The following is a 54872-nucleotide window of genomic DNA, read 5'->3' as shown; positions in this document are numbered from 1 at the left end:
TGCCGCTCGCCAAGCGCCAGCATGCCAAGCAGCGATGTGTCGAGCTCCTCCAGCAAGCGGCGCAACAGCGGGACGATCTCCTCTCCCGCCGGAGTCAGGCGCACATTGCGGGTCGTGCGTTCGAGCAACGCAGTCCCGATGGAAGCTTCCAATTTCTGCATTCTGCGGCTGAGCGCTGGCTGCGAAAGGTTGAGCTGATCGGCGGCACGCTGGAAGCTTTTCGCATCCGCTACGGCAATGACGGCTCGTAAGTCCGTGATCTCACAATTTAGCGGAACCATGGTCTTTCTGTTGCGTGAAAAGCCATCGGTTGCAAAGCCGTCTTCAACCTGTCTCCAGCTCCACCGACGGCGAACCTCACGCACTCGCTTCCAGTCTAGCTATCCGCAACGACCCAGAACCAGACGTCTGAGGTCGCTCTGCCTCGTCCCATTTGCCACCCTTCGTTCATCCAGTGAATGGCCGATATTCAGCCACTAGGCTCGATGATACACTGTCCGTCCGCAGCGACGCCGGGTGGCGGCCGGGTCGGCGCGACAGCTGTTGGCCGCCCCACGCCAATGGCATGGACGCTGAGCAGATGGTGCGGATCAAGTCGCGCGACTTCCATTGATCCGCCATGTCGCGCCACCAACGGATCATCATCGACCTGTCGCTCCATTTACTGCGCGCGGCCGCTGCCTGGGCGGGAAGGGAAAACTGGACACTATCTAGGCGCGGCTCGCGCTATGCTGCCTGATCGCGCATTGTTCGGAGCGGTGGCCGCTCAACATGTTCTGGAACTCGGCCGGCACCGACCACGACATCGGCCGCGCGCAGGGTTGCACCGCTGCCCTGAACGGCATTGTCCGGCAGATCGGTCGCGATCCCTCTTAGCTATTCGTCGTCAACGCCGGGCGAACAGGTCCATGTTCGCGTCCCCCCAAGCTTTCAACGCGGCGATGATCGGAGACAGCGAGCGTCCTCGCTCCGACAGCCTGTACTCCACACGAGGCGGCACCTGCGCGAAGACCTCACGCTCGATCAAGCCATCCGCCTCAAGCTCGCGAAGCTGGTTGGTCAACATGCGCGGCGTCACCTCCCCAGCGCGGCGACGCAATTCGTTGAAGCGGGTCGGCCCATCCTGCAGATGAAAGAGAATCACCGCCTTCCACTTGCCGTCAATTAGGCTCACCGCCGCCTCCACCGCGCAGCCCGGCGTGCAATCCAGGCGGGAGTGACGGGCCTTGGCCATCGGCGCGGTATCCTTTTCGATACTATGAGCGTTTTTTGTGCGTACGACAGAAAGCGACACTGTTCCTATGTCATCCAGGCCATCAGACGGAGCAAGACCCATGCGCGCCATTGCCTATCGCCAGCCCGGCCCGATCGACCGACCCGACGCCCTTGTCGACGTCGAACTGCCGAAGCCCATGCCGACCGGGCGCGACATCCTTGTCAAGGTACAGGCCGTGTCCGTGAACCCGGTCGATGCCAAGGTACGCTTGGGTGCCTCGCCGTTCGATGGGCGCACCGAACGTATCCTGGGCTGGGATGCCGCGGGTGTCGTCGAGGCGGTCGGGGAGGAGGTGAGCCGCTTCCAAGTCGGCGACGAGGTCTTCTATGCGGGCGACCTCATGCGTGACGGCAGCAATGCCGAGTACCAGTTGGTCGACGAGCAGATCGTCGGCCATCGCCCGCGCAGCATCAGCGTCGCCGAAGCGGCTGCGCTGCCGCTGACCACGATCACCGCCTGGGAGACGCTGTTCGACCGATTGAAGGTCGCCGACCAGCCGGCCGGCGGTGCCCGCGCCATCCTGATCATTGGCGGCGCGGGCGGCGTCGGCTCGGCCGCGATTCAGATCGCCCGTGCCCGGACCGACCTGACCGTAATCGCCACCGCCTCGCGGGCTGAGACGCAAGGCTGGGTCCGCAACCTCGGCGCGCATCATGTCCTCGACCATTCGCAGCCAATGACGCCGCAGATCGCCGCGCTGGGCTTCGGAGCCCCCGCCTTCGTCTTCTCGACCACCCATACGGATCGCCATCTGGCCGATATCGCCGAGCTGATCGCGCCGCAGGGCCGCTTCGCGCTGATCGACGATCCCGCCAGCCTCGACATCGTCGGCTTCAAGCGCAAGGCCGTATCGGTCCATTGGGAACTGATGTTCACCCGCTCGCTGTTCGGCACGCCCGATATGGCCGAGCAGGGCCGGTTGCTCGACACGGTCGCCGAACTGGTCGATGCTGGCCGCATTCGCACCACGGCCACAGAGACGCTGTCGCCGATCAGCGCTGCCACGCTGACCGAAGCGCATCGTTGCATCGAAAGCGCCACCACCCGCGGCAAGATCGTTCTGGAAGGATGGGAGCCCCGGCATGACTGACCGGATCGTCCACGTCGTCGCCCGCCTTGTGCCGCGGCCCGGCAAGGCCGAGGAACTGGCCACCGCGTTACTCGAGATGCTGGAAGAAGTGCGCGCGGAGTCGGGCTGCCTGCTCTATGACGCGCATGAGAGCCGCGACACGCCCGGCGTGGTCGTAATGGTGGAGAGCTGGGCGGACCAGGCCGCCCGCGATGCCCATGGCCGCGCCCCTGCCCTCACCCGCCTCGCCGCCCGCTTCGACGCGTTGCTCGCCGAGCCGCCAGCCGTCGAACGACTCCGCCGAATCGGATGATCTGTTCGCCACTTGCGGCGAACGGGCACCCACTCGTTGTTGCTCTCGAACGGATAAGCGAGATCATCCATGGACTATATTAAGCTCGGCCACACTGGCCTTGACGTGTCGCGACTTTGCCTCGGCTGCATGACCTATGGTATTCCGGATCGCGGCAACCATGGCTGGACGCTGGGCGAAGGGGCGAGCCGTCCGTTGCTGCGTCAGGCGGTGGAGGCCGGGATCAACTTCTTTTCCGGAAAGTACCGTAATCTCGCCGCTCTCTCGGTACCGAGGCGCCTGGGCAAAGGCGCAGACGCCCGCGCTTCTGGGGGCAGACTCTGATAGACGCTAGATCTAGCAGGACTGTGTGGCGGAGAGGGTGGGATTCGAACCCACGGTACCGTTGCCGGCACGCCGCATTTCGAGTGCGGTGCATTCGACCACTCTGCCACCTCTCCGCGAGGATGCTCGGCGGGCGTCCCTAGACACCCCCTGGGCGGGTCGAGGGCGCGCCTCTAACGGGTTCGTCGGGACGTGGCAAGCGCTCCGCGCGCTTGTGCGACGCGCAAAGGACATTAAATTGTGCGTCATGCCCCGCCACGACAGCGTCCTGCCTGCCACCCCGGCCGAGATTACTGCCCCGCCGATCGCGCATGCGCGCTTCTCGATCGGCGACGTGGTCCGCCATCGCCTGTTCGATTTCCGCGGCGTCATCTTCGACGTCGACCCGGTCTTCGCTAACACCGAGGAATGGTATGAGGCGATTCCAGAGGACGCGCGACCGCGCAAGGACCAGCCCTTCTACCATCTGCTCGCCGAGAATATCGAATCGAGCTACACCGCCTACGTCAGCCAGCAGAACCTGGTGCCCGACGACAGCGACGAGCCGATCGACCACCCCGCCATCGCCGGGCTGTTCTCGGACTATGTCGACGGCCGCTACGCGCTGCGCCGCGAGCACCGGCACTGAGTCTTTCGACGGCGCCGATTTCGCCACCGTCGGCGGTTGACAGCGCCGCCATTCTTCCTTAGCTGCCGCGCTTCATCCCGCCGAAGGCATGCCTTCGCGCGGTCATATGTTTATTGGGAAGTGACAAGAGCCATGTTCGCTATCGTGCGCACGGGCGGCAAGCAGTATCGCGTCGCCGCCGGAGACAAGATCGTCGTCGAAAAGCTGGACGGCGAAGCCGGCGCGTCGATCACGCTGGGTGACGTCCTGCTCGCGGGCGAAGGCTCGGAGCTGAAGAGCGTCGAGGGCCTGACCGTCGCCGCCGAGATCATCGCACAGGCGAAGGGCGAGAAGGTCATCGTCTTCAAGAAGCGCCGTCGTCACAATTATCGCCGCCGCAACGGTCATCGCCAGAACCACACGATCCTCAAGATCGTGTCGGTCGGCTGATCCGTACGCGCGAACCAGGAGTAGAGCAGCATGGCACATAAGAAAGCAGGCGGTTCGTCGCGCAACGGTCGTGATTCGGCCGGCCGTCGCCTTGGCGTGAAGAAGTTCGGTGGTCAGGAAGCGATCGCCGGCAACATCCTCGTCCGCCAGCGCGGCACGAAGTTCTACCCGGGCCGCAACGTCGGCATGGGCAAGGACCACACCCTTTTTGCGCTCGTCGACGGCCGCGTGGCGTTCCACGAGGGCAAGCTCGGCCGCAAATTCTGCTCGGTCGAGATTATGGCCGAGGCGGCTGAATAACATCGGGCGACCAACCGGGTTGCCCACCAGGGTGACCCGGTCGCACCGCCCAGGCGGTGCCAACCAGACAAGGGAGGCGGGTCACCCCGGCTCCCTTTTTTCGTGCTCCCTCAACCCTGTCGCCGCCGCGTCACAGACGCGTGGCAGCGGCACGTATGAGGAGAGCGACGAGCATGTTCGCCAGAACCAAGAGACTGACCCTGCGGCCCGGCTGGCCGGAGGACGCCCCTGCACTGAGCCAGGCAATCGGACACGAAGCGGTGGTGCGGATGCTGAGCCACGTCCCCTTCCCCTATGACGAGGCAGCGGCGGCGGCCTTTCTGTCCAGCCCGCGCGGCGCCCACGAACCGCGCTTCCAGATCGTCTGCCACGACGGCGAAACGCCGACGCTGATCGGCGGCATCGGCATCACACGATATGATCACGGGCCCGAGCTCGGCTATTGGCTGACCCCGTCCGCCTGGGGGCGCGGCTATGCGACCGAGGCGGGCCGCGCCGTGGTCGACATGGCAAGGCATGCGCTACCGTTCGCGCGTCTCGGCGCCTGGCATTATGCCGACAATCCCGCATCAGGTCGGGTGCTGCGCAAGCTCGGCTTCCAACCGACCGGCCGGACCGCGCTGAAGCGCTCGCCCGCGCGCGCCGACGCGGCGACCAGCGTCGAATATACGCTCGACCTGACGGCGGACGACTCCAAACCGATGCCGATCGCGGCCTGACCGTTCCCTCCCTTCGGGGAGGGGGACATCGCCCCTTACGTTCCGCGCCCTTGCCCGCTACGCCGCTGCCCGTGCCGACGCCCAAGCGCCTGTCCCCGGAAGCCTCTCGCGATCGCGCCCTCGACGCCGCGCGCCGGCTCCTCGTCGCCGAGGGGCCGCAAGCGGTGACGCTGAAGGCGGTGGCGGCGGAGATCGGCCGCACCCACGCCAATCTGCTTCATCATTTCGGTTCGGCGGCGGGGCTGCAGCAGGCGCTGATCGCGCGCATGGCGAGCGCCATCTCCGCCGCGATCCGGGCGCGTATCGCCGAAACACCAGCCGACGAGCGCGACCCGGCCGGGATCGTCGAACTGGTCTTCGACGCGTTCGACAGGGATGGAGCAGGTGCGCTCGCCAGCTGGATGATCCTGACCGGCAACCAGGATGCGCTCGACCCGATTCTCGCCGCGATCCACGGCCTGGTCGACGAACTCGCCATCGATCTCGCCCCCCGCCCCCGGCCCATCGCCGAAGAGACGCTGCAGCTGATGCTGATGGCGCTCGGCGATGCGCTGCTCGGCGCGCCGATCGCCCGCGCGCTCGGCCTGCCGCGCCGCACGGCTCGGGACATCGCCGCCGACGCCCTGCGCCAGCCGCTCGGCTGACACTGGCCTTGCCGCCGCGGCACGCTAAAGAGACGTCATGCATTTCCTTGACCAAGCCAAGATTTTCGTCCGTTCCGGCGGGGGCGGCCCCGGCGCCGTCAGCTTCCGGCGCGAAAAGTTCATCGAATATGGCGGCCCCGACGGCGGCAACGGCGGCAAGGGCGGCGACATCGTCTTCGAAGCGGTGGCCGGCCTCAACACGCTGATCGACTTCCGCTACACCCAGCATTTTCGCGCGCCGCGCGGCCAGGGCGGCTCCGGCAGCAACCGGACCGGCGCCGGCGGCGACGATCTGGTCATCAAGGTCCCGGTCGGCACGCAGGTCCTGTCGGAAGACAAGGAAGAGGTGCTGCTTGATTTCACCCGCGTCGGCCAGCGCGAAGTGTTCCTGCGCGGCGGTGATGGCGGTCGCGGCAACGCCAGCTACAAGACCTCGACCAACCGTACGCCGCGCCAGCACGGCACTGGCTGGCCTTACCAGGAAGCGTGGGTGTGGCTGCGGCTGAAGCTGCTGGCCGATGCCGGGCTCGTCGGTCTGCCCAATGCGGGCAAGTCGACCTTCATCAACGCGGTGACCAATGCGCAGGCGAAGGTTGGCGCCTATGCCTTCACCACGACGCGGCCGCAGCTGGGCGTGGTCCGCCACCACAATCGCGAATTCGTCGTCGCCGATATTCCCGGCCTGATCGAGGGCGCGGCGGACGGTGCCGGCATCGGCGACCGTTTCCTCGGCCATATCGAGCGCTGTCGCGTGCTGCTCCACCTCGTCGACGCCAATGACGAGGATGTCGCCGAAAGCTATCGCATCGTCCGTGACGAGCTGGAGGCGTATGGCGCCGGCCTGGCCGACAAGCCGCAGGTGATCGCCCTCAACAAGATCGACACGCTCGACGACGAGCTGGTCGAGGCGCTGTCCGCCGAACTCGCCGCGGCAAGCGGCGCCGATGTGATTCCGCTGTCGGGTGCGGCGGGCACCGGCGTCGACTGGGTGCTCGACCGGCTGCTCGAGGCGATCGGTCCGGCCGCCCAGACGCCGGTCAGCGACGACGGCGAAGAAGATACCGTGGAATGGTCGCCCCTATAGGCGATCCACCGATTTAGGTACGCTTTCGGTCGATCAAAGCGCTGTCTTGTTGATCTGGATCACAATGAACCGTATCCAGTTCGGTTAGATGCTCCGGCGATTGCATCCGGAGCGGAGTGTGCGCGTGTGAACGACCTTGATGCGAGACGGATGATGCGCCTTCATCTCGACCAGGCGCTCGCTTTGGCCTTGGCGCTCGACGAAACGCTGCTCGTTGCCTTGATCACCGAGGCTTCGGAATATTGCGAGGCACACGGCTTCGGTGCGCTGACCGCCGGCATTCCTTCGTCCTCGCTGCAGTAACGGCGCGGCACCGACGGTGCCGCCACCCCTTGGAGTCAATCGACAAAGCGGGCAAAGGCGGGCGGCCATGCTGTTCGCGCCCGCCGCCTGCCCCCGCCTGATCGTGAAAGTCGGCTCCGCGTTGCTGGTCGGCGCCGAGGGGGATGTTCGACGGTCATGGCTGGCCACCCTGGTCGCCGACATCGCCGCGCGGATGCGCGAGGGGCAACAGGTCGCGATCGTATCCTCGGGCGCGATCGCCCTCGGGGCTCGCCGGCTCGGCCTTGCGAAAGGCGGTCGTGCCAGCCTGGAAGACGCGCAGGCCGCCGCTGCGACGGGTCAGATCGCGCTCAGCCAGACCTGGGCGGAATTGCTCGGCCTGCATGGCCTGACGGCGGCACAGATGCTGGTCACGCTTGCCGATCTGGAGGATCGCCGCCGTTATCTCAACGCCGCCGCCACGCTCGGCCGGCTGCTCGGCCTGGGCGTCGTGCCGGTCATCAACGAGAATGACAGCGTCGCTACCGAGGAAATCCGCTTCGGCGACAACGACCGCCTTGCGGCGCGTGTCGCGCAGGCGGCGGGTGCCAGCGGTGTCGTGTTGCTGTCCGACGTCGACGGACTGTACGACGCCAATCCGCACATCCATCCGGCCGCACGGCATATCGCGCGGGTCGAGCGGATCGACGCGGTCGCCGGCATGGCCGACCGCGGCTCCGCCTCCGGCATGGGATCGGGCGGCATGGTATCCAAGGTCGAGGCGGCACGGATCGCCACCGCGGCGGGTGCCGCGCTTGCTATTGCCTCCGGCCGGGTCGATCATCCGCTCGCCGGCGAGCCGCGGCACACATTGTTCGTCGCCGAGCGGACCGCGTCGGCCCGCAAGGCTTGGCTGGCCGGCGGCTTGACCGCCGCCGGCAGCATCCATGTCGACGCCGGCGCCGCGGCGGCGCTGGTGCAGGGCGGCAGCCTGCTCGCCGCCGGCGCGACGCGCGTAGAGGGTGATTTCGCGCGCGGCGACCTGGTCACGATCGAGGGGCCGAACGGCCGCCTCGCACGCGGCCTGGCGGAATATGACGCGGCCGAAACCGCGCGCCTGCTCGGCCGCCGGACGGAGGAGCAAACGGACATCCTCGGCTATGCCCCCCGCGCCGCGCTGGTCCACCGCAACCATCTGGCGCTGCTGTGATGCGCCTCTGCTCTTCGTCCTCCCCGAACAGGTGGGGATCCAGACTGTCCGGCTTTGCGCCTCTATCGCAGATCACGGCGGGTCTGGATCTTCGCCCGCGCGGGGATGACGGCACCAGGATTGCGGGCCGATGACCACCCTCGCCATCACCGGCGCCACCGGCTTCGTGGGACGCGTGCTGGTCGACCGAGCACTCGCCGCCGGCCACCACGTCCGCGCCCTCACCCGGCGTGCTCAGCCGGCACGCGACGGTGTCACCTGGGTGGAGGGGGCGTTGGATCGTCCCGGCAGCCTCGCCGATCTCGTCGCGGGCAGCGACGCGGTGATCCATGTCGCCGGTGTTGTCAGCGCACCGGATCGCGCGGGCTTCGTCGCCGGCAACGTCGATGGCACCCGCACCATGATCGCCGCGACGCAGGCGGCGGGTATCGCCCGCTTCGTCCACGTCTCCTCCCTTTCGGCGCGGGAGCCGCAGCTGTCGCTCTACGGCTGGTCGAAGCGCGAGAGCGAGGCGCTGGTCGCGGCCTCGCCGCTCGACTGGACGATCGTCCGCCCGACCGGCGTCTACGGCGCCGGCGACATGGAGATGCGCGACATGTTCCGCCTCGCCCGCTTCGGGCTGGCGCTGCTGCCGCCGCCGGGCAAGGTGTCGCTGATCGCGGTCGAGGATCTCGCCCGACTGCTCCTGGCGCTCGCGGAGCGGAGCGGGCCCAGCGCCATATTGGAGGCGGACGACGGCCATGTCCTCACCCATGCCGAAATGGCGCGGCTGATCGGCCGAGCGGTCGGGCGGCGTGTCTGGCCGATCCATCTGCCCGCTGCCGGCCTGCGCCTCGGCGCGGCGCTCGATCGTCGGCTGCGCGGCACGGCGGCCAAGCTGACCGCCGACCGCGTCGGCTACCTCTGCCACGGCGACTGGACTGCCGATCCCGCCCGCCGCCCGCCTCCAGCGCTGTGGACCGCCACCACGACCACCGGAGACGGCCTCGCCGCCACCGCCCGGTGGTATCGCGCCAACGGCCTGCTATAGCCGCAACCCTGCCGTAATTGCCTGCCAACGGAACATCATCATGACCGACCGCACCCAGATCCTCGACACCATCAAGGCCCAGATCGAACCCTTCAACAAGAAGGGCGTCGCGCTGACCGACGCCACCACCTTCCAGGGCGACCTGGAATGGGACAGCTTGACGGTGATGGACTTCGTCGCCGCGATCGAGGACGAGTTCGACATCATCATCACGATGAACATGCAGGCCGAGATCGAGAACATCGGTCAGCTCGCCGATGCCGTCGTCAAACTGAAGGCGCAGGCATGACCGAGACGGGCCTGCAGCCGGAGGTGCCGAGCCCGCTGGTCAGCGACGCGCCGCGCGACCTGATGAGCAAGTTCGACGGCCTGATCGCCGAGCGTCAGGCGCTGATCGACACCGGCGTCAACGATCCCTTCGCGATCGTCATGGAACAGGTGAAGAGCCCGACCGAGGCGGTGATCGCCGGCCGCGACACGATCCTGCTCGGCACCTACAATTACATGGGCATGACGTTCGATCCCGACGTCGTCGCCGCCGGCCATGCCGCGCTCGACCAGTTCGGATCGGGCACCAACGGCAGCCGCATGCTCAACGGCACCTTCCGCGACCACATGGCGGTGGAACAGGCGCTGCGCGATTTCTACGGCGTGTCGGGCGCGATCGTCTTCTCGACCGGCTATATGGCCAATCTCGGCATGATCTCGACGGTCGCCGGCAAGGGCGACTACGTAATTCTCGACGCCGACAGCCACGCCTCGATCTACGACGGCTGCAAACAGGGCTATGCGGAGATCGTCCGCTTCCGCCACAACGACGTCGCCGACCTCGACAAGCGGCTCGGCCGCCTGCCCAGGGATGCCGGCAAGCTCGTCGTGCTCGAGGGCGTCTATTCGATGCTCGGCGACATTGCGCCGCTCAAGGAGATGGTCGCCGTCGCCAAGAAGCATGGCGCGATGGTGCTCAGCGACGAAGCGCATTCGATGGGCTTCTTCGGCCCCAACGGCCGCGGCGTCTATGAGGATCAGGGCCTGGAAGGCGATGTCGACTTCGTCGTCGGCACCTTCTCCAAATCGGTCGGCACCGTCGGCGGCTTCTGCGTCTCGAACCATCCGAAGTTCGAGGCGATCCGCCTCGCCTGCCGCCCCTATATCTTCACCGCCTCGCTGCCGCCGTCGGTGGTCGCCACGGCAGAGGCGTCGATCCGCAAGCTGATGACCGCGCATGGCAAGCGGGCGCAGCTCTGGTCCAACGCGCGTCGCCTGCACGGCGGCCTGAAACAACTGGGCTTCCGGCTCGGCACCGAGAATCCGGACAGCGCGATCGTCGCGGTGATCCTGGATGACCAGATGCAGGCGGTGGCGATGTGGCAGGCGCTGCTCGAGGCGGGTGTCTACGTCAACATGGCGCGGCCGCCGGCAACGCCGGCCGGCACCTTCCTGCTGCGCTGCTCGCTGTGCGCCGAGCATAGCGACGCGCAGATCGACACCGTGCTCGGCCATTTCCGCGCCGCGGGTCAGGCCGTGGGCGCGATCGGCTGAGCCGCCGTCCCCGGCTTCCCAGCGACGGGAGGTTGGGGTAGCATCCTTGCCGTGACGCGGGACGAGGCCGAACCGCTGGCCCGGGGGGGCCAAGCCGCATGGCGCACCATCACGCTGGTCGTGATGGGGTTGCTGGGTGCGCTCGTGCTGGCCGGACTGATCGTGACGCTCGGCAACGCTAACCGGCAGCGCGACCGGGCGCTGCGGCTGCAGGCGCACAGCTATGACGTGATGATCCTGGCGCGGACGCTGGCGGGATCGATCGCCCAATCCGAAGCGGCGCTCGGCCGATACGTGATCAGCGGCGACACTGCCCTCGGCCAGATCTATTACGACAAATGGCGGCTGGCGGGCACCCAGCTCGACCGGCTCGACGATCTCGTCATGCCCAGCCGGACGCAAAGCCGCCGCGTCGACCATCTCCGCGACGCCTATGAGGATCGCGGCGAGGAACTGTCGCTGATCGCGCTCAGCACCACCTACAAGAAGAATGCGCAGGCGCTCGCCCGCTTCTACAAGGCGCGACAGTCTGCCAGCCTCAGCGACATCGACCGGACGCTCAACCGGATCATCGACGGCGAGCGCGCCCTGCTCGACGCGCGCACCGCCGACGCGATGCGCACGGTGCAGCGGTCGAACCGGCTGGCGGCGGTGCTGGCGCTCTTCGGCGTGCTCATCGTCGTCGGCGCCTTGCTGCTCGGCTGGTTCATCATCCGCGCGATCGGCGAACGGGCCGTCGCCCGCGCAGAGGCGACGGCGGCGCAGCAGCGGGCCGAGGAACTCGCCGCCGCGGTGTCGCGCGCCACGGAGGATCTGCGCGTCCAGGAAGCGAAGCTGCGCCAAATCCAGAAGATGGAGGCGGTCGGCCAATTGACCGGCGGCATTGCTCACGATTTCAACAACATGCTCGCGGTGGTGCTGGGCGGACTGGAACTGGCGCGGCGCAGCGTCGACCACGATCCGGTCGCCGCCCGCCGCCACCTCGACAATGCCACCGATGGTGCCGACCGCGCCGCTGCGCTGACCCGCCGCCTGCTCGCCTTCAGCCGCGAGGAGTCCTTGAAGCCGGAGTCGCTCGATGCGGCGGGGCTGGTCGCGGGTATGTCGGAATTGCTCGACCGGACGCTCGGCGACGCGATCACCGTGACCACGCAGGACGCGGCCTGCGGCTGGCGGGTGCGTGCCGACCGGGTGCAGCTGGAGAATGCGGTGCTCAACCTCGCGGTCAATGCCCGCGACGCGATGAACGGGCGCGGCACGCTGACCGTGGCCACCGGCACCGCGACGCTGAACGCGGGCGAGGTCGGCGAATGCCGCGCTGGCGACCACGTCACGATCGCGGTCACCGATACCGGCACCGGCATCCCGCCGGAGATCATCGACCGCGTCTTCGAACCGTTCTTCACCACCAAGGCGGTCGGCAAGGGAACCGGCCTCGGCCTCAGCCAGATCTTCGCGCTCGTCCGCCAACTGGGCGGCGCGATGGCGATCGACAGCGTCGTCGGCCGTGGCACGACGGTGACGCTCTTCCTGCCGCGCGATACCAGCGTCGCCCCCGCCGCCGCACCCTCGCCCGCCGCCGCCGCGCCGGTCGATCGCGGCGAGACGCTGCACGTGCTGGTCGTCGAAGACGATCCGCGCGTGCTCGCCGCCACCGTCGCCGCGCTCGCCGAACTGGGCCATCTGCCGGTGCCGTGCGACGAGCCCGGCAAGGCGGCGGCGCTGCTGGCCGAACATGACGACATCGACCTGATCATTTCCGACGTGCTGATGCCCGGCCAGACCGGTCCCGAACTGATCGCCGCGCTCGCCCCGCAGGTGCCGCACGTCGCCGTGCTGTTCGTCACCGGCTTCGCGGGCGAGGCCAATGCCAGCGAGTTCGGCGACCATCAGGTACTGCGCAAGCCGTTCACCCTGTCGGGGCTGGACCGTGCGATCAGCGCCGCGATGGCGCGCGAACGGCCGGACGCGCCGCATCGGATCGCGGCGGAATAGCCGCCCCGTCTGCGGTGTCGGAACGGTATTTTTAGCTGGCGCGTCTAGCCTGCAATCCTATACGCCTGCCCTTCCCGTTCCGGCCCGAGCCCCTTCCCGCATGAAATCCATCGACCGCTACATGGCCAGGCTGATCGCGTTGCCGCTGATCTCGACGCTGACCATCGCGGCCATGCTGCTGGTGCTCGACCGCATCCGTCGCTTGTTCGACTTCGTCGCGACGCAGGGCGGCCCGATCAGCGTCGTCTGGCGGATGCTCGCCAATCTGCTGCCGGAATATCTCGGTCTCGGCATTCCGATCGGCCTGCTGCTCGGCATCCTGCTCGCCTTCCGCCGCCTCGCCGCCAATTCGGAGCTCGACGTGCTACGCGCCGTCGGCGTCAGCTACACACGGCTGCTGCGCGTGCCCTATATGTACGCGATCGTCCTCGCCGCGCTCAACATCGCGATCGTCGGCTTCGTACAGCCGCAGGCGCGCTATTATTACGAGCAATTGCGCTTCGAATTGCGCACCGGCGCGCTCGGCGCCTCGATCAAGGTCGGGGAGTTCACCCATTTCGGTAGCCAGATGACGCTGCGCATCGAGCAGAGCCACGACCGCGGTCGTCAACTCGAGGGCATCTTCGTCCATGTCGAGAACAAAGGCACCAGCTATTCGGTGACCGCGCAGAGCGGCCAGTTCCTGGCGACGGACGATCCCAATACGATCATCTTCCGCCTGACCAACGGCACGCTGGTGCACAAGGCGCCCAATTTCCAGGTGCCGCGCGTGCTGACCTTCACCTCACACGACTTGCCGATCCCGCTGCCGAAATATGAGAGCTTCCGGCGTCGCGGCGGTCGCAATCTCGAATTCACGCTGCCCGAACTCGCCAAGCTCGGCCATCGCGCGGCGAGCGAGGAACAGCGCGACAGCACGCGGTCGGAATTCCACTTCCGCCTGGTCGAGGTGGCAACCATGTTCCTGTTGCCGCTGCTCGCCATCGCTCTCGGCGTGCCGCCGAAGCGATCATCGTCGGGTGTCGGCGTCTTCCTGGCAATCGTGATGATCGTCGCCTATCACAAGGTCAACGAATACGCCGCCTCGATCGGCGAACTCGGCCGGATCGACCCGCTGATCGCGCTGTGGACGCCGTTCCTGATCTTCGCCGGGCTGATCCTCTGGATGTACTATACGATCGCCTATGTCCCCGGCGGTCAGCCGATCGGCGCGATCGAGCGCGCCTTCGGCAAGGTCGGCAAGGTCATCGTCCGCTACATTCCCGGCCGCAACCGCAAGAAGGGCACGGCATGAACGCCTTCTTCCCGTCGCGCGTCGTGTCCTGGTACATGGCGCGGCTGTTCTTCACGCGGACGTTCGGCCTGCTCGCCGCGCTGGTGCTGATCCTGCAGACGCTCGACCTGCTCGGCGAATCGGGCAACATCCTCGCCCATCCCGGCAACACGCAAGCGCAGGTGTGGACCTATGTCACGCTGCGTGCGCCGCAGATCATCGCCTTTCTGCTACCCTTTTCGGTGCTGCTCGGCGCGATCGCGACCTTCTTCACGATGAACCAGAACAGCGAGATCATCGCGCTGAAGGCGGCGGGCCTGTCGGCGCATCAGGTGCTCGCGCCGCTGCTCGTCGCCAGCCTTGGCGTGGCGATCTTCAGCTTCGCGTTCAACGAACGGATCGTCACCCGCGCCACCGCGACGCTTGACCAGTGGAAGGCGGTGGAATATGGCGCGCTGCCGATCGACCGCGGCGACCGGTCCAACGTCTGGGTGCGCGACGGCGACGATCTGATCGCGGTAGGCCAGGTCCGCGGCCGCGGCAATGCGGTGCAGCTCGGCAACGTCACCGTCTACGACCGCACCGGCGGCAACCTCGTCTCGATCATCACCGCGCCGCGCGGCCGCCGGGTCGGCAACGGCTGGCAGATCGCCCCCGCGACCCGCTTCGACGTCGCCACCGCGCGCCAGCGGGCGATCGGCACCGCCATCGTCGCGCCCGGTGTCCGTCCCGATCAATTCACCCTCGGCGAGGTCAATCCCGACGGCCTGTCCTTCCCCGCGCTGGAGGCAGCGATCGGCGACCTGCGCGACGCCGGCCGGCCGACCAAGTCGCTGGAAAGCACGCTGTGGCACAAATTGTCCGGGCCGCTGTCCGCGGTGCTGATGCCGCTGCTCGGCGCGGTCGCGGCGTTCGGCATCGCCCGCTCGGGCCAGCTGTTCATTCGCGCGGTGATCGGCATGGCGCTCGGCTTCGCCTATTTCGTCGCGGACAATTTCGCGCTGGCGATGGGCAATCTCGGCGCCTACCCGCCGTTCCTCGCCGCCTGGGCGCCATTTTTGCTGTTCCTGCTGATCGGCGAAGCGGTGCTGATCCGCACCGAGGAATAGCCCTACCGGATTACGGCACCGACAAGGTGTCCGGCGTCGGCTGCGGATAGCGCGTCATCAGCGCCCGGGTCAGCCGGCGACCGAGCTCGCCCGGCGCATCGGCCCGCGTGCCCTCGACCTGCGCGGTCAGTGCCTTGCCCGTCCACACGACACGACCATCCTTACGCGATACGATGCTGAGCGTCAGCGTCGACACCATCAGCTCGTGGATCTGCTGCTTGTTGGTCGGCAGCGTGACGCGCAGGCCCGCACCCCAATTGGCGACCCCGGCGCTTGATGCGATCGCACTGCCCGGTGCGGTGACCGGACCCTGCGCATGGCGCGTCAGCGAGACGCGCGCGGTATAGCGCCCCACGCCCTGGCCGGGCAGCACGAGGAAGCTCGCCCCCGCCAGCGCGTCGCCCACCCCCTCGGCCAGCAAGGCTGCCTCCGGCGGGCTGACCGGCGTATCGGGGGCGACGGCGACGGTGATCGTCCCGGCGCCCGATGCGGCATTATCTGCTGCAGCCTGTGCCGCCAGCGCGATTAAGATCACGATGCTCGCCATTGATCCCGCGCCTTTCGTTCCGGCCGGGCGAAACGCCGCAGCCGTCGCCGTCATTCTAGGCGGGACGGACGATCCCGACCATCGAATTAGCGCGCGACCAGCGTGCTCCGTACGATCTTGTGCACAAGGCCGGGCAGGCCCGCGTAGCTCGCCTTATGGTAGGGCGAGCCCGCTTCCAGCGCCGCGGTGATGCGGCGATGCGCCTCGCCGAGCGAGTGATAGGGCAGCGCCGGGATCAGATGATGCAGCGCATGGTAGCGCAGGCCGACCGGCGCCCAGAGAGCCGGCAACAACGCCGGCGGCGGCACGTTGACCGAATCGAGATATTGGCCGGTGACGGTCATCGGCTCGCCGTCATTCTCCCACAGATGCGCCACCAGGGTGCGGACCTGATTGACGACCGCAACCGTCGATCCGATCGCCAGCGCGATCAGCACGCCGCGCAGCGAGAAGACGCCGGTGGCGGTCAGCACGACGATCGCGATCGCCCACAGGCTGGCGGCCGTCTCGGTACGGTTCCACAGCGCCAGCGCCTCGCCCTCCGGCGCGCGGCGGCGGAACTGCGGGTTGATCGCCAGCGCCGAATAGCGCTCGCGCACGATGGTCCGCAGTCGCGGCGAAAGCAGCGACAGGGGCGACAGGATGGCGAAGCGGATCAGCAGGCCGATCGGCGCCAACGCCGAGATGACGACGAACGCCGGCAGCGTCCACGGCTTCATCAGCGCCAGCGGCAGATATTCCGGATCCTCGACCGTGCCGTAGCGGGTCTTGGCGTGGTGCAGGTTATGCACGCCCTCGTACATGAAGCTGGGCGTCAGCATCGGCACGCCGACCAGCGCGTTCCAGCCGGCGCGGAAGCCCGGCACGCTGCTGTGCTTCATATGGCTGACTTCGTGGATGAAGCTTTCCGCACGATAGAGCGCCAGCGCGGCGATCACCGCCGCCAGCACCACCCAGCCGGCACCCGACACCGTCACCGCCGCCACCAAGGCGCCATAGCCGACGATGACCGAGGCGATCATGTCCGCCCAATAGACGCGGGGACGCGGCGCGATCAGATCGCGCGTCAGTTCCGCCGCGGTGCGCAGCATCGCCTTGTCGTCGGCGATCCGGATCGTCTTGGCGCGCGCGCCCTCCGCCGCGGGGGCGGTATCGCGTGCGAGGGAAAGGGTGCTGTCCATGACCTGTGCCATTGCCTCCAGATAGTGGCGACAGCGTGGCATTTACAGGCGCGACGCCCGTGGGTCCGCGCAAGTTTTCGATCACTGATGACGCAATCGTCACTCGCTTGCCCGCGGCTTCGTGCTAGATGCGCCCGGCGCCGGAGGAGGGAAAGACGATGGCCAGCAACGTGACGATCCGCCCTGTAGTGACGAAGAAGGACCGCAAGGCCTTCGTCGACCTGCCTTTTCGTCTGTATCGCGACGATCCGCACTGGGTCCCACCGCTGAAGGGTGAAGCCCTCGGCCTGATTACTCCCGAAAAGAACGGCTGGTACAGCCACGCCAAGGCGCAATTGTTCCTCGCCGAAGAGGGCGGTCGCGTCGTCGGACGCATCTCCGCGCATATCGATACGCTGGCGCTGACCATGCCGGCCGAACAGGGCTTCGGCCCCGGCGTCGGCCAATGGGGCCTGATGGATGCGGAGCGCGAGGACATTTTCGTCGCCCTGCTCGCCCAAGCGGAAGGCTGGCTGCGCGAACAGGGCATGACCCGCGCGCTCGGCCCGATCTCTCAGTCGATCTGGGAAGAGCCGGGCCTGCTGGTCCAGGGCTTCGACCATAGTCCGACGATCATGATGGGTCACGGCCGTCGCGAATATCAGGGCTGGGTGGAGCGCGCCGGCTACGGCGTGGTCAAGACGCTCTACACCTACGAGCTCGACATCACGCAGGAATTTCAGCCGATCGTGAAGCGGATCATCAAGTCCGGCGAGAACAATCCGCGCATCACCGTGCGCGAGGTCGACAAGAGCAAGTTCGACCAGGAAGCGGCGATCATCCTCGGCATCCTCAACGATGCGTGGAGCGACAATTGGGGCTTCGTGCCGTTGACCCCGCCGGAGATCAAGGACGTCGGCGTCAAGCTGAAGCCGATCGTGTTCAACGACCTGATCCGCATCGCCGAGCTGGACGGCAAGCCGGTCGCGTTCATGATCACCCTGCCCGATCTCAATGAGCCGCTGAAGCCGCTGGGCGGCAGCCTGTTGCCGTTCGGCTGGGCGAAGCTGCTGCTGTGGCTGCGCAAGCCGAAGGTGCGGACGATGCGCGTGCCGCTGATGGGCGTCGTCAAGGAGCTGCAATCGTCGCGTATGGCGAGCCAGCTCGCCTTCATGATGATCGAGTATATCCGCCGCGCGTCGGTGGAGCGTTACGGTGCGAGCCGAGGCGAGATCGGCTGGATCCTCGAGGACAATCAGGGGATGCGCTCGATCGCCGAGACGATCCAGAGCCGCGTCAACAAGACCTACGTAATCTACGAAAAGGCGTTGTGACCATTCCAACCGTCATGCCGGACTAGTTCCGGCATCCACCCGTCCGCGTAAGCCAAGGCTGCTGCGTGTGCACAGCGGTGGATGCCGGAACAAGTCCGGCATGACGAACAGCGCCTACACCGTGAAGCTTTCCCCGCAGCCGCAGGCGCCCTTGGCGTTCGGATTGTTGAACACGAAGCCGGCGGTGAAATCGTCCTCGACCCAGTCCATCGTCGACCCGACGAGATACAGGATCGAGCCGCCGTCGACGTAGAGCGTGCCGCCCGGCGTCTCGATCCGCTCGTCGAACGGCTTGGCCTCGGTGACGTAATCGACCGAATAGGCGAGCCCCGAACAGCCGCGCCGCGGCGTCGACAGCTTGACGCCGTTCGCACCTTCCGGCGCGCGCGCCATCAGCTCGGCGATCCGCGCCTCGGCGCTCTCGGTCAGGATCAGCGGCGCCGGCCGCTGGCGTAAGGTGGTCATCTCTTCTTCTCCAAGCCCCTCCCCTTCAGGGGAGGGGTAGGGGGTGGGGCGTCGCCGCAAGGAATGCGCTCGCGGACAGCCCCCACCCCAACCCCTCCCCTGAAGGGGAGGGGCTTGTTGCTCACAACATCCCCAATTCCAGCTTCGCCTCGTCGGACATCTTCTGCGGGTCCCAAGGCGGGTCCCAGACCAGATTGACGTCCGCCACCGCGATCCCCGGCACCGATCCGACGCGCAGCTCGACCTCGCCCGGCATCGATTCCGCCACCGGGCAATGCGGCGTGGTCAGCGTCATCGTCACCGCGGCATGGCCCTGCTCGGTCACCTCGACGCCGTAGATCAGGCCGAGATCGTAGATGTTCACCGGAATCTCGGGATCATAGATCTCCTTCAGCGCCTCGATCACGCTCTCGTACAGCGCGCCGCCCGGCTCGTTCGCCGCATCGCCCGCCGGCTTTTGCTGCAGGAAGCCCGACAGATAGTCGCGTTCGCGCGGTGCGCCGCCGGCGTCCTCGACGCGCGCGCGCGGCGGCGCGGCCACCGCTTCCACCTCTTCGACCCGGATCGTGTCGCTCATCCGAAAAATCCCTACCCAAAAATCCGCGTTACGCGCTCGACGCCCCGGACCAGCGCCTCGATATCCTGCGGCCCGTTGTAGACGCCGAAGCTCGCCCGCGCGGTCGCGTCGACGCCTAGCGCCTCCATCAGCGGCTGCGCGCAATGATGGCCGGCGCGGATCGCCACCCGGCCTTCGTCCAATATGGTGCCGACGTCGTGCGGATGCACCCCCTCGACCGCGAAGGAGACGATGCCCGCGGCATCGTCCGGCCCGAACAGGCGCACCGAATTGATCGTCGCCAGCGCCGCGCGGGCATCGCGCACCAGCGCCGTCTCATGCGCATGGATACGGTCGAGCCCGATCCCCTCGACATAGTCGATGGCGGCGGCGAGGCCGAGCGCGCCGACGATATGCGGCGTCCCCGCCTCGAACCGCCCGGGCGGCGGCGCATAGGTCGTCCGGGCGAAGGTCACGCGGTCGATCATCGATCCGCCCCCCTGATAGGGCGGCATCGCATCGAGCAGCTCCGGCCGCCCCCACAGCACGCCGATCCCGGTCGGGCCGTAGAGCTTGTGTCCCGAAAAGACGTAAAAGTCGCACCCGATCGCGGTGACATCGACCGCGACGCGCGGCACTGCCTGGCAGCCGTCGAGCAGGATCTTCGCGCCGACGCGATGCGCCAGCTCGGTCGCGGGCCGCACGTCGAGGACCGAGCCGAGCACGTTGGAGACATGCGCCAGCGCGACCAGCTTGTGCTGCGGCGTCAGCATCCGCGCCATCGCGTCCAGGTCGATGCGATGGTCGGCGGTCAGCGGCACGACGTCGATCGCCGCACCGACGCGTTCGGCGACCATCTGCCACGGCACGATGTTGCTGTGATGCTCCAGCATCGACAGCAGGATACGGTCGCCGGCCTTGAGCTGCGTTCCCGCCCAGCATTGCGCGACCAGATTGATCCCCTCGGTCGCGCCGCGCACGAAGACGATCTCGTCGGCCGATCCCGCACCGATGAAGCCCGCCACCTTCCGCCGCGCCGCCTCATAGGCGAGCGTCATGTCGGCGGACCGCTGGTACACGCCGCGATGCACCGTGGCGTAGGTCTCGCCATAAGCCCGCGTGATCGCGTCGATCACGGGGCGCGGCTTCTGCGCGGTGGCCGCGGTGTCGAGATACGCCCAGCCTGCGGGGATGGCAGGAAAATCGGCGAGCGTGTCGAGGGGCTTGTCGGAGGACGACATCACTTATCCTCCCCGGCACGGGGAGGGGGACCAGCGAAGCTGGTGGAGGGGGGCTTCCTCAAGCGATGCGCCGCGTGGAAAGCCCCCGCCACCACGCCGATCCGCGTCGCGGTACCCCTCCCCGTGCCGGGGAGGATCAGGGTCCCACCACTCACAACGCCCGCTCCAGCCACGCGTCGGCATCCGCGACGAACGCCTCACGCACCGTCTCGTCGCCGATCCGCTCCATCGCGTCCGCGACGAAGGCGCGGGTCAGCAGCGCCTGCGCCCGCGCCTTCGGAATACCGCGGCTCTGCATGTAGAAGAGCGCCCGCGCGTCGAGCTCGCCGACCGTCGCACCATGCGCGCATTTCACGTCGTCGGCGAAGATCTCCAGCTCCGGCTTGAGGTTGACCGTCGCCGTGCGCTGCAGCAGCAGGCCGCGCAGGCTCTGCTCGCCATCGGTCTTCTGCGCGTCGCGCGCCACCTCGACCGCGGCGGCGAGGCTGGCGACCGAGCGATCGGCCGCCACCGCGCGCCACAATTGATGGCTCTGGCCGTTCGGCGCGGCATGGCGGACGCGCACCGCGCATTCCTGCCGCTGGGCATCGCGGGTCAGCAGCGCGCCGCCGAATTCGGCATAGCCGCCCTCGCCCGCAAGGCATATCGCGCCGTCGATCCGCGTGCCCGCATCGCCCGCGCCGAGCACCGTCGTCACCAGGCTGGCGCCCTCGCCCAGCGTCGCCTCCTCGCGCAGCGAGGTGAAGCCCGCCGCCTGCAACAACCGCACCGACCGCATCAGCCGCGCCGCCTTGCCGAGCGTGATCCGGGCCAGCCGGTTCGACCAGCCCGCCCCGACATAGGTCTCGATCACCTGCGCCGCGGCATCGTCGGCCAGTGCGATCGCGGCGGCGAGATGGTTCTCGGCACCGGTCGCGACATGCACCACTTGCACCGGCTCGGCGACGGCATCCGCCGCGAGACGCAGCGTCCAGCCCTGCGACGCCCGCCGGCCAAGCGGATGTTCGCCCGGATCGACCGCGCCCAGCGTCACCGGGCCGAGATCGCTACGCGTCGCGTCCAGCACGCCATCGACGAACAGCAGCTTCGCGCCGGGCAGGTCGAGGAACTCCGCCTCGGGCGCCGCCACCGGCGCCAGCGCCGCCGCCGCGGCGATGCCGCCCAGATCGGCCCAGCGCCACGCCTCCTCGCGGTTCGACGGCAGGTCGAGCAGCGGCGTCACGCTGCCACCCCCGCGTAACCCTCGCGCTCCAGCTCATGCGCCAGCTCCGGCCCGCCCGAGCGGACGATCCGCCCGTCGGCGAGCACGTGGACGCGATCGGGCTGCACATAGTCGAGCAGCCGCTGGTAATGGGTGATCAGCAGCACCGCCTTGTCGGCCTTGCGCATGATCCGGTTGATGCCGTCGCCGACGATGCGCAGCGCGTCGATGTCGAGGCCGCTGTCGGTCTCATCGAGGATCGCGAATTTGGGATCGATGATGCCCATCTGCACCATTTCGTTGCGCTTCTTCTCGCCGCCGGAAAAACCGACGTTGACCGGCCGCTTCAGCATCTCCTGGTCGAGCCCCAGCCCCGCCGCCTGCTCGCGCGCCAGCTTCAGGAATTCGCCGCCCGACAGCGGCTTCTCGCCCCGTCCGACGCGCTGCGCGTTCAGGCTCTCGCGCAGGAACTGGACGTTCGACACGCCCGGAATCTCGACCGGATATTGGAAGCCGAGGAACACGCCCGCCGCGGCACGCTCGTGCGGCTCGAGTTCCAGCAGATCCTGCCCGTCGAACGTGACCGACCCTTGCGTCACCTCATAGCCGGGCCGCCCGCCGAGCACGTAACCGAGCGTCGACTTGCCCGCGCCGTTCGGACCCATGATCGCGTGCACCTCGCCCGCGTTCACCTCAAGGGTCAGCCCCTTGAGGATCGCCTTGCCGTCGATCTCGGCGTGAAGGTTTTCGATTTTCAGCATCTATCTCTCAGACAATCAAATAAAAGGAGGGCGACCAGTGATCATGACAAACGCGTACAACCAAAATAGCAATGCCGTCATGACGCCCACCATTGCCCAAACTAAAACAGCGAAAATATACAACTGAGGCTGCGTTTGATATTGGAGCCGATCAGAGTGCTTCGACGGAAGATCCCGGCGGTATCGCAATGCCCCATAGACCAGCCACCAACACGATAGCGAAAACAACGCTTCACCCGCCATGGTGACGTGCCACAGCATTATCCCACGCTCCCCTCAAGGCTGATCCCCAACAGCTTCTGCGCCTCGACGGCGAACTCCATCGGCAGCTGTTGCAAGACCTCGCGCGCGAAGCCGTTGACGATCAGCGCCACCGCCGCTTCCTGATCCAGGCCGCGCGACATGGCGTAGAACAGCTGGTCCTCGCTAATCTTCGACGTCGTCGCCTCATGCTCGATCTGCGCGCTCGGGTTCTTCACCTCGATATACGGCACCGTATGGGCGCCGCACTTGTCGCTCAGCAGCAGCGAGTCGCACTGGGTGAAGTTGCGCACGCCCTCCGCGGTCGGCGCCACGCGCACCAGCCCGCGATAGGTGTTGTCCGACCGCCCCGCCGAAATCCCCTTCGACACGATCGTCGAGCGCGTGTTCTTGCCGAGGTGGATCATCTTGGTGCCGGTATCCGCCTGCTGCAGATTGTTGGTCACCGCGACCGAGTAGAATTCGCCGACCGAACCGTCGCCGGCCAGCACGCAGGATGGATATTTCCAGGTGATCGCGCTGCCCGTCTCGACCTGCGTCCACGACACCTTGCTGTTCCGGCCCTGGCAGAGCGCGCGCTTGGTGACGAAATTGTAGATACCGCCGACGCCGTTCTCGTCGCCCGGATACCAGTTCTGGACGGTCGAATATTTGATCTCGGCATCGTCGAGCGCGACCAGTTCGACCACCGCGGCATGCAGCTGGTTCTCGTCGCGCATCGGCGCGGTGCAGCCCTCGAGGTAGGACACATAGGCGCCCTTGTCGGCGACGATCAGCGTCCGTTCGAACTGGCCGGTGTTTTCCGCGTTGATGCGGAAATAGGTCGACAGCTCCATCGGGCAGCGGACGCCCTCCGGAATGTAGACGAAGGTGCCGTCGCTGAACACGGCGCTGTTGAGCGTCGCGAAGTAATTGTCGCGCTGCGGCACCACCTTGCCCAGCCATTGGCGGACCAGATCGGGATATTCGCGCACCGCCTCGCTGATCGAGCGGAAGATGACCCCCGCCTCCTCCAGCTCCTTGCGGAAGGTGGTCGCGACCGAGACGCTGTCGAAGACCGCGTCGACCGCGACCTTGCGCGCGCCCTCGACCCCGGCGAGCACCTTCTGCTCCTCGATCGGGATGCCGAGTTTCTCGTAGGTGCGGCGGATCTCCGGGTCGAGTTCGTCGAGGCTGGCGATCGTCGCCTTCGCCTTCGGCTCGGCGTAATAATAGGCGTCCTGATAGTCGATCGGCGGCACGTTGAGCTTCGCCCAGTCCGGCGCCTCCATCGTCTGCCACAGGCGGAACGCCTTCAGCCGCCAGTCGAGCATCCATTCGGGCTCGCCCTTCTTGGCGCTGATGTAGCGGACCGTGTCCTCGCTCAGCCCCTTGGGCGCGAAGTCCTGTTCGATGTCGGTGGCGAAGCCCCACTCGTACTTCTTCGAAATGGCCTCATAGGCCTCGGCATTCTTGGTCGCCATATCACTCATCCGCCCCGGCAAAGGCCGGGGTCCTGTTGGAAGCCGAAAGGGAGGGCGCGCCGCACAGCGACGCTAGCGAAACGTCCGCCAGCGCGCCGCGCACCGCGGCATTGACCACGCCCCAATGCGGCTTGACGTGGCATTGATGGTCGATCGCGCAATCGTGCGCCGCACCGTCGACGCAGGAGGTCATCTGGATCGGGCCCTCGACCGCCTCGACGATGTCGGCCAGGCTGATCGCCGCCGCCGGTCGCGCCAGCGCGACCCCGCCGCCGGTGCCGCGCGCGCTGTCGAGCAGCCCCGCTGCCGACAGCCGGCTGACCAGCTTCTGCGCGGTCGGCAACGGCACGCCGGTCTCCTCCGCCAGACGCGTGGCGTTGAGCCGCCCCGCATCGGCAAGGCGCGCCGCCGCCGTCATCAGGACGACCGCATAATCGGCGAGGCTTGAGAGCCGCATCGTTCCTTTTCCAGTTGCGAACGTGTCGCAAATCGGACAAAATCGTTCCGATTGGCCAGATAGGCGTTTGTGCCCGTGGGTCAACCGTGGAAAAGCCGATCAGCGTGAGAGGTTTTGGTTCGCGCGAAGCCGCGAAGACGGGAAGCGTCTTGGTTCGCGCGGAGGCGCGGAGATTCGCGCTCGCGGCGATCTCCCGAGCCGCCATCGGCAGCTCCTTCGCTTGAAGCCGATGAGCGCCGGTCTCGCTGACGTGAGACGGAGCCGCAAGCGGACCTCTCCGCGCCTCCGCGCCTCTGCGTGAACCATCTTCTTCTTCGCGGCTTCGCGTGAACTCAACTTCGTCGCGGCCAAGCGTCTTCGCGCGAATCCCTTGAACGCCCACCCCGCGCGATGCGATGGCGCGGACATGACCTACGCCGCCCGCCCGCTGCTGTTCACGCTCGATCCGGAAACCGCGCACACGATGACGATCGGCGCGCTCAAGCTGCGCGGCAAGCTGCCCGGCGGCGCCAGAGCCGACGCCCGCCGCCCCCGCCTCGCCACCAGCGTCGCCGGCCTCGCCTTTCCCAATCCGGTCGGCCTCGCCGCCGGACTCGACAAGAACGGCGAGGCGATCGACGGGCTGTACGCGCTTGGCTTCGGCAGCGTCGAGATCGGCACGCTGACCCCCCTGCCCCAGGCCGGCAACCCGCGACCGCGGCTGTTCCGTCTGGCCGCCGACCGCGCGGTGATCAACCGCATGGGCTTCAACAATCATGGCCTGGCCGCCGGCATCGCCAATGTCCGCACGGCAATCCGCCGCGGCGCGGGGCTGCTCGGCATCAACGTCGGCGCCAACAAGGATGCGACCGATCGCGTCGCCAATTATGTCGCCGGGGTCACCGCCGCCGCGCCGCTGGCCGACTATGTCACGATCAACATCTCCAGCCCCAACACGCCGGGGCTGCGCGACCTGCAGCATGGCGCCGCGCTCGCCGCACTGCTCGCTGCCTGCACCGCGGCGAAGGGGAGGACACCGCTGTTCCTCAAGATCGCGCCCGATCTCGACCCGGCCGGCATCGACGGCGTCGCCCGCGCCGCGATCGACCATGGCGTCGACGCCATCATCATCGGCAACACGACCATTTCCCGCCCGCCCCTGTCCGCCGCCGGCAAGGGGGAGACCGGCGGCCTGTCCGGCGCACCGCTGGCGGCGCTCGCCCGCCAGCGGCTCGCCGACGTCCGCAACGCCACCGGCGGCGCGCTGCCGCTGGTCGCCGCCGGCGGGATCGACAGCGGCGCGGAGGCCTATGCCCGCATCCGCGCCGGCGCCAGCCTGGTGCAGCTGTACAGCGCGCTGGTCTATGAAGGCCCCAGTCTGCCGGTGCGCATCCTGCGCGACCTCGACGCCCTGCTCGCCCGCGACGGCTTCGCGACGGTGGCGGCGGCGGTCGGTACGGCGGCCTGATCAAGCCCGAGCCGTCATGCTCGCCTTCGCGGGGATGACGGTCGAGGGGTGGTGGTGACGGATGCCGGCGAAGACAGCCCCTTCACCCTTGCCCTCACCCGTCATGCCGCTACGGTTTGGCGTGATGAAGACGCTCCTGACCGCGCTCGCCGCCTCCGCCGCGCTGCTTCCCGCCGCCTCGTTCGCCAAGACCGCTCCGCCCGCTCAGGGCATGGTCAGCGCCGCCGACCCCCGCGCCGCCGCCGCCGGGGCGGAGATCCTGAAGGCCGGCGGCACCGCCACCGACGCCGCCATCGCGACGATGCTCGCGCTCGGCGTGGTCGAGCCGCAGAGCTCGGGGCTCGGCGGCGGCAGCTATTGGGTCCGCCACGCCGCGCGCACCGGCAAGGTCGACGCGATCGACGCGCGTGAGATCGCTCCCGCCGCCGCCGATCCGCGCTGGTTCTACGCCGCCGACGGCACGCCGCTCAGCCATGACGACGCCGTCCCCGGCGGGCGCAGCGTCGGCATTCCCGGCGCGATCCGCGGCATGGCGATGGCGCATCGCAGCGGCGGCAAGCTGCCCTGGGCGAAGCTGTTCGAGCCGGCGATCCGCCTGGCCAGCGACGGCTTCCGCGCCAGCCCGCGCTACGTCAATGCGGTCGCCGCTTACGGCGCACACCTGACGCCGGACAGCCGGGCGCTGGTCACCAGGCCGGACGGCAGCGCCTATGCGGTCGGCGACCTCGTCCGCAATCCGGCGCAGGCCGCGCTGCTCCGCCAGCTCGCGGCGCGCGGCCCCGACAGCTTCTATGTCGGCGCGCAGGCGCAGAAGCTGGTCACCATCGTCGACACCGCCGCCCGCAACCCGTCGAAGATGACGACCGGCGATCTCGCCAGCTACGATGCCAAGCCGCGCACCCCGGTCTGTCTGACCTATCGCGCCAACCGCATCTGCAGCATGGCGCCCTCCTCGTCGGGCGGCATCACCGTGCTAATGATCCTGAAGCAGCTCGAACGGTTCGACATGACCGGCCTCGGCAAGGACAGCCCCACCGCCTGGCACCTGTTCGCGGAAAGCAGCCGCCTCGCCTATGCCGATCGCAACATGTACGTCGGCGATCCCGACTATGTGAAGGTGCCGGTCGCCGGCATGCTCGACACCGCCTATCTGCGCGGCCGGTCCGCGCTGATCTCGCCGACCACGACGATGGCGAGCGTCGCCGCGGGCACGCCGCCGGGCGCGCCGCCGCGCGTCGCCGCGCCGGTCAGCGAGGTCGCGGGCACGACCGACCTTGCCGTCGCCGATCGCGCCGGCAACGTCGTCGAGGTGACCACCACGGTCGAAGGTCCGTGGGGCAGCGGCCTGGCGATGGACGGCGTCGTCCTCAACAACCAGCTGACCGACTTTGACATCGTCCCCGCCAGAAACGGCTATCTGGTCGCCAACCGGGTCGAGGGCGGCAAGCGCCCCCGCTCGTCGATGGCGCCGACGATCGTCTACGGCCCTGACGGCAAGGTCCGCCTCGCGATCGGCGCGGCGGGCGGATCAACGATCATCGCGCAGGTGGCGAAGGCGATCGTCGGCGTCATCGACTGGCACCTCAGCGCGCAGGATGCGATCGCCCTCGGCCTGGTCTACGCCCCCGGCCCGGTCGCGACGCTGGAGGCGGATACCGCCGCCGCGGCGATGCAGCCAGCGCTGGCCGCGCTCGGCGAGCGGACGGAGATCGCACCGCTCGGCCTCAAGGCCAATGCGCTGGAATGGAAGGACGGCCGCTGGACCGGCGCCGCCGACCCGCGCAGCGAAGGCGTCGCGGTGGCGGAGGACGGCCGCGTCACCCGGCCGGCGCGGATCGGCGCTGCAGCCAACCGTCCGTCCGAATAGTTGTCCGCCACAGGCGGCTGGCAACGTTTACCGCCACAGGCGGCTGCCACGCAGCGCCGCCCGGCGTCAGGAGAGAATGATGCGCAAGCTGGAATATTTTCCCAACCTCGTCGCGATGTTCTTTGCGCGCGCCCGCGAGAAAGGGGACGCGCCGTTCCTCTGGGCGAAGCAGGGCGGGACCTGGGTCTCGACCAGCTGGGCGGAGGCAGCGCGTCAGGTCGCCAGCCTCGCCGCCGGCCTGACCGCGATCGGCGTCAAGCCGGGTGACCGGGTGATGCTGGTCAGCGAGAATCGGCCGGAATGGTGCATCAGCGACCTCGCCATCATGGCGGCGGGCTGCGTCACCGTGCCGACCTACATCACCAACACCGAGCGTGACCACGCCCATATCATCGCCGACTCCGGCGCCTGCGCGATCATCGTCTCGACCGATAAATTGGCAAAGACGCTGCTCCCCGCGGTGCTGCGCTCCAACCAGGGCCAGACGGTGATCGGCATCGACGATATGCGCGCCCCGTCCGCCAGCATCGACTTCCACAGCTGGCGCCAGCTGATCGCCGACCATCCGACCAGCGCGGATCACGCCGCCGGGCGGGCGACCTTCGCGCGCGACGACCTTGCCTGCATCATCTACACCAGCGGTACCGGCGGCGCGCCGCGCGGGGTGATGCAGCACCACGGCGCCATCCTGCACAACGTCAACGGCTGCTGCACCGTCATCTCAGAGGATTTCGGCTGGGGCGACGAGGTGTTCCTGTCCTTCCTGCCCCTCTCCCACGCCTATGAGCATACCGGCGGCCAGCATTTCCCGATCGGCCTCGGCGGCCAGATCTACTATGCCGAAGGGCTCGACAAGCTGGCGAGCAACATCGAGGAAGTGCGCCCGACGATCATGGTCGTCGTGCCGCGCCTGTTCGAGGTGCTGCGCACCCGGATCAGCAAGGCGATCGAGAAGCAGGGCGGCTTGGGGCAGAAACTGCTTGGCCAGGCGCTCGCCATCGGCGCGCGTGAATACGAAGGCAAGCTGCGCCTGATCGACCGCCCCGCGCAGCTCGCGGTCAACACCCTGTTCAAGCCGAAGATCGCCAAGAAGTTTGGCGGCCGGCTGAAGGCGATGGTGTCGGGCGGCGCGCCGCTCAATCCGGAGATCGGCATCTTCTTCCAGAGCCTCGGCCTGACCTTCCTGCAGGGCTATGGCCAGACGGAGGCGGCGCCGGTCATCTCGTGCAACCGCCCCTCCGCCGGATTGCGGATGGAGACGGTCGGCCCGCCCCTGGTCGAGACCGAGGTGCGTATCGCCGACGATGGCGAGATCCTGGTGCGCGGCGAGTTGGTGATGCACGGCTATTGGCGCAACGAGGCGGAAACCGCGCGCGTGCTGAAGGACGGCTGGCTGCACACCGGCGACATCGGCGAATTCGACGCGGCCGGCCGGATCAAGATCACCGATCGCAAGAAGGACCTGATCATCAACGACAAGGGCGACAATGTCGCGCCGCAGAAGATCGAGGGCATGCTGACGCTGCAACCCGAGATCGTCCAGGCGATGATCTACGGCGACCGCAAGCCGTACATGGTCGCGCTGATCGTCCCCGATCCGGAGTGGACGCAGGAATGGTGCGCCGCCAACGGCGACGCCTGCAACTTCTCGCGCCTTGCGGAGAACAGCGAATATCGCACCGCGATCGGCCATGCGATCGAGCGGGTGAACAAGGATCTGTCGGTGACCGAGCGCGTCCGCCGCTTCATCCTCGCCGATGCGCCTTTCGCGATCGAGAATGAACAGCTCACGCCGAGTCTGAAGATTCGTCGCCACATGATCCGCGCCATGTACGGCGAGCGTCTCGACGCCTTGTACAAGGGCGCGTGACCGCAGACGATCCGGCCCGACATGACGCATTTGTAACGGAACCAGCGCGCCGCCACGCCGCTATACCGGGGCTATTCACCTACGGGAGATCGTCCGATGCGTTACGTCTCGCTTCTCGCCTTGCCGCTGATGGTCGCGACCGCGTCGCCGGCGCTGGCCAAGGGCTGTGTCCGCGGTGCCGCCGCCGGCGCGGTCGGCGGCCATTTCGTCGGCAAAGGTCACGCCATGATGGGGGCAGCCGCTGGCTGCGTGATCGCCCATCACCATTATGCCAAGAAGGCACGCGCCGAGAAGGCCGCAATGCACCGCTAAGCCGCGGCCGATAGGCAGGGAACCCGTCACCGTGACGCTTGTCGCGGTGGCGGTCTCAGGCCGGACGACCTCCGGCCTGCCTGCTACAGGTTCCGAAGATAGGTGTGCGCGTCGAACGCTTCGCCGCCGCGCCCGCGATAATAGCCGCGGCGCTCGCCGACCTTGCTGAAGCCGTTGGCCTCGTACAGCTGCACCGCCGCATTGCCGGCGCGAACCTCCAAATGCATGTCGGCGATGCCGGCGCCTTGCGCCTCGGCGATCACCGCGCGCAACAATGCGGCGCCGATGCCCTGGCGGCGATAGGACGGCGCCACCGCGAGCAACAGCAGCTCTGCCTCGTCGGCGACGCTCCGCACCATCGCGAACCCCGCCGGCACCTCGTCGACCGAGGCGATCGTCAACCGCACCCCCGGCATCGCCAGCACGCCCAAACACTGATTGCGTGTCCATGCCTCGCCGAAGCGCGGATCGAACGCTGCCGACATCAGGGCATCGACCGTCGCGACGTCGCGGGCGTCGCCGGTGCGCAGCGAGACGGCGCGCGTCGCCATCAGGCGGAGGCCTCCGCCGGCGTGATGCCGCCGGGCAGCTTGGCATCCGGCGCCCGGCCATACACGGGCTTTGCCGGCAGCGCCGCCAGCGCCGCGGGCAGCAGCACCGCGTCGGCGGCGTTCGGCAGGCTCTCCTCGCCGGCCAGCTCGGGCGCGATCGGCCGCAGCCAGCGCATGCCGCTACCGACGACGGGCCGTCCCCCGATCACCGCCAGCGCCGCCTCCGGCCGCAGCGAGGCAAGCGGTGCGATCGCCTCGGGCCCGCGCGCGAACGGCTGCACGAACAGCTCGCCGTGGCCGCCCTCGATCGCCACCGTCACCTCGCCTGCCTCGCCGCGGGCCAGCGCCGCGGCGGCCAGCAGCGCCATACTGGAATAGCCGGCGACCGCCGCGCCCCAGCCGAGCGCCAGTCCGCGCGCAGCGGCGATGCCGACGCGCACGCCGGTGAAGCTGCCGGGGCCGACATCGACCAGGATCGACTCCGCCCGCCCGCCGTCGGGCAGTGCGGCGATCATCGGCACCAGCCGTTCGGCATGGCCGCGCCCGACCACCTCGTGCCGCGCCGCGACCACGCGGCCGTTCTCGATCAGGGCGATCGAACAGGCGGCGGTGGCGGTATCGATCACGAGGGTGCGGGAAGCGATCATGAAGACAATGCTTTGTCGTAGCAGCGCGGCAAGAGCAACAGCCGACACGCGCCGGCGAGGCGTGCGCGATGAGACCGGTTCAGGACGCTGCCCTACAGGCCCGCATCGGCGCGCCACCCGCCTGCCGTCCCGTGGCCGGTGACGAGTCCTAACGGCGCCCCGAGACGACCGTGGAGAATCAGACGATCCGGTTGAACCTGTCGAACGGTGGCCGCGGCGAGCGCGGATAGATGGTCGACGGGTCGCCATAGCCCAGTGTGGAGATGAAGTTGGTCTTCACGCCCGGCTGGTCGGCGAAGAACGCCGTATCCACCGCCTCGGCATCGAAGCCCGACATCGGCCCGGTATCCAGGCCCAGCGCCCGCGCCGCGATGATGAAATAGGCGCCCTGCAACGACGAATTGCGGAACGCCGAGGCCTCGCGCAGGGCGGTGTTGCCCGCGAACCAGGACCGGGCATCGGCATGCGGAAACAGTTCGGGCAGATGTTCGTGAAACTCGACATCCATCCCGATGATCGCAGTCACCGGCGCCTTCCGCACCTTGTCGCGATTGCCCTCGGACACACAGCCGGCCAGCTTTTCCCGCGCCTCGTCGCTGACGCACCAGATCAGACGCGCGGGCAATTGGTTGGCAGAGGTCGGACCCCATTTCATCAGGTCCCAGATTGCGTGCAGCTGCTCCTCGCCGACCGGCCGGTCGAGATAGCCGTTGTAGGTGCGCGCATCGCGGAACAGCGTGTCGAGGGCGGCGTCGTTCAGGGGTTCGCGCATCAGACCGCCCTCACCTCGGTGACCTCGGGAACGTAATATTTGAGCAATTGCTCGATGCCGTTCTTCAGCGTCGCGGTCGACGACGGGCAACCGGCACAGGCGCCGTGCATGCGCAGGAACACCTTGCCCTTGTCGAAGCCGCGATAGACGATGTCGCCACCGTCGTTCGCCACCGCCGGGCGGACGCGCGTGTCGATCAGCTCGCGGATCTGCGCGACGATGTCGGCATCGGCGGGATCATCGGCGACCTCCTCCTCCGCAGGCGGCACGCTGAAGCCGGCGCGCGCCTCGCGGAACAGCGGCATGTTGGCGGAGAAATGATCGAGCAAGATGGCGAGCACATCCGGCTTCAACCCCGACCAGTCGACGCCCGGCGCCGCCGTCACCGACACGAAGTCGCGGCCCAGGAACACGCCCGTCACGTCGCCCAGCGCGAACAGCGCCTCGGCCAGCGGGCTCGCCTCCGCCTCTTCGGGGGTGGCGAAATCGCGCGTACCGGCATCCATGACGATGCGGCCGGGCAGGAACTTGAGCGTCGCCGGGTTCGGCGTGACTTCGGTCTCGATCAGCATGGCCGCCATGTGGCGCGGGCGCGGGTCGCGATCAAGCGGCACGACGGAAAGGCTTTGTTTCGACGATCCACACAAATCTCCCCGCTCGCGGGAAGGACGTCACGCTCCGCCCAAATACCGCAGCACGAGCCCCGCCACCCAACGTCCGGGCTGGCGCAGCGGCCTGGCGAAGCGCAGGCGGAGGACGATCCGCGCGCTACCGCCGCCATTCCAAAGTTCGTGATCGCGGGTGTCGTCGAACACCAGGGTCTCGCCCTCCGCCCAGCGCAGGGTGCGATCGCCGAGCCGCATGCGCGCGTCGCCGTCGCGCGGCACCGACAGCGCCAGGTCGCAGGTGACCAGCGCCTTGCTCGCCCCGCGCTTCGCCGCGACGTGGGCGCCGGGCGGCAGGACGGCGAAGGCGGCGTCGTATAGCCTGGGAACCGCCGCCAGCGCGGCCGTGGTCCGCGGCGCGCCAGCGAGCTGCTCGATCACCGGATCGCCCCGCCGCCAAAGCAGAACGTCGCCCGACCGGTCGGTCCGTGCCAGCGCCTCGTCGCGGATCGCCCGCCAATCCTGGCGCAGCGTCGCGGTCCAGGCAAAGTCGCGCACGTCGAGCACCGGCGCGTCGGGCACCAGCGACGAGGCAGCGATCAGCCGATCGAGCGAATCCCGCAATCGTCCGCCCGGCCGCGACACCGGCCGCCGCTTTTCCGCCACGATCGTGCGTGGGTCGGCGGGCGGCGTGCCATTTCCGCAACCATGGCCGCCCTCGCCGAGGCGCCGCCGCCCCGCGCCTGCGCCATACGTCACACCGATCGTCATCGTCTCTCGCATCGCCCTGTCATCACGGCCTGTTCTTCACGGCCGGATACGTGCCCGACCGGATCATCCCGGGCCGCGTCGCTACGCTTCGAGCGGGGCGAAATCATGGCCATGACGCGGTCGCTTTGCGCATCGCTGGCGGGATCGGTCGCGGGGCGCTACAAGCCGTCGCCTATGGCGTTCTTCTCCCGCGCGCTCGCGCCTGTTCTGCTTATCGCCCCGCTGCTGGGGCTCGCCAATCCGCTGGCCGGCCAGTCCGCCCCGTCCGCCACCGCGCCTGCGGTCAAGGTCGACACCAGCGCCTGGCTGTACAAGGGCAGCGACCTGCCGCCCGATCCGGCGTGGAGCTTCGGCACCCTGCCCAACGGTTTGCGCTATGCGGTGCGCAAGAACGGCGTACCGCCTGGGCAGGTGTCGATCCGCGTCCGCATCGACGCCGGCTCGCTCTACGAACAGGATTCGGAACGCGGCTACGCGCACTTCATCGAACATCTGTCGTTCCGCGGCTCGCAATATGTGCCCGATGGCGAGGCGAAGCGGGTGTGGCAGCGGTTCGGCGCGACCTTCGGCTCCGATTCCAACGCGTCGACCACGCCGACGCAGACGCTCTACAAGCTCGACCTGCCCTCGGCGACGCCGCAGACGCTCGACGAGAGCCTCAAGATCCTGTCGGGGATGATGGCCAATCCGACGCTGACCGATGCCGCGGTCGCCGCCGAACGGCCGATCGTGCTTGCCGAGCGGCGCGAGCAGCCGGGGCCGCAGGTGCGACTGGGCGATGCCGCCAACGCCCTGTTCTTCGCCGGCCAGCCGCTCGCCGACCGGTCGCCGATCGGCACGCTGAAGACGCTGGAGGCGGCGACTGGCGCGTCGATCAAGGCCTTCCACGACCGCTGGTACCGACCCGAGCGGGCGGTGGTGATCATCTCCGGCGACGTCGATGCGGCGACGCTTGGCCAGCTCGTCGTCAAGCATTTTGCCGGCTGGCAGGGCCATGGCCCCGACCCCGCCGACCCCGACTTTGGCAAGCCCGATCCCAGCAAGCCGACCAGTGCGACTCTGGTCGAGCCCGGCCTGCCGCCGCTGGTCATGATGGGCGTGCTGCGTCCCTGGCATTTCAACAACGACACCAAGATCTTCAACCAGAAGCGGATGGTCGACACGATCGCCGCCAAGGTGCTGAGCCGCCGTCTCGAACGCCGCGCCCGCGCCGGCGCCAGCTTCGTCCAGGCCGGCGTCGACCTCGACGACCGCTCGCGCTCCGCGAACATGACGACGGTGCTGATCCTGCCGGTCGGCGACCAGTGGGAACAGGCGCTGAAGGACGTCCGCGCCGAGATCGCCGACGCGCAGAAGACACCGCCGACCCAGGCCGAGATCGACCGCGAATATGCCGATTACGAGGTCGCGATCCGCAACGGCGTCGAGACCGCGCGGGTCGAGGCGAGCGCCAAACAGGCCGACGACATGGCAGGTGCGCTCGATATCCGCGAAACGGTGACCGCGCCGCAGAACCAATATGACATCCTGACCGACGCCAAGGCGAAGGGGATGTTCAACCCCGCCGCCGTGCTCGCCTCGACCAAGAAGATCTTCGAGGGCGAGGCGACACGCGCGCTGGTCAACACCCGCACCGCCGAGAAGGGCACCGCCGAAAAGCTCGCCGCCGCGCTCAAGGCCGACGTGTCGAAGCTGACCGTCAAGCGCGCCACGCAGGGATCGGTCGACTTTTCGAAGCTGCCCGCGCTCGGTGCGCCCGGCACCGTCGCCAGTCGCGAACAGGTCGCCGGCCTGCCGCTCGAACAGGTCCGTTTCGCCAATGGCGTGACGATGCTGCTGTTCCCCAACCCCGACGACACCGGCCGCGTCTTCGTCCGCGTCCGCTTCGGCCGCGGCTACAATGCGCTGCCCGCCGATCGGCCGTCGCTCGGCTGGTCGGGCGATCTGGCGCTGATGGAGAGCGGCATCGGCACCCTCGGCCAGGACGATCTCGACCAGCTCACCGCCGGCCGGCAGCTCGGCCTCGACTTCGGCCTCGACGACGACGCCTTCTCGATCGCCGCGCTGTCCAGCCCGAACGATTATGCCGACGAACTGAGGCTGATCGCCAGCAAGCTTGCCGCGCCGCGCTGGGATGCCGCCCCGGTGCTGCGCGCCAAACAGGCGGCGCTGACCGCCATTCCCGGCTATCAGTCGTCGGCGGACGGCGTGCTGTCGCGCGACCTCGAAGGCTTGTTGCACGACAATGATCCGCGCTGGCGCACCCCGGATGCGAAGGCGATCAACGCGCTCACCCCGGCCGCGTTCAAGGCCTTCTGGGCGCCGCTGCTGGCCAGCGGCCCGATCGAGGTCGACGTCTTCGGCCAGGTCGACGCCGATGCCGCGATCGCGGCGGTGGCAAAGAGCTTCGGCGCGCTGCCGCCGCGCGCCGCCGCCAACGCGGCGGCGCCGCCGGTCCGCTTCCCCGCCCATGTCGCGACGCCCGTCACCCGGCTGCACGACGGCCCCGACACGCAGGCGGCGGCGGTGATCGCCTGGCCGACCGGCGCGGGCATGGCGGACAGCGCCACCGCGCGCCAGCTGGAGGTGCTGGCGCAGGTGTTCAGCGACCGGCTGTTCGAGAAGATGCGCCAGGCCGCCGGTGCCAGCTACAGCCCCGGCGTCGCCAGCACCTGGCCGAAGGGGCTGCCGGGCGGCGGCCGGTTGATGGCGATGAGCCAGGTCGCGCCCAGCAACGTGCCGCTGTTCTTCCGCCTCGCCCGCGAGATCGCCGCCGATCTCGCCGCCCATCCGGTCAGCGACGACGAGCTCGCCCGCGTCAAGGGACCGCTGCAGCAGCTCTACCAGCGGGCCGCGACCAGCAGCCTGTTCTGGCTGCGCGAACTGTCGGGCGGCACCACCGACCCGACCCGCTTCGAGGCGACGCGCCGCATCGGCCGCGACTTCGGCGCCGTCACCCCGATCTCGCTACAACAGACCGCAGCGAAATATCTGGTGCCGGACAAGGACTGGACGATGGCGGTGCTGCCACGAAAGAAGCCGGCGAAATGACACGGGCGGGAGGGGATGGGATAGTGCCCCTCCCGCCCTCCCTGCAGAGAGGCAGGCGTCCGGTCTTTTTGCGAGTCGGTAGCGCTTTTCGCAACAAGCGCTTCGCATTACATAGGGCGCATGCCTCGCAAGATCGATCTCGAAGCCCTCTGCGCCCAGAAGGGCCTGCGCATCACCGAACAGCGCCGCGTCATCGCGCGCGTCCTCTCGGAGGCGGAGGACCATCCCGACGTCGAGAAGGTCTATGAGCGCGCTTCCGCGATCGATCCCGGCATCTCGATCGCCACCGTCTACCGCACCGTCCGCCTGTTCGAAGAGGCGGGCATCCTTGATCGCCACGATTTCGGCGACGGCCGCGCCCGCTACGAACCGTCGCCGGAAGCGCACCACGACCATCTGATCGACGTCGAGACTGGCCGGGTCATCGAGTTCGTCGATCCGGAGGTCGAGCAATTGCAGAAGGCGATCGCCGAACGGCTCGGCTTCCGCCTCGTCGACCACCGCATGGAATTGTACGGCGTCAGTCTCGATCGCAAGAACTGACGCGGGTGACCGGGGCGGCCAGACCTGACGGCGGTGCGCCCCGCCCCGTCCGTTCCGCCCCGTCCGTCCCGCCAGGGCCTGACCACATGGCCGCCACGCTGCGTCTCGCCATGCGCCTCGCCGCTCTGGTCGCGGCGCTGGTGCTGGCGCTGGTGCTGCACGGTCTGTGGCGGCTGGTGCGCCGGCCCTCGCCCTGGCCGCGCCGGTTCCTCGGCCGCGTCGCCCGCATCGTCGGTGCCCGTGTCCGCCTCGTCGGCCAACCCTTGAGCCGCGACGCCGTGCTGCTCGCCAACCACCTCAGCTGGATCGACATCCTCGGCATCGCCGGCGCCACCGGCAGCGCCTTCGTCGCCAAGGGCGAGCTGGCGCGCGTGCCGTTGATCGGCTGGCTGTGCACGCTCAACCACACGATCTTCGTGTCGCGCGAGGATCGACTGGGCGTCACGGCGCAGATCGCGCAACTGCGCGCCGCGCTGACCCACGGCTGGCCGGTGACGATCTTCCCGGAAGGGACGACCGGCGACGGCAGCAAAGTCCTGCCGTTCAAGGCCTCGCTGCTCGCCGCACTCGACCCGCCGCCGCCCGGCATCCGCGTCCAGCCGATCCGCGTCGGCTATGACGCCCCCGACCTCGCCTGGGTCGGCGACGAGCCAGGCCAGGCGCACGCGCTCCGCGTCCTGCGCCGCCGCGGCACCTTCACCGTCACGCTCACCTGCCTCGCCCCCTTCGACCCGGCCCAATATGCCGGCCGCAAGGCGATCGCCGCCCAGGCCTGGCAACAGGTCGCCGGCGAGCCGCAAGGCTGACCATCGTTCCGACCGCCATCAACCGGCCGCGGCGGAAGCGACACCGACACGGCGACGGCAGACGTCCGGTGATCAACCGGCAGCCGTTCTCCAGCGGCGGCAGCAACGCGAACAGTGATCACCGGCGTGATCCCGCTTTCTCCGGCGGATGATGTCCTGCTCGCATGGCCTGCGGGCGGCGTCTGACGCGCACTTCCGCCCAAAAGCGGCCTATTAAAGCGGACGACCAATACCTTTTTTCCGCAGTGCGTCTCGCCCTGCATGCGTTAGTTCGATGCAGTATCCCGCATCTTGCCCTGTCTTCTTCCATGATGCTGGGTCTTGAAGGACGGTTTGGGCCCGTTGGCTCGGCACCGACGTGGTTGTGTTCTCGTGCCACCTCCCAAATGTGATCTCAACGAACCCTTTTTTGACCATGTCGATCAGCAGCGGAGTGCGGCTATCGACCGCGTCGGGACGCATCGCAGGAAGGCAGTCGCCAAAGTCCCATAGCGCAAAATGATCATCTAAAAGGAGATCGAGGGCTACCACCTGATCAGGACTCATGCACGATCGCTACCACTCAGGTGATCTTATCTGCAACGTCCGCTTTTCCCTAAAAGCGGACAAGCCGCTCACGCCCAATAGCGGACGTTCCTCCTCCGCCTGCTAGCTATCATCCGGATCGGCACATAGATTGCGGCCATGGAAACCGCTTACGTCTTGCACCACGTCCGATCTGACGATGAGTACGGCGACGACGCCAAGCTGATCGGGGTGTATAGCTCTCCGTCCCGAGCGGAGGCGGCAGCGAAGAGACTCCGGCAAGTGCCGGGGTTCTCTGCCCATCCCGACGGCTTCACCATCGATCCCTATCCCGTAGACGAGGATCACTGGCGTGACGGCTTTATTGGCTGACGCCCACTTGCCGACATTCGTGACAGGGCCGATGCTCGCACGATGAACGTAGTCGATCCCGAATTGCGACTGTCTGCTCAGCGGGCCTTACTCGGTGCGATCCATCCCGAAGTTCGTATGGTGAAGGTCCGACGCGACGGCAGCCAGATCACTTTCACGGCAATCTGTGATCAGCCCTTCAGCGATAACGCGCTCGATGCCCTAGCCACCGCCGCAGCAGAAATTGCGGCCGACTTCCCCGAATGCGAGGTCGACGGAAGGTTCGTTGGCAGCACGGCTGCGCTTCCCGCAGAGAACGTGTTGGCGGAAGGGTGGATTTTTCAACGGGCAGAGCCGGGCGTCCGCTAACGCCCAACGGCGGGCATCCGGCCTCGCTATATGGAGGTGCAATCACAATCGAGGCGTAGCGCGCTCTACCCACCACGCGTAGAGCAAAATGCCTGCTCCTACGATGGCGCTTATGACGGCGAGTTGAAGTCCTTCTGTGCGCTCGGTAGCGCTAGAGAAACTTGCTGCGATGCCTAGCGCTAGTCCCGCAACAACCATGATCCAACCCGCCAAAGCGTCAGGCCATCGCGGCCGAGGATCCAGCTTTTCTATCAGTAGGCGAGCGCTTGAAGGATCTAGCTCGAGCGCCTTGCGGATGGTCCTGTTTAGGATAGCATGAGAGATCAACCGGCGGACCTGTGAAACAAAGATCAGCATCAGCGCCAGAACGCCGAGCGGTATGACTGCGTCTATCATTATTTCATGTTAGAGGTGCCGCCACGAGTTCCGCAATGGCGGTGTGCGGCCTCAAATGTCCGCTCTCCTCCCAAAAGCGGACGGGCCGCTATCGCCCAAAGTCGGTCATCGCCGAAGGCGTTACGCCTACCAGATTGCAGACATTGCTAATGCGCTGCATCGTAGGACGATGATGAAGCAGGAGCGGTTGTGGTCTCGGTATTGGGGCATTCGCGACGATCACCAGAACGGCTATGCCATGCCAATACTTTGGCACCTTGCGCTTCGCCGCGATCCGCTGGCTATGACGGAGCTTGGCAGCACATTCGACAGGCCGGGACGCATCGCCGACCCATTCAGCCAAGAAGGACTTGCATATCGAGCCTTCCGTCATGGCCATCCGAACGGTGCGCAGCATCTAGCGCTGAACGCCTTTAACAGGCGTAACCTCGTTGGATACCGGTACTGGTTAGGTCGTGCCGCTCGGTCGGGCGATAGCGAAGCAGCAAACGAACTACGTCGATTTGAAGTCCGTTTGCCTCACACGAACGCTCGCCGGATCGGCCGCCAACGTCCGCATCGCCGCTCCGACTTCTTCTAAGCGGACAGTCCGCTCTCCCCCAAAAGCCGACGCCCCCACCCGCGCGCCCACCGGTCCATTGCTGCCCGGCTTTACCATCTCGCAAGATTCGCCCGGCTAAAGCCCTACAAATGCACGCAACGTTCGACATCACCGTGGATCCCGGACGCGCCCTCGTCCGCATCGTCATGGCCGGCTTCTTCGAGCCGCAGGACGTCGCGCGCTTCGTCGCGGCGCGCGATCTGGCGCATCGCCGCCTCACCTGCGCGCCGAACCAGCATGTGACGCTGGTCGACATCCGCGACATGGCGATCCAGAGCCAGGACATCGTCGCGCGCTTCCAGGCAGTGCTGGGCGCGCCGGCGACCCGCTCGCGCCGCATCGCCTTCGTCGTCGGTGCCTCGCTGGCCCGCAAGCAGATCGTGCGTGCGGCGGAGGGCCGCGGCGCTCGCTTCTTCCTCGATCCGGCGGAGGCGGAAGCCTGGCTGATGCAGCCTGATACCGCCGATATCGCCGCCTGATCCGCGCGACGCGCCGATCCCGGTGCGCCGCGTTCAGCGCCGGCCGAAGGTGTAGCTGAGGCCGATGCCGCCGGACGGCTGATCGCGCGATCCCCACCGGCGCACCACCGGCGACGCCGCGGCATCCCCGACCAGCCGGTCATAGCGGGCATAGGCATAGACGCCCCAGCGGCCGCCCAGCGATCGCACCAGCCCTGCGGTCGCGCCGACCGCCTGCACCCCGCCCGCCGATCGATAGGGGCGGAGCCCGGCGCGCGCCGCCTCCGCCGCGGTGATGCCGAAATAGGCTTTGTCATAGCGCGCGTTCGACACGGTCACTCGCGGCCCGATCGACACCAGCCAGTCATCACCCCGCCGGGCGACGTAATCGGCCCCGAGATTGGCGACCAGGCCGCGATGGCCCCCCAGCCCCTGGCGAATCTCGCCGCGCAGGCGGAATATCGGGCCGACAGCATATTGCAGCGATCCGCCGAGTTCGATCGTGCGGCCGATGCGGGGCAACAGCCCGTCGGTGTCGCTCGCCAGCCGCCGCCCCTGCACCGCCAGCGCCGGCCCGATCGCGAAGCCGTCGCGCTGCCAGATCGCGAAACCGGCGCTTTCGTCGGCCGCCTCGAAGGTGAAGGGGTCGTCGCCCTTCGCCCGCGACACGTCGATCAGCGGCGATAGGCGCGCGCGCTTAGCGCCGGGATAGGCGGGGACAAGTTCCGGCCCCAGGGTGATCCGCGTCCGCCGCGGCGGGCGGCGTTCGTCCTCCTCCTGCGCCCAGGCCGCCGGCGATTGGCACAGCATCAGCGACAGGGCCGCCAGCGACCCGCCGCGCCGGGCGGCGCGGGCTATTGCCGCGTGCCGTGCGACATCTCGCGCTGCTGCTGCACCTCCTTGCTCTGTGCGATGATGTTGCCGACGTAGATCACCACGATCAGCACGCCGACGATCGCGCAGATGATCGCAATCCGCCGGCCGGCTTGGCTGGTCTCCTCGGGGGGCACGGGCATGATCGTCTCCTGGTATCGGCATCGGACAACCCTTCCCCTCTTCGTTGTTTCCACCCGCCGCAGTCTCGCGCTGCGGGCGGCCGGCTGGCGAAACCGCCGCGAAACCGCTATGCGGCCCACCATGAAGACTGCTCCAAAGACCTTCCACGTCAAGTCCTTCGGCTGCCAGATGAACGTCTATGACGGAGAGCGGATGACGGAGCTGATGGCGGCCGATGGGATGGTCGCCACCGACGATGCGGCCGCCGCCGACCTCGTCGTGCTCAACACCTGCCACATCCGCGAGAAGGCGACCGAGAAGGTCTATTCGGACATCGGCCGCCTGCGGAAGGTGGCGGGCGAGCAGGGCCGCGCGCCGATGATCGCGGTCGCCGGCTGCGTCGCCCAGGCGGAGGGCGACGAGATCGTCCGCCGCGCCAAGGTCGACGTCGTCGTCGGGCCTCAGGCCTATCACAAGCTGCCCGATCTGGTCGCCAAAGCGGCGGCGGGCGCTCCCGCGCTCGACACCGACATGCCGTTGCTGTCGAAGTTCGGCGCCCTGCCCGCACGCCGCCGGGTCGGCGCCAGCGCCTTCCTCACCGTGCAGGAAGGCTGCGACAAATTCTGCACCTATTGCGTCGTTCCCTACACCCGCGGGGCGGAGGTCAGCCGGCCGTTCGCGGCGATCGTCGACGAGGCGAAGGCACTGGTCGACGCCGGCGCGCGCGAGATCACGCTGCTCGGCCAGAACGTCAACGCCTGGAGTGGCGACGGCCACGACCTCGGCAGCCTGATCCGCGCGCTCGACCGCATCCCCGGCCTTGCCCGCATCCGCTACACGACCAGTCACCCCAACGACATGACCCAGGGGCTGATCGACGCGCACCGCGACGTCGAAAGCCTGATGCCGTTCCTCCACCTGCCGGTGCAATCGGGCAGCGACCGCGTGCTCAAGGCGATGAACCGCAGCCATGATCGCGATTCCTACCTGCGCCTGCTTGATCGCGTCCGCGCCGTACGCCCCGACATCGCCTTGTCCGGCGACTTCATCGTCGGCTTCCCCGGCGAGACGGAGGCCGAATTCGCCGAGACGCTCGCGCTGGTCGATGCGGTCGGTTACGCCCAGGCCTTCTCGTTCAAATACAGCCCGCGGCCGGGCACACCCGCGGCGACCATGGCCGACGAGGTGCCGGCGGCGGTAATGGACGAACGGCTGCAGCGGCTGCAGGCGGCGCTCAACCGCGACCAGCATGCGTTCAACGCCGCCAGCGTCAACCGCGACTGCCAGGTGCTGGTCGAACGCCGCGGCAAGCTGCCTGGGCAGGTGCTCGGCAAGTCGCCGTGGCTGCAATCGGTGCATCTGATCACCGATGCGGCGATCGGCGACCTGCTCGACGTGACGCTGACCGCCGCCGGCCCCAATTCGCTGACCGGGGTGGAACGGGTCGCGCGCGCCGCGTGAGCGATTCGGGGGCTGTCCTACAAGGAATTCGGCTGTCAGACTGGCGCTCGCGGGTTTTCAAACCCACATTGGATCGTCTGTCATGAAGCGTCGCTATGCGCGAACTTTGTGAACTTCCGACTCGAAAGGACCGCATGAGCCGCAAGCCTGTCCCCGCCCAGTCCGGTGAACGCAGCCGGGTTGAGCTCCTGTTCGACAAGCCCCAATCGCTCAGCGCCCTGTTCGGGCAGTACGACCAGCACCTCGTCGCACTCGAGAACCGGCTCGGCGTCTACATCACCGCCCGCGGCAACCGCGTCGGGCTGGAGGGGACGGCGGAGCAGGTCGCGCTCGCCCGCGACGTGCTGAACGACCTCTACCAGCGCATCCAGCGCGGCGAGGAGGTCGACACCGGCCTCGTCGACGCCTCGATCGCCATGGCCGCGGAACCGACACTGGACGGCATCGTCAGCGCCGAACGCGGCGCCCTGCCCTCGGTGATGATCCGCACCCGCAAGAAGACGATCGTCCCGCGCACCCCCGCCCAGGCGCATTACATGCGCGAGCTGACCAGCCACGACATGATCTTCGCGCTCGGGCCGGCGGGCACCGGCAAGACCTATATCGCCGTCGCCCAGGCGGTGGCGCAGCTAATCACCGGCTCGGTCCAACGGCTGATCCTGTCGCGCCCTGCGGTGGAAGCGGGCGAGAAGCTCGGCTTCCTGCCCGGCGACATGAAGGAGAAGGTCGACCCCTATCTCCGCCCGCTCTACGATGCGCTGCACGACTGCCTGCCCGCCGAACAGGTCGAGCGCCGCATTGCCAGCGGCGAGATCGAGATCGCGCCGATCGCCTTCATGCGCGGCCGCACGCTGGCGGATGCCTTCGTCATCCTCGACGAGGCGCAGAACACCACCCCGGCGCAGATGAAGATGTTCCTCACCCGCTTCGGCCAGAACAGCCGGATGGTGATCTGCGGCGATCCCAATCAGACCGATCTGCCCGGCGGCGTCGCGGCGAGTGGACTGGCCGACGCTACCTATCGGCTGGAAGGCGTAGAGGGCATCTCAATGTGCCGCTTCACCGCCGCCGATGTCGTCCGCCACCCGATCGTCGGCCGGATCGTCGAAGCCTACGAAGGCGTCCCATCCTGATGCTGCAGATCGAACTGACCCGCGAACAGCCCTGGCCCGAGGGCGACTGGGAGGCGATCGCCACCCGCGCCGCCCGCGCCGCGATCGAGCGGACGCCGCATGGCGAACTGCTCGCCACCCCCGCGGTGGTCGAAATCTCGCTACGCCTGACGTCGGATGACGAAGTGCACGTCCTCAACCGCCAGTACCGGCACAAGGACAAGCCGACCAACGTCCTCTCCTTCCCGATGGTTCAGCCCGACCTGATCGACACGGTCAGCCAGAATTCGGATGATGGGGAACTTCTGCTCGGCGACATCGTCCTCGCGCACGGCGTCTGCGCCGCCGAAGCCGCCGAACGGGGTATCGGCGTCGCCGATCACGCCACCCATTTGATGGTGCACGGCGTCCTGCATCTGCTAGGCTACGACCATATTGAGGACGACGAGGCCGAGGGCATGGAGGAGATCGAGCGGCAGGCGCTCGCCACGCTCGGCATCGCCGACCCCTATCTGATCCAAGAGGACTGACACGAACACCGATGGCCGAGGACCGAAGTAGCGCCGCGCACGGCGGCGACCAGCAGGACAGCAGCCTGTGGCGGGTGCTGAAGGGATTCATGTCGGGCGGCCGTGTCGAGGAATCGCTCCGCGCTCAGCTCGAAGAGGCGATCGACCGGCATGAGGGCGATCCCACTCCCGACGTCAAAGGTGACCTGACGCCGCTCGAGCGGCAGATGGTCCGCAACCTGCTCCACTTCGGCGAACGCGACGCGGGCGACGTCGGCGTCCCGCGAGCCGACATCATCGCGGTCGAGGAACAGACGACGTTCGATCATCTGGTCGAGATTTTCGCCGAGGCCGGTCACAGCCGCCTGCCTGTCTATCGCGGCGAGCTCGATACGATCATCGGTATGGTCCACATCAAGGACGTGTTCAACATCCTCGCCACCGGCGCCCCCCGCCCGGAAGGGATCGCGGCGTTGATCCGCCAGCCGCTCTACGTGCCGATGTCGCGCGGGACGCTCGACCTGCTCGCCGACATGCGCGCCAGCCATGTTCACCTCGCCGTCGTGCTCGACGAATATTCGGGCACCGAAGGCCTCGTCACGATCGAGGATCTGATCGAGGAGATCGTCGGTGATATCGCCGACGAGCATGACGAGGCGCCGGAACAGTTGCTGGTGCCGATCGATGGCGGCGCCTGGGACGTCGATGCCCGCGCCGAATTGGAGGACGTCGCCGAACTAATCGACGCGCGGCTCGGCGAGGCGGAGAGCGACGTCGACACCGTCGGCGGGCTCGCGGCGGTGCTCGCCGGCCATGTGCCGCACGTCGGGCAATGCCTCGACCATCCGAGCGGCTGGAAGCTCGAGGTGCTCGACGCGGACGAGCGCCGTATCCACCGTCTGCGCCTGCACCCGCCGGTGCCGACGCCCGAGGACGCCTGACCCCCGGCGGCGGTCACCGCCGGTTCAGCCGCCCTGCGCAGGATGCCGACTCGTCTACCGCCGCCCGGGAGCCGATCATGTATCCTGCCGCCCTTCGCGCCCTGCTGGCCGCCGCCGTGCTGCTACCCGTGCCGGCGGCAGCGCAATCCTGGAGCTCGATCACGCCGATCCCGTCCGGCCCGCGGATCGACCCCAATTCACTCGTCCGCGACACCGGTGCGATCCGCGACAGCATCCGCGCGGGCCGGCGCAGCGGCCAGCTGACCCGGCGCGAGGCGAGCGTGCTGCGCGGCAAGGCCGCCGGCATCGACGCGCGCGCCGACATCCATGCGCGGGACGGTCTGTCTGACTCTGAGCGGGCCTTTCTGCAGAGCAACGCCGAGGCGCTGCGTGGGCAGGTCGATGCGGCCCGGTTGCAGGGCAAGCGCTAATCGCTTCAGCCGATCACTACTTTCGCGATTAAGCGTTTTTCCGATCAGTCGAGCTGCGCTACCAGCAGCAACATCGTCGCCGCGCCGCACGTTGACCGCGCGTCAGCCCGCCGCGGCTAGGACCGATTCGAGGAGAGATGCAGATGGACGCGATCACCGAAGGCAGCCCGATCAACGATCCCAAGAAGCAGCCTGCCGCCATGCGCCGCCTGCTCGGCCAGACCGCCAAGGACTGGTGGCCGGAAGCGCTGTCCGTCGACATCCTTCATCAGAAGGGCGTCAGCGGCAATCCGATGGGCGACGACTTCGACTATCGCTCGGAATTCCTGACGCTCGACTATGATCAGCTGAAGGCCGATCTGACCGCGCTGATGACCGACAGCCAGCCGTGGTGGCCGGCCGATTACGGGCATTACGGCCCGTTCTTCATCCGCATGGCCTGGCACAGCGCCGGCACCTATCGCACCGGCGACGGCCGCGGCGGGTCGTCGGCGGGCCAGCAGCGCTTCGCCCCGCTCAACTCGTGGCCGGACAACGGCAACCTCGACAAGGCGCGCCGCCTGCTGTGGCCGATCAAGCAGAAATACGGCCGCAAGCTGAGCTGGGCGGACCTGTTCATCCTCGCCGGCAACGTCGCGATCGAGTCGATGGGCGGGCCGACCTTCGGCTTCTCCGGCGGACGCGAGGACGTGTTCGAGCCCGAAAAGGACGTCTATTGGGGCACCGAGGAGGAATGGCTCGGCCAGACCCGCATCGACGAGGAAGCCGGCCTGGCGCTGGAAAGCCCCCTCGCCGCGATCCAGCACGGCCTCATCTACGTCAATCCGGAAGGGCCCGGCGGCTGCCCGATGCCGCAGGGTTCGGCGCGCGACATGCGCGAGACCTTCGCGCGCATGGGCATGAACGACGAGGAGACCGTCGCGCTGACCGCCGGCGGCCATACCTTCGGCAAGGCGCATGGCGCGGGCGATCCGAGCCACGTCGGCAAGGAGCCGGAGGGTGCCGACATCGCCAGCCAGGGCCTCGGCTGGGCGTCGACGCATGAGAGCGGCATGGGCGATCACACGATCACCTCGGGTCTGGAAGGCGCCTGGACGCCGACCCCGACGACCTGGGACATGACCTATTTCGACATGCTGTTCGACCACGAGTACGAACTGGTCAAGAGCCCGGCGGGCGCCCACCAGTGGCAGCCGGTCGGCAATCCGGAAGATACGCTCGCCCCGGCCGCGCATACCGCCGGCAAGAAGGTGCCGACGATGATGTCGACCGCCGACATGGCGCTGAAGGTCGACCCGGCTTACAATGCCATCTGCCAGAAGTTCCGTGCCGACCCGGCGTATTTCGCCGATGTCTGGGCACGCGCCTGGTTCAAGCTGACCCACCGCGACATGGGCCCGAAGATCCGTCTGATCGGTCCGGAAGTGCCGCAGGAAGAGCTGATCTGGCAGGATCCGATCCCGGTCGCCGACTATCCGCAGATCGAGGCGGGCGACATCGCCGAGCTGAAGACCGCGATCGCCAATTCGGGGCTGTCGACCGCGGAACTGGTCACCACCGCCTGGGCCTCGGCCGCGACGTGGCGCGGGTCGGACCATCGCGGCGGCGCCAATGGCGCGCGCATCCGCCTTGCCCCGCAGAAGGACTGGGAGGTCAACCAGCCCGAGCAGCTCGCCAAGGTGCTGGGCGTTTACGAGGGCATCAAGGCGGACTTTGACGGAAAGGGCGCCAAGAAGGTGTCGATCGCCGATCTGATCGTGCTGGGTGGCACGGTCGGCATCGAGGCGGCGGCCAAGGCGGCGGGGCATGCGATCGAGGTGCCCTTCACCCCCGGCCGCACCGATGCGAGCGAGGAACAGACCGACGCGGCGAGCTTCGACGTGCTGGAGCCGAAGGCGGACGCCTTCCGCAACTATCTGCAGGTCAAGTTCAACGTGCCGACCGAGGAGCTGATGATCGACCGGGCGCAATTGCTCGGCCTGTCGGCGCCGGAGATGGCGGTGCTGGTCGCGGGGCTCCGCGTGCTCGGCGCCAATCATCCCAAGGCGGCGCAGCATGGTGTCTTCACCACGCGTCCCGGCCAGCTGACCAACGACTTCTTCGTCAATCTGCTCGACATGGGCACGGCGTGGAAGCAGGTCAGCGACGAGAGCGACGAGGAATTCGTCGGCACCGATCGCCATACCCACGAACAGAAGTGGACCGCCTCGCGCACCGACCTGGTGTTCGGCTCCAATTCGCAGCTGCGCGCGATCGCCGAAGTCTATGCCTGTGACGATGCGCAGGACATGTTCGTCCGGCATTTCGTGCAGGCCTGGACCAAGGTGATGATGGCCGACCGCTACGACCTGACCGTCTGATCACCGTTCGCCGGGGTTCGTCCCCGGCGGCGGGATCGTCTCGCCCCTCCCTCCCCTTCCCGACGGGGCGAGCGCAAGGGCCGTCGGCAGCGATGCCGGCGGCCTTTTTGCGCAAGGCCGCTGTGGAAGCGAGGTATCGGAAAGTCACGAAGGTCGCACCCAACGCATCGATCGCGGACGCCGACCAGACTGGAAGGTCGCAAAGGTCGCAGGCATTCTGCCTGTCCTGAAACCAATGCGGATCGGAAAGTCGCAAAAGTCGCACCTGTGTCAGAGCCGCCTGCAGCATGACTCTGCCTGACGACATTCCGACGATCGGTCCTGGCGAAGTTCGACGTGACGTCATCGACGATGAGAAGCAGCGCGGCGGGCGGTCCGCCGAATGCAGTTCTAGCAGCGGCGAAGGTTGTAGGACAGCGCCGGCCATCGCCACGGCAGGCGGCCTTTTTGCAGCCGGCGCGTCGGAGCGGGACACAAAAGATAACAATCCACGTTAGGCGGTCGAGGACGGCAATCGGGCCGCCCGCCTATTCGTGAAGGGTTCGGCCCATGGATCAGACTGCCTTTCTCGTCGGCTTCACCGTCATGTCGCTGGGATCGCTTGCGATCTACGCCACTGGCAAGAAGACGCATCCGTCGGGGCATCACACGCTGCTGCACGCCACCGTGCCGTTCATTGCCGCGACCGCCTATCTGGCGATGGCGTTCGGCATCGGCACGCTGTTTACCGGCGAGGGTTCGGTGACCTATGTCGCCCGCTACCTCGACTGGTCGGTGACGACGCCGATCCTGCTGGCCGGGCTGGTGCTGGTCGCCTTTCACGAGCGTGGACGGACCGGCGAGGTCGGCGGCCATCTCACCGCCATCATCACACTCGACGTGCTGATGATCGTCACCGGCCTGATCTCGTCGCTGGTCCAAGCGCCGCTGGTCAAATGGATCTGGTTCGCCTGGTCGTGCGCCGCCTTCCTCGGCGTCCTCTACCTGCTGTGGGGCCCGCTGAAGACGATCGCCAACAGCCGCGGGTCGGCGATCGGCGCCGCTTATGGCAAGAACGTCACCTTCCTGACCGTGATCTGGTTCCTGTACCCGATCGTCTTCGCGGTTGGGCCGGAGGGGCTGAAGATGATCAGCGACCCGGCGTCGGTCTGGGCGATCCTGATCATGGATGTCGTCGCCAAGGTGGTCTACGCCTTCTACGCCGCCGCCAATCTCGACAAGGCGCTGGCCGAACATCGCGACGACCGCGGCTACGGCGCGTGACCGTCCGCGCTCCGGCTCTCGGCTGGAGCGTGCTGGCAGCGGCGGCGGTGGCGGCGGCCGTCGGCCCGCTGCCGGTTCAGCTCGGCTTCGCGGTCGTGGCGATCGGCGCGATCGGCATGGCGCATGGCGCCAGCGATCTCGCCATCGTCGCGCCGGGCCGCCGCCCGCTGTTCCTCGTCGCCTATGCCGCGGTGTCGCTGCTCTGCCTCGGCTGGTGGATCGTCGACCCCGCGGTGGCGCTGCCGCTCTTCCTGCTCGCCTCCGCCATCCATTTCGCCATGGAGGACGCACCGCAGGGAAGTGCGATGGAGCGGATCGCCCGCGGCCTCAGCCTGGTCACGACGCCCGCCACGCTGCATGTCACTGCCCTGCACGCACTGCTGCAGCGCGCAGCCGGCGAGGCGGGTGTGCCGTTCACCGCTGCGGTCGCGATGGCCGCGGCAGGCGGCGCGGCTGCGGCCTATCTGCTGATCCTCGGCCTGCAGCGGCGCCAGACGCGGCTGCTCGTCGGTACGGTCGCGCTGCTGTTGCTGCCGCCGCTGGTCGGTTTCGCTGTCGGCTTCCTGATCCTTCACGCCCTGCCGCAGACGGCAATCCGTCGCCGGATGATCGGCTGCCGGAGCAACTTCGCCTATCTGCGCGCCACCGCACCAATCCTGTTCGCCGCGGCGGCGTCGGTGGCGGTGGTCGCCGCGATCCTGCTGCACAGTGATCCCAGCGGCATCAGGGCGCTGTTCGCGGGCATCGCCGCGCTCGCCATGCCGCATCTCTTGGTCACCCCTTTCTTCGAAAGCGGACACGCGCCTGCCGGACGGCCATCGCCTGCCGTGACAAGACCCTGACGACAGAACGCTATTGATAGTTGCTCTCAATATCACTAGCGCGGCTCCCGAAAGGGAATCAGTATGTCATTGTCTCGGTACGTCGCGGTCCTGCTCTGCGGCACCACCATCCTCGCCGGCGCGGCCCAGGCGCAGACCCAGCGCAGCCCGGAAAGCGAGCGGGCCGACATCGTCGTCACCGGCCAGCAGGACCGCGAAGAGGTGTCGTCCGGCACCAAGAGCGCGACGCCGATCGCCGAGACGCCACAGTCGATCAGCCTGATCACCGGCGAGGATATCGCCGAACTCGGCCTGCAGAACCTCAACCAGGCGCTGCGTTTCGTTGCCGGCGTCACGCCCGAGACGCGCGGCGCCAGCGCGGAGGTCTATGACCAGTTCAAGCTGCGCGGTTTCGACGCCCCCGTTTTTCTCGACGGGTTGAAGCTGTTCCAGAGCCCGACCGGCTATGCGGTGCCGCAGGCCGACGTGTCGCGGCTCGACCGCGTCGAGGTGGTCAAGGGGCCGGCCTCGGTGCTCTACGGCCAGTCGAGCCCGGGCGGCCTTGTCGCGCAGACCAGCAAGCTGCCGATCGACGCCGACCTCTATGGCGCGATCACCGGCACCTACGGCACCTACGACCTGTATCGCGTCGACGCCGATGTCGGCGGCCGTGCGGGCGGGGACGTGCTGTGGCGGCTGTACGGCAGTGCCAATGGTGCCTCGACCCAGCAAAGGTTCGGCAAGCGCGAGCGGCAGACCGTGTCGGCGGCGGTCACCGCGGGGGCCGGGACGTCGACCAGCTTCACCCTGCTCGGCGCCTATTCGCACGATCCCTACAACGGCACCTATGGGGTATTCCCGGCGCTCGGCACGCTGATCGCCAATCCCAACGGGCGGTTGCCGACCGACTTCGACGGCGGCGAGGCGGGCAACCGCTTCCAGCGCGAGCAGGCGGCGCTGACCTACATCTTCCGCCACGATTTCGGCAATGGCTGGGCATTGCGTTCGTCGGGCCGCTACCAGCATGTCACCGCCAAGCTCGGCCTGATTTACGTCAGCGGCGCCCCCGACGATGCGACGCTGCGGCGCTTTGCCCGCGCCTCCTATGCGACCGACGAGCAACTCGACAATTGGACCTATGACAATCAGCTGACCGGCCGCGTCGCCACCGGTCCGCTGACCCACAATCTGCTGTTCGGCGTCGACCGGCAGGTTGCGCATTCGACGGAGGATTTCGCCTTCGGTTCGGCGCCGTCGCTCGACGTCTATGCGCCGGTCTACGGCACCGTCGCCGTGCCGCAGACGCCGGCCCAGGTGCCGGATGCCTTTGGCGGCAACTATCTGGTCCGCCAGCGCCAGCAGGGCGTCTATGCGCAGGACCAGCTCGCGCTCGGCGCGCTGCGCGTCGTGCTCAGCGGCCGCCACGACTGGGCGCATGCCGAACAGGCGGGGCTCGGCGCCAAGGACGACCGCCAGTTCACCTGGCGCGCCGGCGCGCTCTACACCTTGCCCTTCGGCCTCGCCCCTTATGTGAGCTACGCGACCTCGTTCGAGCCGCAGGGTTCGACGGTGCGGCGCGCCGACGGCACGCTCGGCATCGCCGATCCGTCGCTCGGCAAGCAGATCGAGGCGGGCGCCAAATTCACCGTGCCGGGCACGCCAATCCTGCTGTCGGGCGCCTGGTTCCGCATCGACCAGACCAATGTGCTCACCTCCACCCCCGACTTCACCGTGTCGCGCCAGACCGGCCGGGTGCGCTCGACCGGCGTCGAATTCGAAGGCTATGCGCCGCTGCCGCACGGCTTTGCGTTGCGCGCGGCGTTCAGCCGGCAGAGCGTCAAGGTCACTGCCGACGCGGACGACCCGTCGCGGGTCGGGCGGCGGCTGGAGACGGTCGGCCGTGGCGGTGCCTCGGCCAATCTCGAATGGTCGCCGGCCGGCGGCGCGCTCAAGGGGCTGACCCTGGGCGGCGCGGTGCGCCACGTCGACAGCAGCTATGCCGGCGTTTCCGCCTATGACGGGATCGCGCGCGATACGCCGGGATACACCGTCTATGACGCGCTGATCCGCTACGACCTGGAACATGCCCTGCCGACGCTGAAGGGGCTGACCCTCTCGGTCAACGCGACCAACCTGTTCGACCGGCAGTATCTGACCAGCTGCTTCGCCAATTACAATTGGTGCTGGTACGGCAACCGCCGCACCGTGCAGGGGACGATCGGCATCCGCTTCTGAAGGCGCATACCCCTCCCTTTCGGGGAGGGGTACGCCGCCGGCCATTGTCTCGATCCGGCGGCTCGCCTAGCGTGGCGGCATGAAGCACACCCTTCGCCTGCTCGGCATCATCGCCGCCATCGGCATCGCCGTGATCGCCTGGCTGGCTTGGCCGGACACCGCGCGCGTGCCGTTCGAGCGGGTGACCGGCAAGACGCCGCAGATCACCGATCCGCGCGACCAGACGATCCCGACGGTCAAGGTCGCCGACGCGATCGGCTGGCAGAATGGCAAGACGCCGGTTGCGGCGCCGGGGCTGGCGGTGAAGGCCTTCGCGACCGGGCTCGATCACCCGCGCTGGCTGTATCGTCTGCCCAATGGCGACGTGCTGGTCGCCGAGAGCAACAGCCCGCCGCGCGACGGCGGTGGCATCCAGGGCTTCGTGATGCGCCATCTGATGGGCAAGGCCGGCGCCGGCGTGCCGTCGGCGAACCGCATCACCCTGCTCCGCGACGCCAATGGCGACGGCGTCGCCGAGGAACGCCATGTCTTGCTGACCGGTCTCAATTCGCCGACCGGCATGGCCCTGTTCGAAGGGCAGCTCTACGTCGCCAACACCGATGCGGTCGTCCGCGTGCCCTATCAAGACGGCGCGACGCAGATCACCGCCAAGCCGGAGCTGGTGGTCAAGCTGAACGGCGGCGGCAATCACTGGGCGCGCACGCTGATCCCCGCGCCCGACGGCCGCACATTGTTCGTCGGCGTCGGATCGGCGACCAACATCGCCGACGAGGGGCTGGCGGCGGAGAAGTTCCGCGCCAACATCCTGCAGGTCTGGCCGAAGGAAAAGACCTTCCGCATCTACGCCTCCGGCCTGCGCAATCCGCAGGGCATGGCGATAAATCCCGACAACGGCCAGCTGTGGACGGTGGTCAACGAGCGCGACATGCTGGGCAGCGACCTTGCCCCCGACTATCTGACCCAGGTCGAATTCGGCGACCAGTTCGGCTGGCCCTGGTATTATTGGGGCGGCTATCCCGATCGCCGGGTCGAACCCGCCAATCCCGACCTGCAGCAATATTCGAAACGCCCCGATTTCGCGATGGGGCCGCACGTCGCCGCGCTCGGCCTGACCTTCGCCGACGGCCTGAAGCTCGGCGCTCGCTTCGCCCATGGCGCTTTCGTCGGCGAACATGGTTCGTGGAACCGCAAGCCGGTGTCGGGCTATAAAGTGGCGTTCGTGCCCTTCGGCGCACGCGGCTTCCCGGCCGCCAACGCCAAGCCGGTCGACGTGCTGACCGGTTTTCTCGACGCGGACGGCAAGGCGCAGGGCCGGCCAGTCGGGGTGATCGGCGACAAGACCGGTGGCCTGTTGGTCGCGGACGACGTCGGCAACACGATCTGGCGGGTCGCCGCGCGCTGATCCCGGCGCCGCGGCCGCGCCCTCGGCCGGGACGCTGTCCGTTCAGGCCGGTTGCAAGGTCTTGGCCACCTGCGCGCGGACCAGTTCGGCGGTCGCGCCGAAGACGAGATGCGAGGACAGACCGTATAGATGCGTCGATGCCGGGCTGTTCCACGGCGCTGCGCCGAGGCCGGCGGCCGGTACTGCCCCTTCGTCGAGCAGCGCCGCGGTGGCGGTGCCGAAGGCGCTGCCATAGCCGGCGGTGACCCCCGGCCGGAATTCCGCCGCAATGCCGTAGGCGACGCCCAGCGCCGCACCCAGCGCATAATGGACGAGCTGACCGGCGAGCGGCTTGTCCGGCTGCGGCACGGTGCCGCCGACCGTGTGAGCGACGATCGCATCCGCCGCCTTGGCGGTCGCCGGCTCCTCGTCAGATCCGTCGCTGTCGCCGGAAAGGGCGCCGGCCAGCGCCTGAAAGCGATCCATGGCGAAGGAGGCGGCCACCCCCGCGACGATTCCGGCCAAGGCGCCGCGTACCACGCGCGCGCCGACAGTCTGTTCGCTCGGCTGGGTCATCGCTGTCTCCCGGCGGCCGGATGATCCGGCACTGATCCAGGATAACCCGTGCCGCCGGCCGACGATCCCCTCGAGGGGGACCAACGGCAGGTCCGGTACGCGAGCGCACCGTCAGCGGGATCAGGCGATCGTCAGGCCCACATCGACATTGCCCCGCGTCGCGTTGGAATAGGGGCAGATCTGATGCGCGGC

At 67.9% G+C, this 54872-nt stretch carries 59 protein-coding genes, 1 tRNA gene and 1 pseudogene (2 of these 61 cut by a window edge); 39 read left to right on the top strand and 22 right to left on the bottom strand.

Features of this window, described 5'->3' with window-relative positions:
• Together D9601_RS13610 and D9601_RS13605 are read right to left on the bottom strand one after the other, a co-directional pair.
• Nucleotides 1–365 carry the beginning of a LysR family transcriptional regulator gene (locus tag D9601_RS13610; RefSeq protein ID WP_332838001.1) on the bottom strand. Its footprint begins 622 nt before the window's first position, so only the first 365 of its 987 coding nucleotides appear in the window; it begins with the start codon at nt 363–365; the stop codon falls past the left edge of the window.
• A 521-nt stretch (nt 366–886) separates the two neighbouring features.
• Nucleotides 887–1234 (bottom strand): winged helix-turn-helix transcriptional regulator, encoded by a 348-nt coding sequence (locus D9601_RS13605; protein WP_198354597.1) that lies wholly within the window; start codon nt 1232–1234, stop codon nt 887–889.
• A gap of 100 nt (nt 1235–1334) precedes the next feature.
• Here D9601_RS13605 and D9601_RS13600 point away from each other — a divergent pair, with 100 nt between their 5' ends.
• The 3 genes and pseudogenes from D9601_RS13600 to D9601_RS13590 all read left to right on the top strand — a co-directional run.
• Nucleotides 1335–2366: a zinc-binding alcohol dehydrogenase family protein gene (locus D9601_RS13600; RefSeq protein WP_198354596.1), complete on the top strand. Its 1032-nt coding sequence runs from the start codon at nt 1335–1337 to the stop codon at nt 2364–2366.
• Nucleotides 2359–2658 (top strand): putative quinol monooxygenase, encoded by a 300-nt coding sequence (locus tag D9601_RS13595; RefSeq protein ID WP_198354595.1) that lies wholly within the window; start codon nt 2359–2361, stop codon nt 2656–2658. Before D9601_RS13600 ends, D9601_RS13595 begins: the two co-directional genes overlap by 8 nt.
• Before the next feature lie 69 nt (nt 2659–2727).
• Nucleotides 2728–2892, top strand: a pseudogene (locus tag D9601_RS13590) (aldo/keto reductase); the annotation flags it as partial.
• Nucleotides 2893–3008: 116 nt separating this feature from the next.
• On the opposite strand, the gene D9601_RS13585 reads toward D9601_RS13590, so the two are convergent.
• Nucleotides 3009–3098 (bottom strand) — tRNA-Ser (locus tag D9601_RS13585).
• Nucleotides 3099–3229: 131 nt separating this feature from the next.
• On the opposite strand from D9601_RS13585, the gene hspQ reads away from it, so the two are divergent.
• The 14 genes from hspQ to lptG all read left to right on the top strand — a co-directional run bounded on the left by hspQ (nt 3230) and on the right by lptG (nt 15206).
• The gene (gene hspQ, locus D9601_RS13580; RefSeq protein WP_198354594.1) at nt 3230–3610 is read left to right on the top strand and encodes a heat shock protein HspQ; all 381 of its coding nucleotides are present in this window, start codon (nt 3230–3232) and stop codon (nt 3608–3610) included.
• 132 nt (nt 3611–3742) lie between these two features.
• The gene (rplU, locus tag D9601_RS13575; RefSeq protein WP_198354593.1) at nt 3743–4039 is read left to right on the top strand and encodes a 50S ribosomal protein L21; all 297 of its coding nucleotides are present in this window, start codon (nt 3743–3745) and stop codon (nt 4037–4039) included.
• A 30-nt stretch (nt 4040–4069) separates the two neighbouring features.
• A complete protein-coding gene (rpmA, locus tag D9601_RS13570) occupies nt 4070–4339 on the top strand; it encodes a 50S ribosomal protein L27 (protein WP_198354592.1) in 270 nt (89 codons plus the stop codon).
• A 173-nt stretch (nt 4340–4512) separates the two neighbouring features.
• Entirely contained in the window at nt 4513–5058 is a 546-nt protein-coding gene (locus tag D9601_RS13565; protein ID WP_198354591.1) for a GNAT family N-acetyltransferase, read from the top strand.
• A 71-nt stretch (nt 5059–5129) separates the two neighbouring features.
• A complete protein-coding gene (locus D9601_RS13560; RefSeq protein WP_198354590.1) occupies nt 5130–5702 on the top strand; it encodes a TetR/AcrR family transcriptional regulator in 573 nt (190 codons plus the stop codon).
• A 37-nt stretch (nt 5703–5739) separates the two neighbouring features.
• Nucleotides 5740–6786: a GTPase ObgE gene (gene obgE / locus D9601_RS13555; RefSeq protein ID WP_198354589.1), complete on the top strand. Its 1047-nt coding sequence runs from the start codon at nt 5740–5742 to the stop codon at nt 6784–6786.
• 150 nt (nt 6787–6936) lie between these two features.
• Nucleotides 6937–7089, top strand: a complete 153-nt coding sequence (locus D9601_RS13550) for a hypothetical protein (RefSeq protein ID WP_198354588.1) — start codon at nt 6937–6939, stop codon at nt 7087–7089.
• 67 nt (nt 7090–7156) lie between these two features.
• On the top strand, nt 7157–8257 hold the full coding sequence (gene proB, locus D9601_RS13545; protein ID WP_198354587.1) for a glutamate 5-kinase: 1101 nt from the start codon (nt 7157–7159) through the stop codon (nt 8255–8257).
• Nucleotides 8258–8387: 130 nt separating this feature from the next.
• Complete coding sequence (locus D9601_RS13540) at nt 8388–9287, top strand: NAD-dependent epimerase/dehydratase family protein (RefSeq protein WP_198354586.1); 900 nt, start codon at nt 8388–8390, stop codon at nt 9285–9287.
• A gap of 40 nt (nt 9288–9327) precedes the next feature.
• The gene (locus D9601_RS13535) at nt 9328–9576 is read left to right on the top strand and encodes an acyl carrier protein (protein ID WP_198354585.1); all 249 of its coding nucleotides are present in this window, start codon (nt 9328–9330) and stop codon (nt 9574–9576) included.
• Nucleotides 9573–10829, top strand: a complete 1257-nt coding sequence (spt, locus tag D9601_RS13530) for a serine palmitoyltransferase (RefSeq protein WP_198354584.1) — start codon at nt 9573–9575, stop codon at nt 10827–10829. The genes D9601_RS13535 and spt overlap by 4 nt, the downstream gene beginning before the upstream one ends.
• A 123-nt stretch (nt 10830–10952) precedes the next feature.
• Complete coding sequence (locus tag D9601_RS13525; RefSeq protein ID WP_198354888.1) at nt 10953–12824, top strand: ATP-binding protein; 1872 nt, start codon at nt 10953–10955, stop codon at nt 12822–12824.
• Nucleotides 12825–12924: 100 nt separating this feature from the next.
• Entirely contained in the window at nt 12925–14118 is a 1194-nt protein-coding gene (gene lptF, locus D9601_RS13520; protein ID WP_198354583.1) for an LPS export ABC transporter permease LptF, read from the top strand.
• Nucleotides 14115–15206 carry an LPS export ABC transporter permease LptG gene (gene lptG, locus D9601_RS13515; protein ID WP_198354582.1) on the top strand — a complete coding sequence of 364 codons (1092 nt, stop codon included), beginning with the start codon at nt 14115–14117 and terminating at the stop codon, nt 15204–15206. The genes lptF and lptG overlap by 4 nt, the downstream gene beginning before the upstream one ends.
• A 10-nt stretch (nt 15207–15216) precedes the next feature.
• Here lptG and D9601_RS13510 read toward each other — a convergent pair whose 3' ends face one another.
• Both D9601_RS13510 and D9601_RS13505 read right to left on the bottom strand, forming a co-directional pair.
• Nucleotides 15217–15753 carry a hypothetical protein gene (locus D9601_RS13510; protein WP_198354581.1) on the bottom strand — a complete coding sequence of 179 codons (537 nt, stop codon included), beginning with the start codon at nt 15751–15753 and terminating at the stop codon, nt 15217–15219.
• Between the two features lie 86 nt (nt 15754–15839).
• On the bottom strand, nt 15840–16934 hold the full coding sequence (locus D9601_RS13505; RefSeq protein ID WP_198354887.1) for a fatty acid desaturase: 1095 nt from the start codon (nt 16932–16934) through the stop codon (nt 15840–15842).
• 158 nt (nt 16935–17092) lie between these two features.
• Here D9601_RS13505 and D9601_RS13500 point away from each other — a divergent pair, with 158 nt between their 5' ends.
• Nucleotides 17093–18247 carry an N-acetyltransferase gene (locus D9601_RS13500; RefSeq protein WP_198354580.1) on the top strand — a complete coding sequence of 385 codons (1155 nt, stop codon included), beginning with the start codon at nt 17093–17095 and terminating at the stop codon, nt 18245–18247.
• Between the two features lie 114 nt (nt 18248–18361).
• Here the strand turns inward: D9601_RS13500 and D9601_RS13495 are convergent, their stop codons facing one another.
• The 7 genes from D9601_RS13495 to D9601_RS13465 form a co-directional block, all read right to left on the bottom strand.
• Entirely contained in the window at nt 18362–18712 is a 351-nt protein-coding gene (locus tag D9601_RS13495; RefSeq protein ID WP_198354579.1) for a HesB/IscA family protein, read from the bottom strand.
• A 121-nt stretch (nt 18713–18833) separates the two neighbouring features.
• Nucleotides 18834–19289, bottom strand: coding sequence for an SUF system Fe-S cluster assembly protein (locus D9601_RS13490; RefSeq protein ID WP_198354578.1), 456 nt, complete (start codon nt 19287–19289; stop codon nt 18834–18836).
• Between the two features lie 11 nt (nt 19290–19300).
• Nucleotides 19301–20509: an aminotransferase class V-fold PLP-dependent enzyme gene (locus D9601_RS13485; RefSeq protein ID WP_198354577.1), complete on the bottom strand. Its 1209-nt coding sequence runs from the start codon at nt 20507–20509 to the stop codon at nt 19301–19303.
• Nucleotides 20510–20660: 151 nt separating this feature from the next.
• Nucleotides 20661–21731, bottom strand: a complete 1071-nt coding sequence (locus D9601_RS13480) for a SufD family Fe-S cluster assembly protein (RefSeq protein WP_198354576.1) — start codon at nt 21729–21731, stop codon at nt 20661–20663.
• Nucleotides 21728–22471, bottom strand: a complete 744-nt coding sequence (gene sufC / locus D9601_RS13475) for a Fe-S cluster assembly ATPase SufC (RefSeq protein ID WP_198354575.1) — start codon at nt 22469–22471, stop codon at nt 21728–21730. The genes D9601_RS13480 and sufC overlap by 4 nt, the downstream gene beginning before the upstream one ends.
• A gap of 260 nt (nt 22472–22731) precedes the next feature.
• Nucleotides 22732–24195 carry a Fe-S cluster assembly protein SufB gene (gene sufB / locus D9601_RS13470; protein WP_443024754.1) on the bottom strand — a complete coding sequence of 488 codons (1464 nt, stop codon included), beginning with the start codon at nt 24193–24195 and terminating at the stop codon, nt 22732–22734.
• 1 nt (nt 24196) lies between these two features.
• Nucleotides 24197–24652 (bottom strand): SUF system Fe-S cluster assembly regulator, encoded by a 456-nt coding sequence (locus D9601_RS13465; protein WP_198354573.1) that lies wholly within the window; start codon nt 24650–24652, stop codon nt 24197–24199.
• Between the two features lie 406 nt (nt 24653–25058).
• Here D9601_RS13465 and D9601_RS13460 point away from each other — a divergent pair, with 406 nt between their 5' ends.
• The 4 genes from D9601_RS13460 to D9601_RS13445 all read left to right on the top strand — a co-directional run bounded on the left by D9601_RS13460 (nt 25059) and on the right by D9601_RS13445 (nt 30148).
• The gene (locus D9601_RS13460) at nt 25059–26099 is read left to right on the top strand and encodes a quinone-dependent dihydroorotate dehydrogenase (protein WP_198354572.1); all 1041 of its coding nucleotides are present in this window, start codon (nt 25059–25061) and stop codon (nt 26097–26099) included.
• Between the two features lie 124 nt (nt 26100–26223).
• Complete coding sequence (gene ggt, locus D9601_RS13455; protein WP_443024753.1) at nt 26224–27966, top strand: gamma-glutamyltransferase; 1743 nt, start codon at nt 26224–26226, stop codon at nt 27964–27966.
• A gap of 79 nt (nt 27967–28045) precedes the next feature.
• Nucleotides 28046–29836: an AMP-dependent synthetase/ligase gene (locus D9601_RS13450; protein ID WP_198354885.1), complete on the top strand. Its 1791-nt coding sequence runs from the start codon at nt 28046–28048 to the stop codon at nt 29834–29836.
• Between the two features lie 96 nt (nt 29837–29932).
• Complete coding sequence (locus D9601_RS13445) at nt 29933–30148, top strand: hypothetical protein (RefSeq protein WP_198354571.1); 216 nt, start codon at nt 29933–29935, stop codon at nt 30146–30148.
• Nucleotides 30149–30231: 83 nt separating this feature from the next.
• Here the strand turns inward: D9601_RS13445 and D9601_RS13440 are convergent, their stop codons facing one another.
• The 5 genes from D9601_RS13440 to D9601_RS13420 all read right to left on the bottom strand — a co-directional run bounded on the left by D9601_RS13440 (nt 30232) and on the right by D9601_RS13420 (nt 33494).
• Nucleotides 30232–30699, bottom strand: coding sequence for a GNAT family N-acetyltransferase (locus D9601_RS13440; protein ID WP_198354570.1), 468 nt, complete (start codon nt 30697–30699; stop codon nt 30232–30234).
• Nucleotides 30699–31346, bottom strand: a complete 648-nt coding sequence (gene tsaB / locus D9601_RS13435) for a tRNA (adenosine(37)-N6)-threonylcarbamoyltransferase complex dimerization subunit type 1 TsaB (protein ID WP_198354569.1) — start codon at nt 31344–31346, stop codon at nt 30699–30701. The genes D9601_RS13440 and tsaB overlap by 1 nt, the downstream gene beginning before the upstream one ends.
• Nucleotides 31347–31524: 178 nt before the next feature.
• Nucleotides 31525–32118 (bottom strand): malonic semialdehyde reductase, encoded by a 594-nt coding sequence (locus D9601_RS13430; protein ID WP_198354568.1) that lies wholly within the window; start codon nt 32116–32118, stop codon nt 31525–31527.
• Nucleotides 32118–32690 carry a NifU family protein gene (locus D9601_RS13425; protein ID WP_198354567.1) on the bottom strand — a complete coding sequence of 191 codons (573 nt, stop codon included), beginning with the start codon at nt 32688–32690 and terminating at the stop codon, nt 32118–32120. The genes D9601_RS13430 and D9601_RS13425 overlap by 1 nt, the downstream gene beginning before the upstream one ends.
• Before the next feature lie 99 nt (nt 32691–32789).
• On the bottom strand, nt 32790–33494 hold the full coding sequence (locus D9601_RS13420; protein ID WP_198354566.1) for an aspartyl/asparaginyl beta-hydroxylase domain-containing protein: 705 nt from the start codon (nt 33492–33494) through the stop codon (nt 32790–32792).
• Between the two features lie 174 nt (nt 33495–33668).
• Between D9601_RS13420 and D9601_RS13415 the strand changes: the two genes are divergently transcribed.
• The 3 genes from D9601_RS13415 (at nt 33669) to D9601_RS13405 (ending at nt 37894) form a co-directional block, all read left to right on the top strand.
• On the top strand, nt 33669–36545 hold the full coding sequence (locus D9601_RS13415; RefSeq protein WP_198354884.1) for a M16 family metallopeptidase: 2877 nt from the start codon (nt 33669–33671) through the stop codon (nt 36543–36545).
• 120 nt (nt 36546–36665) lie between these two features.
• Complete coding sequence (locus D9601_RS13410; protein ID WP_198354565.1) at nt 36666–37088, top strand: Fur family transcriptional regulator; 423 nt, start codon at nt 36666–36668, stop codon at nt 37086–37088.
• An 86-nt stretch (nt 37089–37174) separates the two neighbouring features.
• Nucleotides 37175–37894 (top strand): lysophospholipid acyltransferase family protein, encoded by a 720-nt coding sequence (locus D9601_RS13405; protein ID WP_198354564.1) that lies wholly within the window; start codon nt 37175–37177, stop codon nt 37892–37894.
• 213 nt (nt 37895–38107) lie between these two features.
• Here the strand turns inward: D9601_RS13405 and D9601_RS13400 are convergent, their stop codons facing one another.
• Nucleotides 38108–38440, bottom strand: coding sequence for a hypothetical protein (locus D9601_RS13400; protein WP_198354563.1), 333 nt, complete (start codon nt 38438–38440; stop codon nt 38108–38110).
• 138 nt (nt 38441–38578) lie between these two features.
• Here D9601_RS13400 and D9601_RS13395 point away from each other — a divergent pair, with 138 nt between their 5' ends.
• The 4 genes from D9601_RS13395 to D9601_RS13380 all read left to right on the top strand — a co-directional run bounded on the left by D9601_RS13395 (nt 38579) and on the right by D9601_RS13380 (nt 40615).
• A complete protein-coding gene (locus D9601_RS13395) occupies nt 38579–38791 on the top strand; it encodes a DUF7336 domain-containing protein (protein WP_198354562.1) in 213 nt (70 codons plus the stop codon).
• Nucleotides 38792–38833: 42 nt separating this feature from the next.
• Nucleotides 38834–39139: a hypothetical protein gene (locus D9601_RS13390; RefSeq protein WP_198354561.1), complete on the top strand. Its 306-nt coding sequence runs from the start codon at nt 38834–38836 to the stop codon at nt 39137–39139.
• Between the two features lie 565 nt (nt 39140–39704).
• Nucleotides 39705–40115: a hypothetical protein gene (locus D9601_RS13385; protein WP_198354560.1), complete on the top strand. Its 411-nt coding sequence runs from the start codon at nt 39705–39707 to the stop codon at nt 40113–40115.
• 110 nt (nt 40116–40225) lie between these two features.
• Nucleotides 40226–40615 carry a hypothetical protein gene (locus tag D9601_RS13380; RefSeq protein ID WP_198354559.1) on the top strand — a complete coding sequence of 130 codons (390 nt, stop codon included), beginning with the start codon at nt 40226–40228 and terminating at the stop codon, nt 40613–40615.
• 33 nt (nt 40616–40648) lie between these two features.
• Here the strand turns inward: D9601_RS13380 and D9601_RS13375 are convergent, their stop codons facing one another.
• Together D9601_RS13375 and D9601_RS13370 are read right to left on the bottom strand one after the other, a co-directional pair.
• Nucleotides 40649–41404, bottom strand: a complete 756-nt coding sequence (locus D9601_RS13375) for a MipA/OmpV family protein (protein ID WP_198354558.1) — start codon at nt 41402–41404, stop codon at nt 40649–40651.
• Between the two features lie 44 nt (nt 41405–41448).
• Nucleotides 41449–41610, bottom strand: coding sequence for a hypothetical protein (locus D9601_RS13370; RefSeq protein WP_198354557.1), 162 nt, complete (start codon nt 41608–41610; stop codon nt 41449–41451).
• A 121-nt stretch (nt 41611–41731) separates the two neighbouring features.
• Here D9601_RS13370 and miaB point away from each other — a divergent pair, with 121 nt between their 5' ends.
• The 10 genes from miaB (at nt 41732) to D9601_RS13320 (ending at nt 54125) form a co-directional block, all read left to right on the top strand.
• Nucleotides 41732–43051, top strand: a complete 1320-nt coding sequence (gene miaB / locus D9601_RS13365; RefSeq protein WP_198354556.1) for a tRNA (N6-isopentenyl adenosine(37)-C2)-methylthiotransferase MiaB — start codon at nt 41732–41734, stop codon at nt 43049–43051.
• Nucleotides 43052–43185: 134 nt separating this feature from the next.
• Complete coding sequence (locus D9601_RS13360; RefSeq protein ID WP_198354555.1) at nt 43186–44184, top strand: PhoH family protein; 999 nt, start codon at nt 43186–43188, stop codon at nt 44182–44184.
• Complete coding sequence (ybeY, locus tag D9601_RS13355; protein WP_198354554.1) at nt 44184–44693, top strand: rRNA maturation RNase YbeY; 510 nt, start codon at nt 44184–44186, stop codon at nt 44691–44693. The genes D9601_RS13360 and ybeY overlap by 1 nt, the downstream gene beginning before the upstream one ends.
• An 11-nt stretch (nt 44694–44704) precedes the next feature.
• Complete coding sequence (locus tag D9601_RS13350) at nt 44705–45613, top strand: hemolysin family protein (RefSeq protein WP_198354553.1); 909 nt, start codon at nt 44705–44707, stop codon at nt 45611–45613.
• A gap of 77 nt (nt 45614–45690) precedes the next feature.
• A complete protein-coding gene (locus D9601_RS13345) occupies nt 45691–46044 on the top strand; it encodes a hypothetical protein (protein WP_198354552.1) in 354 nt (117 codons plus the stop codon).
• Nucleotides 46045–46187: 143 nt separating this feature from the next.
• Nucleotides 46188–48404 (top strand): catalase/peroxidase HPI, encoded by a 2217-nt coding sequence (katG, locus tag D9601_RS13340; protein ID WP_198354551.1) that lies wholly within the window; start codon nt 46188–46190, stop codon nt 48402–48404.
• Between the two features lie 549 nt (nt 48405–48953).
• Nucleotides 48954–49667 carry a bacteriorhodopsin gene (locus D9601_RS13335; protein WP_198354550.1) on the top strand — a complete coding sequence of 238 codons (714 nt, stop codon included), beginning with the start codon at nt 48954–48956 and terminating at the stop codon, nt 49665–49667.
• Nucleotides 49664–50509, top strand: coding sequence for a Brp/Blh family beta-carotene 15,15'-dioxygenase (locus tag D9601_RS13330; protein ID WP_198354549.1), 846 nt, complete (start codon nt 49664–49666; stop codon nt 50507–50509). The genes D9601_RS13335 and D9601_RS13330 overlap by 4 nt, the downstream gene beginning before the upstream one ends.
• 63 nt (nt 50510–50572) lie before the next feature.
• Entirely contained in the window at nt 50573–52723 is a 2151-nt protein-coding gene (locus D9601_RS13325; RefSeq protein ID WP_198354548.1) for a TonB-dependent siderophore receptor, read from the top strand.
• 79 nt (nt 52724–52802) lie between these two features.
• Nucleotides 52803–54125 (top strand): PQQ-dependent sugar dehydrogenase, encoded by a 1323-nt coding sequence (locus tag D9601_RS13320; RefSeq protein ID WP_198354547.1) that lies wholly within the window; start codon nt 52803–52805, stop codon nt 54123–54125.
• A gap of 42 nt (nt 54126–54167) precedes the next feature.
• Here D9601_RS13320 and D9601_RS13315 read toward each other — a convergent pair whose 3' ends face one another.
• Together D9601_RS13315 and D9601_RS13310 are read right to left on the bottom strand one after the other, a co-directional pair.
• Nucleotides 54168–54680, bottom strand: a complete 513-nt coding sequence (locus D9601_RS13315) for a DUF1440 domain-containing protein (protein ID WP_198354546.1) — start codon at nt 54678–54680, stop codon at nt 54168–54170.
• A gap of 120 nt (nt 54681–54800) precedes the next feature.
• Nucleotides 54801–54872, bottom strand: partial view of an organic hydroperoxide resistance protein gene (locus tag D9601_RS13310; RefSeq protein ID WP_198354545.1) — the 3' end only. Its footprint extends 354 nt past the window's final position; 72 of the gene's 426 nt are visible here — the last part of the coding sequence; its start codon lies off the right edge, out of view — the gene reads right to left on this strand; it ends in the stop codon at nt 54801–54803.

The sequence above is a fragment of the Sphingomonas sp. MA1305 genome, assembly GCF_016107325.1.
GTDB lineage: Bacteria > Pseudomonadota > Alphaproteobacteria > Sphingomonadales > Sphingomonadaceae > Sphingomonas.
This window is presented reverse-complemented; position numbering and strand designations above follow the sequence as displayed.

Bases quoted from the DNA above. Each gene is read 5' to 3' on its own strand.
- D9601_RS13605 (WP_198354597.1), bottom strand. From the start codon at position 1,234: ATGGCCAAGGCCCGTCACTCCCGCCTGGATTGCACGCCGGGCTGCGCG.
- D9601_RS13600 (WP_198354596.1), top strand. From the start codon at position 1,335: ATGCGCGCCATTGCCTATCGCCAGCCCGGCCCGATCGACCGACCCGAC.
- D9601_RS13595 (WP_198354595.1), top strand. From the start codon at position 2,359: ATGACTGACCGGATCGTCCACGTCGTCGCCCGCCTTGTGCCGCGGCCC.
- hspQ (WP_198354594.1), top strand. From the start codon at position 3,230: ATGCCCCGCCACGACAGCGTCCTGCCTGCCACCCCGGCCGAGATTACT.
- rplU (WP_198354593.1), top strand. From the start codon at position 3,743: ATGTTCGCTATCGTGCGCACGGGCGGCAAGCAGTATCGCGTCGCCGCC.
- rpmA (WP_198354592.1), top strand. From the start codon at position 4,070: ATGGCACATAAGAAAGCAGGCGGTTCGTCGCGCAACGGTCGTGATTCG.
- D9601_RS13565 (WP_198354591.1), top strand. From the start codon at position 4,513: ATGTTCGCCAGAACCAAGAGACTGACCCTGCGGCCCGGCTGGCCGGAG.
- obgE (WP_198354589.1), top strand. From the start codon at position 5,740: ATGCATTTCCTTGACCAAGCCAAGATTTTCGTCCGTTCCGGCGGGGGC.
- D9601_RS13550 (WP_198354588.1), top strand. From the start codon at position 6,937: ATGATGCGCCTTCATCTCGACCAGGCGCTCGCTTTGGCCTTGGCGCTC.
- proB (WP_198354587.1), top strand. From the start codon at position 7,157: ATGCTGTTCGCGCCCGCCGCCTGCCCCCGCCTGATCGTGAAAGTCGGC.
- D9601_RS13540 (WP_198354586.1), top strand. From the start codon at position 8,388: ATGACCACCCTCGCCATCACCGGCGCCACCGGCTTCGTGGGACGCGTG.
- D9601_RS13535 (WP_198354585.1), top strand. From the start codon at position 9,328: ATGACCGACCGCACCCAGATCCTCGACACCATCAAGGCCCAGATCGAA.
- spt (WP_198354584.1), top strand. From the start codon at position 9,573: ATGACCGAGACGGGCCTGCAGCCGGAGGTGCCGAGCCCGCTGGTCAGC.
- D9601_RS13525 (WP_198354888.1), top strand. From the start codon at position 10,953: ATGGGGTTGCTGGGTGCGCTCGTGCTGGCCGGACTGATCGTGACGCTC.
- lptF (WP_198354583.1), top strand. From the start codon at position 12,925: ATGAAATCCATCGACCGCTACATGGCCAGGCTGATCGCGTTGCCGCTG.
- lptG (WP_198354582.1), top strand. From the start codon at position 14,115: ATGAACGCCTTCTTCCCGTCGCGCGTCGTGTCCTGGTACATGGCGCGG.
- D9601_RS13510 (WP_198354581.1), bottom strand. From the start codon at position 15,753: ATGGCGAGCATCGTGATCTTAATCGCGCTGGCGGCACAGGCTGCAGCA.
- D9601_RS13505 (WP_198354887.1), bottom strand. From the start codon at position 16,934: ATGGACAGCACCCTTTCCCTCGCACGCGATACCGCCCCCGCGGCGGAG.
- D9601_RS13500 (WP_198354580.1), top strand. From the start codon at position 17,093: ATGGCCAGCAACGTGACGATCCGCCCTGTAGTGACGAAGAAGGACCGC.
- D9601_RS13495 (WP_198354579.1), bottom strand. From the start codon at position 18,712: ATGACCACCTTACGCCAGCGGCCGGCGCCGCTGATCCTGACCGAGAGC.
- D9601_RS13490 (WP_198354578.1), bottom strand. From the start codon at position 19,289: ATGAGCGACACGATCCGGGTCGAAGAGGTGGAAGCGGTGGCCGCGCCG.
- D9601_RS13485 (WP_198354577.1), bottom strand. From the start codon at position 20,509: ATGTCGTCCTCCGACAAGCCCCTCGACACGCTCGCCGATTTTCCTGCC.
- sufC (WP_198354575.1), bottom strand. From the start codon at position 22,471: ATGCTGAAAATCGAAAACCTTCACGCCGAGATCGACGGCAAGGCGATC.
- sufB (WP_443024754.1), bottom strand. From the start codon at position 24,195: ATGGCGACCAAGAATGCCGAGGCCTATGAGGCCATTTCGAAGAAGTAC.
- D9601_RS13465 (WP_198354573.1), bottom strand. From the start codon at position 24,652: ATGCGGCTCTCAAGCCTCGCCGATTATGCGGTCGTCCTGATGACGGCG.
- D9601_RS13460 (WP_198354572.1), top strand. From the start codon at position 25,059: ATGACCTACGCCGCCCGCCCGCTGCTGTTCACGCTCGATCCGGAAACC.
- ggt (WP_443024753.1), top strand. From the start codon at position 26,224: ATGAAGACGCTCCTGACCGCGCTCGCCGCCTCCGCCGCGCTGCTTCCC.
- D9601_RS13450 (WP_198354885.1), top strand. From the start codon at position 28,046: ATGCGCAAGCTGGAATATTTTCCCAACCTCGTCGCGATGTTCTTTGCG.
- D9601_RS13445 (WP_198354571.1), top strand. From the start codon at position 29,933: ATGCGTTACGTCTCGCTTCTCGCCTTGCCGCTGATGGTCGCGACCGCG.
- D9601_RS13440 (WP_198354570.1), bottom strand. From the start codon at position 30,699: ATGGCGACGCGCGCCGTCTCGCTGCGCACCGGCGACGCCCGCGACGTC.
- tsaB (WP_198354569.1), bottom strand. From the start codon at position 31,346: ATGATCGCTTCCCGCACCCTCGTGATCGATACCGCCACCGCCGCCTGT.
- D9601_RS13430 (WP_198354568.1), bottom strand. From the start codon at position 32,118: ATGCGCGAACCCCTGAACGACGCCGCCCTCGACACGCTGTTCCGCGAT.
- D9601_RS13425 (WP_198354567.1), bottom strand. From the start codon at position 32,690: ATGCTGATCGAGACCGAAGTCACGCCGAACCCGGCGACGCTCAAGTTC.
- D9601_RS13420 (WP_198354566.1), bottom strand. From the start codon at position 33,494: ATGACGATCGGTGTGACGTATGGCGCAGGCGCGGGGCGGCGGCGCCTC.
- D9601_RS13415 (WP_198354884.1), top strand. From the start codon at position 33,669: ATGGCGTTCTTCTCCCGCGCGCTCGCGCCTGTTCTGCTTATCGCCCCG.
- D9601_RS13410 (WP_198354565.1), top strand. From the start codon at position 36,666: ATGCCTCGCAAGATCGATCTCGAAGCCCTCTGCGCCCAGAAGGGCCTG.
- D9601_RS13405 (WP_198354564.1), top strand. From the start codon at position 37,175: ATGGCCGCCACGCTGCGTCTCGCCATGCGCCTCGCCGCTCTGGTCGCG.
- D9601_RS13400 (WP_198354563.1), bottom strand. From the start codon at position 38,440: ATGAGTCCTGATCAGGTGGTAGCCCTCGATCTCCTTTTAGATGATCAT.
- D9601_RS13395 (WP_198354562.1), top strand. From the start codon at position 38,579: ATGGAAACCGCTTACGTCTTGCACCACGTCCGATCTGACGATGAGTAC.
- D9601_RS13390 (WP_198354561.1), top strand. From the start codon at position 38,834: ATGAACGTAGTCGATCCCGAATTGCGACTGTCTGCTCAGCGGGCCTTA.
- D9601_RS13385 (WP_198354560.1), top strand. From the start codon at position 39,705: ATGATGAAGCAGGAGCGGTTGTGGTCTCGGTATTGGGGCATTCGCGAC.
- D9601_RS13380 (WP_198354559.1), top strand. From the start codon at position 40,226: ATGCACGCAACGTTCGACATCACCGTGGATCCCGGACGCGCCCTCGTC.
- D9601_RS13375 (WP_198354558.1), bottom strand. From the start codon at position 41,404: ATGCTGTGCCAATCGCCGGCGGCCTGGGCGCAGGAGGAGGACGAACGC.
- D9601_RS13370 (WP_198354557.1), bottom strand. From the start codon at position 41,610: ATGCCCGTGCCCCCCGAGGAGACCAGCCAAGCCGGCCGGCGGATTGCG.
- miaB (WP_198354556.1), top strand. From the start codon at position 41,732: ATGAAGACTGCTCCAAAGACCTTCCACGTCAAGTCCTTCGGCTGCCAG.
- D9601_RS13360 (WP_198354555.1), top strand. From the start codon at position 43,186: ATGAGCCGCAAGCCTGTCCCCGCCCAGTCCGGTGAACGCAGCCGGGTT.
- ybeY (WP_198354554.1), top strand. From the start codon at position 44,184: ATGCTGCAGATCGAACTGACCCGCGAACAGCCCTGGCCCGAGGGCGAC.
- D9601_RS13350 (WP_198354553.1), top strand. From the start codon at position 44,705: ATGGCCGAGGACCGAAGTAGCGCCGCGCACGGCGGCGACCAGCAGGAC.
- D9601_RS13345 (WP_198354552.1), top strand. From the start codon at position 45,691: ATGTATCCTGCCGCCCTTCGCGCCCTGCTGGCCGCCGCCGTGCTGCTA.
- katG (WP_198354551.1), top strand. From the start codon at position 46,188: ATGGACGCGATCACCGAAGGCAGCCCGATCAACGATCCCAAGAAGCAG.
- D9601_RS13335 (WP_198354550.1), top strand. From the start codon at position 48,954: ATGGATCAGACTGCCTTTCTCGTCGGCTTCACCGTCATGTCGCTGGGA.
- D9601_RS13325 (WP_198354548.1), top strand. From the start codon at position 50,573: ATGTCATTGTCTCGGTACGTCGCGGTCCTGCTCTGCGGCACCACCATC.
- D9601_RS13320 (WP_198354547.1), top strand. From the start codon at position 52,803: ATGAAGCACACCCTTCGCCTGCTCGGCATCATCGCCGCCATCGGCATC.
- D9601_RS13315 (WP_198354546.1), bottom strand. From the start codon at position 54,680: ATGACCCAGCCGAGCGAACAGACTGTCGGCGCGCGCGTGGTACGCGGC.